Here is a 57,671-nt window from a genome sequence, read left to right as displayed (position 1 = left end):
TCGCGATCCCGGGACTGGACCTGGAGCTGGCTCTGCCCGACGACAGCACCGCGTCACCGGCGTCCACCCAGCGCAAGGCGTACGACCAGCTCGCCGAGGGTTTCGGGGCGGGCATCAACGGCCCCCTGCTCATCGTGGTCGAGGCCGCCGCCGGCACGGTCACCTCCGCGGGGGAGCGCGCGCAGCAGCTCATCTCCGGTCTCGAGGGCGCGGTGCTCGTCACCCCGCCGGAGCCGAACCAGGCCGGCGACACCGCCACCTTTAACGTCATTCCCCGCAGCGGCCCCACCAGCGAAGAGACCAAGGAACTGGTGCACGACCTGCGGGCCCGGCAGGCGGACTTCACCGCGGCCACCGGCGGCGCGACCCTGGCTGTCAGCGGCCGGACCGCGGTCGACATCGACGTGTCGGAGAAGATCAACGACGCGCTGTTGCCCTACCTGTCCGTCGTGGTCGGCCTGGCGTTCGTACTGCTCATGGTGGTGTTCCGCAGCGTTCTGGTGCCGATCAAGGCGACGGTGGGCTTCCTGTTGTCGGTGGCCGCGTCGTTCGGCGCCCTGGTCTTCATCTTCCAGCACGGCAACCTGACCGGCGTTGTCGGCATCGCGTCGACCGGCCCGATCGTCAGCTTCATCCCGATCTTCCTGATCGGCATCCTGTTCGGACTCGCGATGGACTACGAACTGTTCCTGATCATCCGGGCCCGGGAGCAGTTCGTGCACGGCGCGACCCCGGACGAGGCGATCGTGTCCGGCCTGAAGCACGGCGCCCGGGTCGTCACCGCCGCGGCACTGATCATGATCAGCGTCTTCGCGGGCTTCGTCCTCGCCGACGACATCATCATCAAGTCACTCGGGTTCGCGCTCGCGTTCGGCGTCGCGGTCGATGCCCTGCTGGTCCGCCTGACCATCGTCCCGGCTGTGCTGTCGCTGCTCGGCAGGTCCGCGTGGTGGCTGCCGAGGTGGCTGGACAGGATCCTGCCGGACGTCGACGTCGAAGGTGAGCGGCTGGCCGGGCGACTGGCCCGGAGCGAAGCGCGGAGCGAACTCGAGAAAGCGCTTTGAACGGGTGTCGGCTCTGCCGTTCGGGCGCTGATCCGGCCTTGAGATCAGCGTGGACGACCGGGTCAGCAGCGCTGCCGCCTGGTGCTGATCCGGGCCTGGGCAGCCGAGCCGGCAGGCAGCCCAGCACCGCTCGCCCACATGGATGATGCCGATCAGGTGCGGCGGCGGAGCGTTCCCCATACCGCCAGCGCCAAGCAGAAACAAGCGGCAATGACCAGGATGAAGGCCTGAATCCCTTGGAACAGCCAGAAGCGGTTCACCGGCTGCACGTCGAAGACCATCTGATATCCCTTGGCCGCCAAGCAGTCCTGTTCCGCTATCTCCGCCCGGCTGCCGGACGCGTCCGTGCCGCCCGCGGGCGGGCAGAGCGTCTCTGTCGGCACCGTCATGTCACGACCGTCCGGGCCGATCCACTTCTCCTCGACGATCATGTCGCCGTTGTTCATGAGGGTGTCCCGGTCCACGCCGATCACCTCGGCCGGCGCCGCGTAGAAGTCCTGGCTGATGATGATGGCCGGTAACGCCACGGCGATCACTGCGACGGTGACGGCCATCGCCGGGATGGTGCGGCGGATCAGCGCTCCGGCCGCCGCGCCCACCGCGAAGGCGAACAGCCACCAGGCGGCCGGCGCCAGACCGACGACATTGAACTTGCCCGGGTTGGAGAGCGACGTGTCGGGAAAGGCGCCGTGGAAAAGGCCGTTCCACAACGTCACCATGATGGACAGGGCCGCTCCGGCGAGCACCACGGCAGCCGAGAGCATGCCCAGTTTTACGGCGACCCAGCGCTTGGTGGGAACGGATTGCGTCCACGCCAGCCGGAACGTGCCGCGTTCGATCTCCCGGGCCACCAGCGGCGCGCCCCAGAAGGCCCCGATCAGGGCCGGCCCGATCAGCGGCAGGAAGCCGACCACCTGGTAGACGAGGTCGTACCGTTCGTACATGCCACGGTTGAAGCTTCGGCAGATCGGATCGAGGCCGGGACACCCGGCAGGGGCGTTGGCGGCCGCCCACTGCGTCGTCTCGATGGCGGAGGCCAGCAACAGGACGCCCAGCACGCCCAGAAGCCCGATCGTCGCCAGCATTTGGGCGCGGTGCTGCCGCCAGGTGAGCCAAACCATCGTCTTCCCTCTCTCAGTGTGCCCGGATCAAGCTCGGAGCTGGTAGCGCTGACGCGTCCGGGTCACGGAGGTATGTGAGAACCAGGTCCTCGAGGCGCACTGGTCGCTCCGTCCATCGCGGATCCGGCAGGGACGCCGGTCCCCGCAGCAGAAGCGTCGCCTGTCGGCCGGACGTGCTGCGGGCCGCGACGGGAAGGCGCCCCGCCACCGTTTCGGCGCCGTCAGCCGGGCCGACCACCATCCGATGGCTCGCCAGCAGGTCATCGATATCGCCGCTGACCTGCACCCGGCCACCGTTCAGGACGACCAGCCAGTCGCAGGTGTCCACCAGATCGGGTACCACGTGTGACGAGAGCAGCACCGTCATCGCGGTCTCGGCGACCGCTGCCATCAGGCTGGTGGTCACCTCATGCCGGGCGACCGGGTCGAGGTCGGCCAGCGGTTCGTCGAGCACGAGCAGGTGTGGGCGCTTGGCAACCGCGACGGTCAGACCTACCTGGGTCTGCTGGCCCCCGGAGAGCCTGCTGACATTCCGTTTCAGTGGGATGCCCAGCTCGTCCAGACGCCGCCGAGCCATTTCGTCGTCCCAGCGTGGGTTCATGACGCGACCGAATTTGAGCATCTCGGCGACGGTGAAACTGTCGTAGAGCGGCTTGTCCTGAGCCAGGAACGCGACGCGGGACAGCACCTCTGCGTCCTGCCGCACCGTCTCACCGAAGACCCGGACCTCACCGCTGGTCGGCGACAACAGCCCGACCACCATGTTGAGCAGGGTGGTCTTACCCGAGCCGTTGGGTCCGACAAGGGCAGCGACTCGCCCCGCCGGTACCGCGAACGAGGCGTTCCGCAATGCCCAAGCCTTCCGGTACTGCTTGGAAAGGCCGGTCGCCTCCAACGCATTCGGTGCCTGACCGCTCGTTGATTCGCGCCGTGGGGCACTGCTCAGCTGGTGGACATCCTTCATGCTGTTTCCCTTCGGAACGAGGCGTTCAGTGCCGAGGCGAAGAGCGCTTCGATGTCTTCCTGGTCAAGCCGTGCGCGCCGGGCGGCGTTCACCCATGCCGACAGTTCTTCGCTGAGCCGCGCGCGGTCGGAGGCCGAGGCCTCGCCGAGCGAGCGGCGGATGAAGGTGCCCTGGCCTGGGCGCCCCTCAGCGAGGCCGTCGCGCTCAAGTTCTCGGTATGCCTTCAGCACCGTGTTGGGATTGATGGCCAGCTGTGTCACGACCTCCTTGGCCGTCGGGAGTTGATCCCCCGGCCGCAGCAGGCCAAGCCGGAGAGCGTGCTTCACCTGGTGCACCAGCTGGAGGTATGTGGAGACGCCGGACCCTCGGTCCAGATAGAAAACGATCATCGGACTTCGCCCCCCTTCACTAGGGGAATAGTGAAACTCTGCGTGACATGTCAGGTCTTGTCAAGCCCGTCCGATTCGTGCCGCCCCGGGGCGTGACTCGGACGATTTCAGATGAAAGGGTCGTTTCGTGTCCTTGGGATGCATGGCGTTGGACCAAGGTGCTCAGTGCCCGACCATCTTCCATGGCACAGGACTCCGTCATCCTGCTTCGTCAGGTGAAGGCGTGGTCGGACGATGTTCAGGCAGCTCGAAGCGGTGATCGGCAGCGGGTCGCAACGGCTGCCGATCAGCGCACTGGGAGCAGTACTCGCGCGGGATGTCCTGCCCGTCGATGTGGGAGAAGGTTCCGAGGTCCTGCGGGTGGCGCCTCAGCCCCTCCGGTAGCTATTCATTACGGGCCAACCACGCTTAAGGCTCGGCATAACAGTTTCTTGGAGAACACTTTTTCGCGAGTTTTCTCAAATCAATCCAGGACTGCACCGGTAAGGGCCCATTGCGGCGGCCTGCGCGGATCTTTTGTTGCCGGGACATTGACGATCGGCAACAGGGGCGTAACACTCCAAGAGAGCGCTCTCCGCTCGGTACTGCGCTTTCGCTCCCCCCGTCCACCGTGCGTCCGCCCCCATGGACGCGCGGCACTCAGGTCGATAGGCAGGAACATGACACCCCTGACTTCCCCACCCCCGCAGAGACTCCGGCACCGCGGCCGGGTCGTGCTCAGTGCCGTCCTCGCCGCGGCGCTCGGCATCACCGTCGTCTCGGTCGCCACCAACGCGAGCGCCGCGGACCTCCCGCTGTCGCAGGGCAAGCCGGCCACCGCCTCGTCCGTCGAGAACGGGTTCACCGCGGGCGCCGCGGTCGACGGTGACGCCGGCACCCGCTGGTCCAGCGCGTTCGCCGATCCGCAGTGGTTGCAGGTCGACCTGGGCAGCACCCGCTCGATCAGCCAGGTCGTGCTGAACTGGGAGGCGGCGTACGCCTCGGCCTTCACGATTCAGACTTCGGAGAACGGCACCACCTGGACGAACATCACTCCGGTCACCACCGGCAAGGCCGGCGTGCAGACCCTGAATGCCACCGGCAACGGCCGGTTCGTGCGGATGAACGGCACCACGCGGGCCACCCCGTACGGCTATTCGCTCTGGGAGTTCCAGGTCTTCGGTGGCGGCTCCGGCCCGACGACTCCGGGCCCGGCACTCCCCACCTCGGACACCCCCGACCTGGGCCCGAACGTGCGGATCTTCGATCCGTCCACGCCGGCGTCGACCATCCAGTCGGCGGTGGACCAGGCGTTCAACGCGCAGCTGCGCAGCCCGACCGCGCAGTTCGGGGCCCAGCGCCACGTGTTCCTCTTCAAGCCCGGCAGCTACGGCCGGGTGTGGGCGAACGTCGGTTTCTACACCACCCTCGCCGGTCTCGGCCTCAACCCCGACGACGTGACGATCAACGGCGCGGTCAACGTGGACTCCGGCTGGAACTTCGGTGACGAGTCGAACGCGACGCAGAACTTCTGGCGCAGCATGGAGAACCTGTCGATCGTGCCCGAGGGCGGCACCAACCGCTGGGCCGTCTCGCAGGCCGCCCCGATGCGCCGGGTGCACGTCAAGGGCAACCTGACCCTGGCGCCCTCGAACCAGGACAACGGGCAGGGCTACTCCAGCGGCGGCTACCTCGCCGACTCGGTCGTCGACGGCACCGTTTCCTCCGGCTCCCAGCAGCAGTGGTACACCCGGGACAGCCGGATCGGGCGCTGGGACGGCGGCGTCTGGAACATGGTCTACTCGGGCGTGCAGGGCGCACCGCCGAACGCGTTCCCGAACCCGCCGCACACCACCCTGGCGACCACTCCGGTCACCCGGGAGAAGCCTTTCCTGTACGTGGACAACGCCGGCCTGTACCGCGTCTTCGTGCCCGCCCTGCGGCGCAACTCCGCGGGCGCCAGCTGGCCGAACACCGCCGGCACCTCGATCCCGATGCGGGAGTTCTACGTCGCCAAGCCCGGTGACAGCGCCGCCCGGATCAACTCCGCGCTCGCCCAGGGGCTGAACCTGTTCTTCACCCCCGGCACCTACTCGCTCAGCGAGACCATCCGGGTCACCCGCCCCAACACCGTGGTGACCGGCATCGGCTTCCCGACCCTGATCCCGACCAACGGGGTCGAGGCGCTGAACGTCGCCGACGTCGACGGGGTCAAGGTCAGCGGTTTGACCTTCGACGCCGGGACGGCCAACAGCCCGACGCTGATGAGCGTCGGACGGGCCGGCGTCCACACCGACCACGCCGCCAACCCGATCAGCCTGCAGGACGTCTTCTTCCGCATCGGCAGCAGCGTCCAGGGCAGGGCCACCACCACCCTCGCCGTGCACAGCGACGACACGATCATCGACCACATCTGGGCCTGGCGGGCCGACCACGGCGGGGCGCCCACCGGCTGGACGGTCAACACCGGCGACACCGGCCTCATTGTCAACGGCGACGACGTCCTCGCCACCGGCCTGTTCGTCGAGCATTACCAGAAGTACGAGGTGATCTGGAACGGCAACCGCGGCCGGACGATCTTCTTCCAGAACGAGAAGCCGTACGACGTACCGAACCAAGCCGCCTGGATCGGTCCCCGTGGCAACGGCTACGCCGCCTACAAGGTCGCCGACAACGTCACCGACCACGAACTCTGGGGCGGCGGCTCGTACGCCTACTTCAACGTCAACCCGAGTGTGCGGGTGGACCGGGCGTTCGAGGTGCCCGTCCGGCCCGGTGTCCGGCTCCGCAGCATCCTCACCGTCTCGCTCGGCGACGTCGGCACCATCGCCAACGTCGTCAACGACACCGGCGGTGCCGTCCCCAACCCGGCCGGCAACACCACCCCGCGCCAGGTCGTGGCGTACCCCTGACCGTCAGCCCACGGCTTGACCTCGACGTAGTACCGATGTGAAAGCGGCGGCCACCCGTGCGATGAGCACCGGGTGGCCGCCGCCGTCACCTGTCGGATCAGCGGCGGTAGGTGCGCTTGGCGAGAGTCTTGCTGTTCCCCGCCTTGTCGTACGCACGAACCTGCACGGTGAACTTCTTGCCGTACTTCTTCGGGTTCAGCGTGAACTGGTAAGCGGCCTTGGCGTCGGTCGCCACGACCTTGCCGTTGACGAGGAACTGCACCTTCGCGATGCCGTTCCTGTCACTGGCGGCCGCGGTGAGCGTCGTCGACTTCGTCAGTTTCGCGTTGTTCGCCGGTGCCTTGGTGAGCTTGAGCGCCGGAGCGACGGTGTCGTTGACGACGACGCGACGGGCGATCGTGGTGTTGCCCAGCTTGTCCGTCACGACCCATTCGATCGTATGGTTGCCCTGAGCCTTCGGCGTGACCGTCCAGGCCCACGGCGAGCTGGTCGCCTTGGCCCCGGTGACCCGCGCCGACCGGATGCCGCTCGGGTCGGAGGCCTTGGCGGTGGTCCGCACACTGCCGCGGACCAGGGCCCGGTTGCCCGGCGTGATGGCGGTGACGGACGGGCCGGCGTTGTCCACGTAGTACTCGCCCATGGCGAACGAGACGTTGCCGGCCCGGTCGACGGCCCGCATCTCCAGCCACCGGTCACCGTTGGCGCCGCCGCGGGTGTTCCAGTTCATCGTCCACGGCGCCGCGGTGCTGCGGCCGACGACCTTGCCGCCCCACTCGCGAAGCTCGATGCGTACGGTGTCGGACTCGACGCCGGTGGGACGGATCGGCACCGTGCCGGTGACGCGGGTCCCGTACGCCGGGGTGATCGTCGCGGTGGGGCTGAGCACGTCCGCTCGTACCGTGGTGGTCCGGTCCCCGTGGTTTCCTGCCGCGTCGAAGGCACGGACCGTGACCCGCGCCTCCCGGTTGTGCACGTCGGAGGGCGGTTCCACCAGGAACTCGCGGGGCAGCGTGCCCGTCCAGGTCTTGGTGACGGTGCCGTTCACCAGCACCTGCACCTTTGTCACCGCGACATCGTCCGACCAGGCCGGGGTGACGTAGTGGAACCGGCCGATCCACTGACCCTCGGTCAGGCCGGTCGAGGCGACGACCGGCGGATTGGTGTCCTTGTTGCCCGGAGCCGTCGGTGCCGGGTTGACGACCAGTGACGCCGTGTCGTTCGACTTGTCGAGGTCGTCGGCGAACCGCTCGCAGTCGCAGGCCGGGTTGACCTCGACGGTGCCTGTCGCGTCCGGGACGACCCGGTCGATGCGCAGGTTGAACGGCCAGGAGTTGGTGCTGCCGACGGTGAAGAGCTTGGTGGTCTCGCAGGCGTACTTCTGTGCGTCGGACGTCGCCTTGCAGAGCGACGGCGTCGTCACCACCGAGGTGCCGGGCGGGATCGTCACGATCGCTTGACCGGGGGAGACGCCCTTGCTGATCCAGTCGAGGCTGGCCGGGCCGTTGTTACGCACCGCCGGCTTGAGCTGGACCGTCTCGCCGGCGGCGCCGTACACCTTCCCGCCGGAGGCGACCAGGTCCGCGCCCTGGTTGCCGGTGACGTCGAGGTTCACCGTCTGCCAGGACGTGACGTGGCGGGGGCCCGGCGCGGTGTCCTCGGTGAGCCGCAGCTCCTCACCGGTGCCCGGCTTGGCGGGGCCCGTGACCAGGTCGTAGTTCTTGCCGGTCATCCAGTCGAAGCTCACCTTCCGCGAGCCGGGCGCGTACGCGTCCGCCGGGACGCGCAGCGGCAACTCCGCGCGGTACGTCTTGCCCGGTTCCAGAGTGAGCGCCAACCGGCACGACTGAAGGTTGTCGTGGATGTCGTAGGTGCAGTTCGAGTACCGCGTCGCCGACTGGTAGTCGCCGAGCCCGCCGAACCAGAGCCCGGTCCCGTCCACCGCCACCGAGTCGATGTTGGTGACCGACAACTGGGCGGTGAAGACGCCGCCGGGCGCCGCGCTCACCGTGGTGTCGGCGCCGGCGACCAGCGGCCGGACGGCGGCGGCCTGCGCCGGTGCGGCGAGCGCGAGCGGGGTGGTCACTGCGGCCAGGGCGACGAGGGCACGCCGGACCGAAGGGGTGTTCATCGAAGTTCCTCCCGTGTACCCCGATGTGAGAATCGGGGCACGTGCATCCTAGAGATCGACGCCGCTTCGCACTGTCCTGTTCGGTCCCGGAGCCGAACCTGGGGTCAACATCACGGCGGCCGGGCGCCGGTCACTTGGCCTTGCTGCTGGGGTGCGGCTTCTTCGACTTCTTCGGCGTGGCGGTCTGGCTGCTCTTCTTCGTGGCGGCGGGGCCGGCCTTCCGCGTAGGGGCGGGGCTGGTCTTCTCCGTGGCGGTGGGACTGCTCGTGGCGGGCGACGCCGACCCGGTCGCCGAGGCGCAGAACGCTGCGACGGCGTCCGCACCGCCGGCGGCGGCGATCAGGTCGCGGCGGTCACGGCCGTTCATCGGCCTGCCGCCGTCGGCGGCCGTCTGCCACTGCGCGCACCAACCGGCCTGCGACGCCGCTCCGGAAGGGGACGCGGTGACTGAGGACGATGCGGTGGCGGAGGGCGGTGCGGTGGTCGAGGGCGATGCGGTGACGGGAGGTGGTGCGGCCGGCGTGGGTGCCGGGCCGGACGAGCGGGCCGGCCGGGGCGCGGGACTTGGCTTCGAGGTGGCCGGCGCGGGCACGCCGAGCTCCGAGAACAGGCGGTGCGCCTCCTGCTGGACGCCGGCCGGGAGGTTGCCGCCGCGTGCCGCCACAGCGGTGCCGCCGGCGGTCAGGACAGCCACTGCCGCCGCGGTGGCCACGGCGATGGTGCGGGTGCGTACCCGTGCGGGGTGTGCCGGCGCCGACATGGCCCGGCGGCGTTCCGCGGCGAGGGCGGCGACCATCGCCTGCTCGCCGCTCAGCTCGCCGGCGGTGGCCGGGGCGCGGACCGCTTCGAGCAGATGGTCCAGCCCGGTGCTGGTGCTGGTGCTGGTGCCGGTGGCGTCCGCGACCAGCCGGTCGGCCTCGTCCAGGGCGCGCCGGTCGGTCCGCCAGCTCCGGAACGCACGGATCAGGGCACGCATCCTATTGCACCTTCTCGGTGGAGTCGTGGCGCGGACGGTCGGCCTCGGTGGAGTCGTGGCGCGGACGGTCGGCCCGCACCTGGACCTGCGGATCGGCGGCCAGCCGGCGCAGGCCCCGCATGGTGGCGACGCGCACCGCGCCGCGCCGTTTGCCCAGAACCCGGGCGGTGGCGGCGACGTCGAGCCCGGCCACCACCCGCAACATCACGGCTTCCGCCTGGTCCGCGGGCAGCAGCGCGACCCGGCTCAGCGCCCAGGCGGTCCCGCTCTCCTCGATCACCTCCGCGGCGGCGTCGGTGCCCGTCGAACCGGCGTCGACGATCTCCGCCGGGTCCTCGCGGCGCCGGTCGGCGCGGCGATGCTCGTCGATGCCGCGGTGCCGCGCGATGCGGAACAGCCAGCCGCGGAACGCGGCCGGGTCACCGGTGAACCGGTCCAGGTCACGAGCGACCTGCAACCAGGTCTCCGACGCGGCGTCCTCGGCCGCGTCGCCGGCGATCACCCGCAGGTAGCGCAGCACCGCCGGATGCAGTGCCCGCCAGAGCACGGCGAATCCGCGCTCGTCGCCGGCGCGTGCCGCGGTGAGCGCGTCGGCCAGGTCGTCGTCCTTCGGCAAAGCCGGCCCCCTCGAGAACAGCAGCACGCTACCCGGGGTCAGCTGTGGGCTACCATCGCCGCTCCGACAGCCCGGGAGTTGATCGATGACCGACGTTGCCCCTGCGATCGGGCAGGATCCGTGGCGGGGTGGTGCCGCGGTGCGGGCCGACGTGACCGCCGACCTCCCCGCCGATGCCCTGTCCCTGCTCGGCAGCGTCGGGCTCCCGGTGGAGATCGAGGGGATGTTCTACCGCACCGGGCACTCTTTCCTCGGCCGGATCACTGTGGACGGCACCGGCTATCACCATCTCGGGCTCAACGAGCAGGAGTACGCCGGCGCCTACCTGGCCCGCTCCGGCGACGGTCAGGTCCGGCATGTCGGCCCGGACGGCGCTGAGGAAGCTGGACGCCCGGGCTTTTCGTGGCGACGAGGCGTGGTGGGGTTACGTTTTCGAGGAGGTCGCGGAAGGCATCCTCGTGCCCGGCGGCGACTGATGCCTGCTTCTTCCGGCGGGCGGACCGGACAGCGCTGCGGCGGGTGTTTTTGTTACTGCTGAACCCCCGATGACCGGTTGATAATGCTCACTGCGCGATTCTCCGCATTCGCTTTGATCTCTCCGTCCCGGCTTCCTAACCTGAGAGGCCGATCGAGGGGGAGCATTGCCGATGCCGCAAGGCGTGCCACACGGCGAGCCGTGGGTGCCGGGCGCCTCCGTCCGGCTCACCGTGACCGGTGAGATCGACATGGCGACGGTGGAACCGCTCGCGGCGTCCCTGCGGGAGTTGCTGGCACGCCGCGACCTCGCCGAGGTGCTTGTCGACCTCGCCGAGGTGGTCTTCTGCGACGCCTCCGGTGTCCGTGCGCTCTCCGAGGCCTACGCGCGGGCGAACACGGCCGGGATCCGGATGCGGGTTCTCAACGCGCGAGGAATCACCCGCCGGGTCCTGGAGATCACCGGGACACCGATCGACTGACGCTTCACGAGTCGCGTCCCGATGGCGCCACCGGCGCGACGGCGCGGAGCTCGGCGGTCAGTCTCGTCGACAGTTGCAGTGCGGTTTCCCCCGGCGGCGGCGGGGTGGGTTCGAAGAACGTCACCTTCAGCCGGGGGCGACGCGGGAAGCGGGCGATGTCCACGGTTCCGGAGACCGCCGCGCAGACGATGCGGGCCTGCGGCACGGTCTGAGCGAGGCGGCCGGCGCCGCTGCGGGCACGCAGCTGCCGGCCCTTCGAACGGCTGCCCTCCGGGAAGATGCCGAGGCAACCGCCGTCCGAGAGGCACTGCACCGCGGCGTCCAGCGCGTCCGTGTCGGCCTGGCCGCGCCGGATCGGGATCTGTCCCATCCCGTCCAGCACCCAGCGGAGCAGCGGGTTCTTCCACAACGATGCCTTGGCGAGGGCCTGGATCTGCCGGCGGTGGCGGGCGGCGTGGGCGATGACCACCGGGTCCCAGGCGCTGTCGTGGTTGGCCGGGACGATCGTCGCGCCGTGCGTCGGGAGCTTGTCCAAGCCTTCCACCTCGAGACGGCCCCACCAGCGTACGATCGGTCCCGCCGCCGCCATGACCGCGCGATAGACCGGCGGGATCCGGCCGGCGGTGTCGTCCGTCGCGGCGGCAGAACTGTTGCGCTCCATGGCTCACTCTCACTGTTCAGGCCGCGTGAACGGCGACTCACCGGCCTTGTCTAACAGGTGGAGCGGCGCTCAGCAACGCGACGATGTCAGCCTCGACCGGGTGACTTGAGCGAGGCCCGCCGGGGCGGTGGGTAAGGCGGGCCCCATGAGCGTGTTGACGGGCTTCCGGTGGCGCCGCGGTATCGCTGCCTTCGTGCTGATTCCGCCGATGCTCGCGGTGGCCGGCTGTGATGAACGGTCCTCGCTCGCGGCCGAGCCCGCGAGCGCCTCCACGGCCGGGCTGGACCCGAGCGGCCGCGAGGCCTGTGCGGAGTTCCGGTCGGGCTGGCGGCGGGCCGCCGACACGCCGGCCCGGTTGCGGCTGGCCGACTCGGTGGAGCGGCTGGCGTGGCGCAGCGACAGCGCGGCGCTGGTGGAGAGCGCCGCGGCGATGGGACGCAGCGCCGATGCCGGTGACCGGGCGTGGCGCGTCGCGTCGGCCGATCTGCTGGACACCTGTCGCCGGGCGGGGGTGAGCACCGCCGAGCCGGCCGAGCCCGCCGAACCCGCAGAGCCGGCCGAGCCCGACGCGGAGCCCGCGCTGCCGGTCACCGGCTGATGCGTCCGGCAGCGCACTCAGGGGCGGCAGGCGTCGGCAGCGCGCTCAGGGGGCGGCAGGCGCCGGCAGTGCGGATTCAGTGGCCGGCGACGACGCGCACGGTCTTCATGGCCGGGTCGGCGGCGTCCGGGACGAGCATGCCGGCCCGTACCCCGGTGGTCAGGTAGTCGAGCGCGGCCTCGTTGATGCGTTCGCCGGGCACGAGGACCGGTACACCGGGCGGGTACGGGCTGATCATCTCGGCGGCGATCCGGCCGGCGGCGTCGTCGACGGGTACCTGTTCGGTGCGGCCGAAGAACGCCTGCCGCGGAGACATGACGCTCTCCAGTTCCAAGGTCCGGGGTGCGGGCAGGTCCGCCTGCGGCTGGTTCTCGAACCGGCCGGCGTCGCGGACGAGGCTGCGCAGGCCGTCGAGCAGCCGGCGCTCGGTGTCGTCGTCGTCGGCGTAACTGATCTGGACGCCGACGTGGCACTGGTCGGCGGAGCCGACGTCGACCTGGCAGCCGGCACGTAACCAGTCGCCGGCCTGGTAGCCGCTGATGCCCAAGCCGCGTACGTCGATGGTCAGCCGTAGCGGATCGATGTCGGCGGCGCCGCCGGTACCGATGACCTCGCGTCCCATGAGCCGCAGCCCGTCGAGACCGGTGACACCGGCGCGGATCCGCTCGGCGCGTCGCAGCGCTCCACCGAGCAGCTCTTCCCCGTGTTCCACCATGTGCCGGCGCCAGCCGTCGAGGGTGGCGTACACCAGTGACGACGAACTGGTGGTGCCGAGCAGGTCCTCGCGCTGCTTGAGGACGGTCGGGTCGATGCGGCCGCCCCGCAGGTGGAAGACGGACGACTGCTCGATCGCGCCGCCCATCTTGTGCACGCTGGTGACGACGAGGTCCGCACCGGCGTCCATGCCCCAGGCCGGCAGGTCCGGGTGGAACGGCAGGTGGGCGCCCCACGCCTCGTCGACGATCAGTGGGATGTCGTGCTCGTGGCACACCCGGGCCACGCCGGCGATGTCCGCGCACGATCCCCAGTCGGTGGGCGTGATGAGCAGCATGCCCTTGGCGTCGGGGTGGGCGCGCAGCGCGGAACGGACGTCCTCGGGCTCCGGCGGGTGGGCCACCTGCCAGTCGGGGTCGAAGTGCGGGTGCACCCAGACGGGTTCGACGCCGCTGATGATGAGCCCGGCGATGACCGACTTGTGGGCGTTGCGTGAGACGAGCAGCTTCTCGCCGGGGCCGGCGACGGCGAGCATCGCGGTCTTGACCGACAGGGAACTGCCGCAGGTGGAGAAGAACGCGTGCTCGGCCCCGACGGCGTCGGCCATCAGTTCTTGCGCCTGCTCCAGCACGCCCTGGGACTGGCGGCGGTCGTCGAGCCCGTTGAGTGACAGCACGTCGGAGGCGAACACTCCGGCGCCGAGGACGTCGATCACCCGGGGGTCGGCGCCGCGCCCCTGTTTGTGCCCGGGAGGTCCGTAGACGACGTCACCGCGGCGGCGGAACTCCTGCAATGCTTCGAGCACGGGTACGCGGGAATGGTCGACCATGCTGTCTCCCTCTCGATAGCTGCTCACCAGGACATACCCGGATGACAAGGGCATACTCCTTGGCGGTACGGAGGCCGGAGCGCCCCATCTGCCGGGAATGAGACGCCGGCCCGGGGGTATGCGGGCGGCACTGGTGCCGGACGAGACGCCGGGCTGAGCCCCGGGCGGCTTTCGAGGAGGGGCCTGTGCCGATCATCGAGGAACCGGGGCAGGCGCACGGCGGACCTGAGGAGAACTCCCGCCACGGCCGGTTGAGCGTACGTCTCAGCGCTCCCGTCGACCACGCCACCCGCACCGGGCCGGCGGCTGTCGCGGAGCCCGGCGGCGGCCTGCTCGCGCTCACGTATGTGCCGGAGCCGGTCGACGCGGGGCCGTACCGTCTGGTGGTCCTGCTGCACGGTGCCGGCGGCTCGGCCCGGCAGGGCCTGGAACTGATGCTCCCGGTCGCGGACAGCCTCCGGCTGCTGCTCGTGGCCCCGGAGTCGGCCGGGTCGACCTGGGACGTCATCTCCGCGGGGTTCGGCACCGATGTGCGGCGACTCGACCGGGTGCTGTCCGAGGTACTCGGCGGCTATCCGGTCGACCGGATGAGCGTCGGTGGTTTCTCCGACGGCGCCTCGTACGCGTTGTCGCTCGGCCTGACCAACGGCGACCTGTTCGACAGCATCCTGGCGTTCTCGCCGGGCTTCGCCGCGCCGATGGTGACGCACGGCGCGCCCCGGGTGTTCATCTCGCACGGCGACGACGACCGCGTGCTGCCGATCGACAGGTGCAGCCGGCGCCTGGTGCCGCGGTTGCGCACGTCCGGTTACGACGTCACCTACGAGGAGTTCCGCGGTGGCCACGAGGTGCCGGACGACATCGTGCGGCGCGCGTCGGCGTGGTTGCCGGCCCGGGGTGACCGGCCCGGTGGATGACGAGCGGGCCGGGCTGTTCAGCCGGAGTCGGGGCCCAGCGTGAGGCGGCTGGTGATCCGGTAGCGGTCGCCGCGGTAGATCGACCTGGTGAACTCGACGACCCGGCCGGCGTCGTCCCGGGTGGTCCGCTCGAAGAGCAGGGCCGGCGAGTGCAACGGCACGCCCAGCAGTTGCGCCTCCTCGATGTCGGTGACCGTCGGCTCGATGGTCTGCACGGCGTCCGTCGCGGTCACCCGGTAGCGCTCGCGCAGCAGGCGGTAGAGCGAACCGGCCACGAAGTCCTCGGCGGTGATGCCGGTGACCAGGGCGGCGGGCAGCCGGATCGACTCCAGGGCCATCGGGCCGCCGTCGACGATGCGCCGGCGCCGGACGTGGAGCAGGTCGTCGCCGGGGGAGAGTTCGAACCGCCGGCCCAGCCGGGCGCCCGCCGGTTCGGTGCGGAATTCGAGCACCTCGCTGGTCCAGTCGCCGTCGGCCGGTGGGACGGGCCGGTCGGACGCGGACGGCACCTCTTGCGTGATCTTGTGAGGGCTGGTGAACGTGCCCCGTCCGTGCTGTCTGACCAGCAGGCCGTTGCTTGCCAGGTCGTCGATGGCGGCTCGGACCGTGGGGCGGGAGGCGCCGAGGTGTTCGGAGAGGGAGCGCTCCGACGGCATGGGGTCACCGGGGGCGCGTGCGTCGATCAGCTCGCGCAGTCTGTCCCGTACCTCAGCGCGCCGCATAGCGTCCCCATCGCCTCTCGGATGCCGCGCGGCGCAGGCCCGCGCGTCTGCCAGAAGTTGTCCACTGGTCTGCCGTGGACAGTGTTCCGTCCGGTGCCCGTCCTGTCGACCCTGATGAGGCCCGCGAGCAGCGATCCGGACACTGGAAAGAAACTTTCCCGAATGGTATTGACGTCGGCCGCTGCGATGCACGACGGTGACCGGGCGGTCCAATTCCATACCACTGGTCAAGGAGCCCACCCCCATGGGACTTACAAGAACCCGCAAGATCGCCATTGGTACGACCCTCGCCGCGACCGTCGCCACCTTCACCGGCATCGGTGTGGCCGCCGCCCCGCAGAGCAGTGCCGCCGTCGGCTGCGGTGTCCTCTTCGACGACTTCAACTACGCGTCCCGCACCGACGCGGCGCTGGGCCAGCGTGGCTGGAGCATCCGGAGCAACGCCGGCGGCCCGGGCGTGGCAGGTGCGCGCTGGCTCGCCGACAACGTCTCGTTCCCGACCGTCGACGGGCAGAAGGTCGCCCAGCTGAGAGCGGTCACCGACGGCACCGCGGGCGGCACGTCGCACGCCGAGTTCTCGCAGAGCAACCGCCGCTTCTTCGAGGGCACCTACCTCGCCCGGATCAAGTTCGCCGACGCCCCGGTCAGCGGCCCGGACGGCGACCACGTGAACCAGACCTTCTACACGATCTCCCCGCTGGCCGCCCCGCGCGACCCGATGTACTCCGAGATGGACTTCTCCGAGTACCTGCCCAACGGTGGCTGGGGCGACCCGGGCCCGGTCAACTACCAGACCACCTGGTACACCTACGTCGCCGATCCCTGGTACGCCGACAACCAGCACAGTCAGCAGTCCCGCAGCCTGAACGGCTGGCACGACGTCATGGCGACCGTCTCCGGCGGGCACGTGAAGTACTACATCGACGGCACGCTCGTCGGCGACCACTCCGGCAAGGTCTACCCGCGCCAGAACATGTCGATCGACTTCAACCAGTGGTTCATCGACCTGGCCGGGCACACCGGTGGCGGCGCCAGCACCTACCTCCAGTCGGTCGACTACGTCTACCACGCGAAGAAGCAGGTGCTGAGCCCGGCGCAGGCAGCCGCGGCGATCAACGGTTACCGGTCCGGGAACACCACGCACGCCGACAGTGTCGTCACCACCAACGACTGCGACCCCGGCGTGCCGCCCGGCACCAACCCGCCGACGACGCCGCCGACCACGCCGCCCGCCTCCGGCGCGACGATGCTGCAGTCCAACTTCAGCGGCCGCTGCATCGACATCCCGAACGCACAGGCAAACGCGGGCGTACGCCTGCAGACGTGGGACTGCAACGGCACCGACGCGCAGAAATGGACGTTCGCGGCGGACGGCACCGTGCGCGCGATGGGCAAGTGCATGGACCCGGCCGGGGGTGCCCTCACCGGCGGCACGCCGATCCAGCTGGCCGACTGCAACGCCAACCCGGTGCAGCGGTTCACCCTCACCTCCGCCCGGACCCTGGTCAACGTCTCGTCCGGCCGGTGCGTGGACATCAAGGACTGGGTCGGCAGCAACGGCGCCGCGCTGCAGCTGTGGGACTGCGCCGGCACCGCCAACCAGATCTGGGGAAAGATCTGACGGGGAAGTAGTACCGGCACAGCGCGAAGGGCCCGCCTCCGACGTCGGAGACGGGCCCTTCCACTGTCTCAGTCGACTCAGTCGCTGATCCGGACCACCCCGAGCACCGGGTTCGGGGTGCCGTCCCGCTCGTTGTCGTAGATCACCTGACCGGTGCGGGAGGTGACCACCAGACGTACCGAGTCGGTGCGGTCGAGCGGACGGCCCGAGTCGGTGGCGGTGACCTCGAAGGTCACGTCCGACCCGTTCGCCCGGCCGGCGCCGCGCAGGACCGCGGTGCCGTCCGCGGCGGCCAGCACGGTGAACGAGCTGCTGCGCAGGTCGAACCCGGCCGCCGTCCAGCGCAGCTCACCGACGGGTGCGGTGGCCTTCCGCGGGTACGCCGCGTGCAGGGCGAACGTCGCCGCGGAGGCCTGCCCGCAGAACGCGCCGAGCGTGCAGGAACCCTTCGGTGAGGCCGTCACACCGGCGCCCACGATCGCGGATGCCGGGTCGTGGACCAGCACGTACGCCTTCTGCTCGCCGATCTTCCCGGCCGTTCCGCGTCCGCCGTCGTCGTCGGAGACGGTGACCGAGACGGGGTAGCGGCCGGCCTTCGTGAACACGTGCGGCAGGCTCACGACGCCGCTGCCACCACTGCCGGCAAGGCCACTGTCGTACGTCTTCCCGCCGATCTCCCACGTCGCGGTGTGCGTGTCCGCGACGCCGGCGTCCGTGAACGCCGCCTCGAGCCGCACCGTGCCACCGACCGCGACCACCGCACCGGCGGCCGGCGCCGTCAGCGTGACGGCCGGAGCCGCGTTCGCCACCTTCACCTGCCGGGTGCCGGCGGCGTTGCCGCCCTTGTCGTCGGTGACCCGGACCTCGACGGTGCGGGCGCCGTCGTCGGTGAAGACGTGGCTCAGGTCGAACGACTTGCCGTCGAGCCGCACCGGCTGCGGACCGCTGCCGTCACCGAAGTCGGCGGTGACCGACCAGGTGTCGGCGTCCGGGTCGACGACGGTGCCCTTCGCGATCCAGGTGCCGCCCTCGGTGAGCGAGGCCGGACCGCTGAACTCGACCGCGGGGGCCGTGTTCGGGGTCTGCGCCGGCGTCACCGTGACGGTGAACCGGGCCGTCGCGGACAGGCCGCCGTCGTCGGTGACGGTGATCGTCACCGGGTAGGCGCCGGGCTTCGCCCAGGTGTGGTCCAGGGCCAGCTCCTGCGCGTCGAGGTCCAGACTCCGCACGGTTCCGTCGCCGTGGTCGACGGTGGCCTTCCACGACGTGGAGGTCGGGTCGGTGAAGGTGACGGTCCGCTGGAACCGTTCACCGGCGGTCAGTTCGGCGTCCGGTCCGGCCGCGATCTCCGGGGCCGCGTCGGCCCCACCCGGCGCGATCAGGTAACCGATCGACGTGTAGGCGGTGTCGCCCTTCGAGTCCTTGAGCGTGAGGAACACGGAGTACTCGCCCGCCTCCTCGAAGGTCCGGCTGACCCGGATCGTGCCGCCACCGGATTTCTGGATCAGCTCGGTCTGCCCCTTTCCGCCGTCCGCCCAGTCCGCGACGACGGTGTGCGTGTCGCCGGTGTCGCCGTCGGTGAACGGAATCTCCACGACGATCGGCTTGCCGACCACTCCCTGCTGCCATTCCTCCGGGTCCTTCGGCACCGGCGGGTGGTTGGACTCGATGCCCCTACCGGACAGCGACACCGTGAACGTCGGCGGCGCGCCCTCCTCGGTGCTGATTCGCAGTTGACCGGTGGCCGGCCCGATCTCGGTCGGCGCGAAGCTGACCTGGATCGCGCACTTCTCGCCCGGCTGCAGTTCGACCGGGCAAGAGTTCGTCTGCCGGAACGGGCCCGTCGTCCCGATCGCGAGCAGCTTCATCGGCGTGGACAGCCGGTTGGTGAGGGTCACCGGCACCTCGTAACTGGAGGCGTTGACCCGTACCGGGTCGGCGAAGGCGATCTCCTTGCGGTCCAGGACGTTGTGCACGACCGACGTCGTGGACGCCGTGTTGTTCGCGTGCTCCGGGTCCGGCACGGCGAGGCTGAGCACCGTGGCCGAGCTGGTCAGTTGCTCGTTCTCCGCCAGCTTGGCGTCGACCCGGCCGGTGACCGTGATGGTCGCCGTGGCGCCGGCCGGCAGGGTGGAGATGGTTGTCCGAGCCACGTCGCCGGTCTTCTTGCAGGCGCCCCGGGTGGTCTCGCAGTCCTGGATCGGGGCCCGGGAGGGCACGGTGACGTCGGCGCGCACGCCGGTGGCCGCGCCGGGACCGAGGTTGGTCACCGTCGTCGTCCACGTCACCGGCTGGCCTGGTGCCGGCGTCAGGGACGACACCGCCTGGCTGACCCGCAGGTCCGCGCTCTCCGAGGTCGGGCGGAGCAGGAACGAGCGGTGCTCTGAGACGCGCTGACCGTTGATGCGCCCCTCCCTGGTCTCGCCTTGGACCACTATCTCGCCCGAGGAGTTCATGTCGACGATCTGCTCGACCGTGATACACGGGCCGTCCGCCAGTGGGCCGGCGCAAATCGGCCGGCTGAGCAGGTCGGACAGCTGGTACCGAGTGCCGTCGAGCCAGAGCGCCGGCTTGTACTCCTTGCCGACGACACTGAGGCCCGCGACCATGCCGGAGTTGTTGATCAACTTGGCCGCGCCGGCGCCGAGATCCGTGCGCTCGCCGTCCTTCCAGAGGTAGGCGTGGTCCCATATCTCGGCGTCCGACGAGCAGTCGTAGCTGCCGACGATGTCGCCGCGATGGTTGATGTCGTCCGCGGTGCCGTGCTCGAACTCGGATTCGCACTCGGGAACCGGCAGCTTCGTCATCTGGCCGTTCTCATACACGGCGGGCATCCACTCGTACGGTCCGTCGACGATGTTCGAGGCGGTGACATAGCCACCGGGCACGGTTCCCTTGCCGTTGATGCTTCCGTTTCCCCTGGCCATGAACTGCGGCGACTCGGGGGGACGCCGGAAGCCTCCGTTCGACCAGACGACCGTTTCGGAGAACCGGGCGTTGTACCGGGTCGCCGATCCGACGACCTGACCGTTGTCGTTGATGGCGCTGCCGGAACTGTCGCTGCTCTGCATGGCGGCGGTGTGCAGATCCTTGACGGTGCCCTTCGACCAGACGGTCGCGTGGTCTCCGCGAGTGGTCGAGGACGAGCCCACCACGTCACCGGCCTCGTTGATGCCGGACCCGTAGGAGTTGCACCGGCTGACGCCGTCCTCGCAGGGCAGCTCGGTGAATTTGCCGCCCTCCCAGCGAACCGCGCGGGAAAGCTGGTCGTTGGCCGGCCCGGAGGACTCGCCGAGGGTCACGGATGCCGAGATCTGCCCCTTGTCGTTCAGGCCGGTGGCGTACGTGTACTTCGCCTCGCTCCCCGGAGCGGCGCCCAGCTCGGTCACCGAGTACCCGCCGAACTTCGCCACCACCTCGTGGTCGCGGTCCATGGTGAGGGTGAGCTTCCCGGCCGGCTTGGCCACACCGTTCACGGTCCAGCCGATCGGCATGCGTGGGCCCTCGGCCTTCGGTGTGAGGGTGACCTTCGTGCCGACGCGGTAGACGTCCTGTTGCGGGTCGATGCTGACCGTCCCGCCGGGCTGCGGCGTGACCTCCAGCCGGAACTCCCGGGTGTCGGGCCGCTGCACCTGCACGGACGTGTGCGTGACGCGCAGGCCCGCCGTGGTCTCGGCGCGGACGGTGACGGCGTACCCGCCGTCGGCCAGGGCCTCGGTGACGGCCCGGAAGGTGCCGTCGCCCTTCTCGTCCGTCATCTCGACGGCCTTGCCCACACCCTTCTCGTCGGTCACGATCGCGGTCACCGTGCCTCCCGGCCGGGACACCTTCGCGGTGAGCGTGACCCGGCCGGCGTCGTCGGCCTCCGCCTCGGCGGACACCTTCACGTCGTTGCCGGCCACCCACGCGGCCAGGGCGACCCGGGTTTTCTCGGTGCCCGTGTTGGTCACCTCCACGGTCCATCCGCCCGCGACGTGCTTCTCCACGGCGAGCGACTGGATCGGCTGCTTCGCCTGGTCGCTGTTCGGCGCCCAGCTCGCCGCCACGGTGCCGTCCGGCTTGCGCAGGGTGACACCGACGGTCGGCGGCAGCGCGCCTGTCACGCCGAACGCGGTGCCCTCCGGCACGTCGAGGTTCAGCGTCTCGGTCGCGCCGGGGGAGACCTCGGCGGCCGGGGCGGCGAAGCTGTTGACCGACCCGGAGTCGGCGTCGGAAGCCGCCGCGGCGCTCCTCTTCTGCCGGGGCTCGGCGGTGGAGAGCGAGGCCAGGCGCGGCTTGACGTAGTCCTCGAAGTCCTTCGCGGACTCCGTCATCTCGGTGTGCATGGTGTCGGTGTAGGGGATGTCCTGGTAGGTGAACTGCGCGCTCTTCACCGGCACGACGATGTCGCCGTCCGGGAAGGGAAAGCAGGGCACCGTGATCCCGTGGCCGACCATGTTGGAGACGACGACACCCTTGAGGTCGGTGATCTGGGTGTTGAAGACCTCGTTCACGTACCGCGGGGTGAGCTGCAGGGTCGCCGGCAGCAACGGGATGGGGATGGCCGGCAGACCCACGACGGGAAGCATGGGCAGGTCCATCAGGGTGTCCGCGCAGGGCGAGCCCATGTTCGGTGTGCCCAGCTGGATCAACCGGTTGACGACGGGCTTCTCGTCGGTCGAGGCCGGCATCTCCGTCTGGATGTACTGCCGGGAGATCAGTCCGCCCATCGAGTGGGCCACGATGTCGACGTGCTCGGCGCCGGTCTTCCGCCGTACGCCTTCGATGTACTGCGCCTGCTGCTGAGCGTTCTGCCGGATCGTGAAGGTGCCCGCGTACGGAGCGCTCTCGCTGCCGGTGTTCATCGTCCCCGTGGCCTGGCCGTCACCGACCGCGTACCCCTTGAGCAGGGGATGCCCCTTGGTGAGGATCGGCTGGTAAGCGCCCCACGAGCTGGCGGCGTTGCTCTTGTAGCCGTGGGTCAGGATGGCCGGCTTGGGCTGGATCAGGATGGGCGCGCTCTTGCCGTCGCGCACCGTGTCACCGGTCATCAGCTGGGCGACGACGGTACGGTCGGACGCCGGCTTGGCACCTTCGTCCCAGGCGTATCCCGCGGTGTCCCACTCGATCTGCTCGGTCACCGTCTCCTTGGGCCCGAGCACCACGTCCCGCGTACCGCCGGGCAGTTCCTTGCCCGAGACGCTCTCGCTGAGCCGCAGCTTGCTGAAGAGGAAGTAGTCGTTGGGATTCCTCGTCCGCACGGTGATCCGGACCCGGTTGCCGTCGATCGTGCCGCCCGCGTCCACCGGCTTCCACTCGGTCGAGGGGTAGCTGCGGGTTTCCAGCGTCAGCGACTCCACGGTCGGCCCCTGCGGCGTCAGATCGAGCAGGAACGCGTGGTCCACCTCGGCGCCGGCGGGCCGGCCGACGCCGGCGATCTGCCCGCGGTCGTTGATCGCCCGGGCGTCGGTGAGCGTCCAGCCCGAGTCGGCCGGGATCAGGGTGTTGAGGTCGGTGGTGCCACCGTTCTCGAACATCGCGGCATGCTGGCCCCCGGGCACACGGATCATGCCGACCGCGGTGCCGGCGTTGTTGATCCCGGCGGCCGTGCCGCCCAGTGGTGCCGGTGGGGCGACCGGGGTGCCGGCGTCCCAGATGAGCGGGACGTAGCCGCCGTTCAGGTCGGTGCCGTAGCCGGCCACCTGTCCTCGGTCGTTGACGTCGCGGGCCAGGGTCCGGCCCACGTACTTGAGGAGGTCCCTCTTCAGGTCGATCGGCTGTCCGGGCACCGTCCGGAACGCGAAGGGAGCGTCGAGGCCACCCTCCGGCGTGGTGTCGGCCACACCGACGACCACGCCGCCCTTGTTGATCGCCGCGACCTCGGTGTACTGGTTCTTGAAGGCGGAGATGTCGAGGATCTCGCCGTCCGGCTCGAGGACCCAGGCGTCGCCGGCGATCTGGCCCTTCTCGTTCACGGCCCGGGCCATCCTCGGGTCGATCAGCTCGGCCTTGCCGCCCTTCCACCGGAAGGACTGGTTCTCCTTGCCTACGCCACCCACCCGGCCGGTGACCAGGCCGGCGTCGTTGATGCCGACCGCCTCGCTGCTGGTCGCGCCGGCGGGAAGGTCGCCCTGCAGGTCGGTCCGGGCGCCGTACTCCAGGATCGTGGCGTGCGGCCCGGAATCGGTCCAGACCACGCCGGCGACCTGACCCTTGTTGTTGATGTCCGAGACACGGCCGACACCTCTCCCGGGGATGCCGAGCGGGCCGAGGTCGACCAGTTTGGGGCCGCTCGGCGACGGTGGAGTTTCAGCGGCCACGGCGGGTGACGCTGGGAGCGCGACGATCGCCGCGGCGGACAGTGCGATGAGCACCGGCAGCCCGGCGAACCGGTGGAACCGGCGGCGCGCGAGTTTCGCTGACAAGAGATTCTCCGGGATCGACGTGCCGCCGCGCACTACGGCGGATCGTCGGAAGCTTCTCCGCCGGGCCTTGTCACGGCCTTGCCGTCAGCCGGTGCCGGCGGCGACAAGGAAACGACAAGGTGCGCCTGCGATCCTTGGTGTTCTCCCCAAATCCCCACATTTGGAGTCGATGGTGGACAACGTCGCGACGGAGCTGGAGCCGGAGCCGGCGCCCGACGAGCCGGAGGTGACCCTGGAGGACCTGTTCGGGCCCGGGTCAGCGCACCTCGGCCCGGTCGAGGAACAGGCCGGCTGACTGCTCGCGGGCGATCTCGGCGGCACGCTCCCGGTGAGCGAGTACCTGATCCGGCGGGCCGCCGAGTTCGCGCGTCAGAGCGGCGTGCTGCAGGTGCAGCCCGGCCAGGAAGAAGCGTTCGCCGACCCGGTCCGCCTCGGCAATACCCTGCTCGGCGGCCGACCGCGCCTCCTCGGGGCGCCCGGCCACGCGCAGTGCGTCGGCAAGCGCGTACGCCATGATGTGGCCGAACATGTGGCCGGCCGGCTGCGCGGAGAAGGCGGCGATGCCGCGCCGGATGTCGGCGATGCCCTCGTCGGTGCGGCCGTGCCGGGCCCGGCCCCAGCCGCGTGGCAGCAGGCTGAACGCGACGAGCTGGGCGAAACCGTGCTTCTCCGCGACCGCGTACCCCTGCTCGCCGTGCTGCAGAGCGTCCGCCGGGCGATCCAGGAAGATCGCCCGCCAGCCCTCCAGGATGTCGATGTAGGTCGCGGTGTAGGGGTCGTCCACGGCCCGGTTGCGGGCCTCGTTGTCGCGGGTCACCGCGTCCGACGCCGCGATCTCGCCCATCAGCGCGAGCACCTTGGCCAGCCAGCCGCGGACCGCGACCGCCGGGTGCTGCAGGAAGACTTCCAGGCGTACGGCCTGCGCGTGCCGATCTGCCAGGGCCGCCGCCTGTTCCAGATGCCGCCGCGCTTCCGGCAACCGGCCCTGGTGGTAGCGGACCTGGCCGAGGGACTGGTGGAACGCGAGCGTCATCATCGGGTCGCCGGTGCGGGCGGCGGCCGCCTGCATCTCCGTCGTGACCGCTTCGGCGCCGGGGAAGTCGCCGGAGACCAGCGCGATACCCCAGGTGCCCCAGAGCGCCGGGAGCAGGTGCTCGGTGGAACCGGTCTCGACGGCCAGGCGCAACGCGTGCCGGCGCTGCACCACCACCTCGTCGGCGTTGTAGCCGTGGGTGAGGGTGAGCAGCGCGCCGAGTTGCAGCCGGGCGGCGAGTTCCAGCGGGCCGGCGGCGGCGCCGGGCACCGACGGGACGAGGTCCAGGGCCCGGTCCAGGTTGCGCCGGGCTTCCCCGAAGGCCAGCCGGGCCTGGGACGCCTCGGCGGCGAGCAGGCTGAACCGGACCGCTTTCGCGGGGTCGCCGACCAGGCCGGCCGCCGCGTGGTGATGTGCCAGCGCCGCTGCCACGGCGACCAGGTTCCCCTCGTGCCGCCGTTCGAGTACTTCGGCGACCTGCGCGTGCAGGGCCGCCCGCCGCATCGGGCCGGTGACCGCGGCCAGGGTGTCCTGCACCAGGGCGTGCGCGAACGCCCAGGTGCTCGGGCTCTCCTCGTCCGGAGCCAGGATGCCGGCGGCGGCCGCCGGGTCCAGGGCCCCGGCCAGTTGCAGCGGGGTACGCCCGGACACGTCCCCGAGCACCCCGACGTCGAAGCTGCGGCCGATCACGGCGGCCGTGGTGAGCAGTTCCCGGGTCGCCGGGTCGAGGTGCCGCAGCCGCCGCTCGATGACCGCCCGCACGGTGGTCGGCACCGCACCCAGCGCCCGGCCGGAGATCTGCCGTTCCTCGCCGAGCAGCCGGACCAGTTCGGCGATGTAGAACGGGTTCCCGTCGGTGCGCCGTCGCAGCCGCTCGGCCGCCGCGGCGTCCACGTCGGAGCCGAGGCGGCTCGCGGCGAAGCGCCGCACCTCGGTGGCGCCCAGGCCGTGCAGCGCCACCCGTTCGGTGCCGGGCCGGCGTGCGAGGGCGGCGAGCAGGGTCTCGCCCTGGATCCCGCCGTCCTCGGCGGGCGTCCGCACGGTCATCAGCAGCGCCAGCCCGGCCGCCCGTGCCGTGACGGCGACGTACTCGGTAAGTTCGGCCGACTCCGGGTCCGCCCAGTGCAGGTCTTCCAGGACCACGGTGACCGGCCGTTCGGCGGCCATCGTCTCGAGGAACGAGGTGACCGCGTCGTACAGGCGGGCCCGGGCCACCTCGGGTGCGCCGGCGAACGGCGCCGGATGATCCGCCGGGACCACGTCGGTGGGCAGCAGCAGCGCGGCTTCCGCGCCGCGGCCCTGCAGGGCGCGGGCCACGGGTTCGGCGCCCCGGCGTTCGGCCAGGGTTGCCAGCACCTGCGCCCACGGCCCGAAGGCCGGGCTGCCCGGATGGTCGAAGCATCGGCCCCAGGCCACGTCGGAGGTGCCGGCGCGGCTCTGCGTCACCTCCTCCGCGAGGCGGGTCTTGCCGATGCCGGCCTCGCCGTAGATCACGATGCCGGCGGGTGCGCCCTCCCGGGCCCGGCCCAGCGCGTCGAGGCAGCGGCGCAACTCCTGATCGCGGCCGATCATCTCGTCCCGGAGGCGGCGCGGCTGCGCCGATTCGACCGCCGGTTCCACTGTGGCCGGCGGTGCCGGCGGCGTGGGGGCGGGCGCCGGTACCGGGTCCAGGCTGGGATCCTGGCGCAGCACCAGGGTGTGCAGCCGTTGCAGGCCGGGCCCCGGGTCGACGCCGAGCTCGTCGGCGAGCAGGCGTTGCGCCTCCTCATAGAGTCGCAGGGCCTCCGCCTGCCGCCCGAGCCGGTAGAGCGCGGTCATCAGGGTGCCCCGGATCCCCTCCCGCAGCGGGTGCGCGGCCACCACCTCGGGCAGCCAGCCCACCAGTCCGGCTTCCCGGCCGAGCGTGAGGTCGAGTTCGGCGGCCAGTTCGGTGGCGGTGAGGACCTGGTCCTCCAGCCGGCTCACCTCGTGCGCCAGGAAGTCCGCCCGGATGCCGCCGTACGGCGTCCCCCGGTACAGCGACAGCGCCTCGGTGACGTGGTCCCGGGCCGCCTCGGGCCGGCCGGCCGCGATCGACCGGCGGGCTGCCGAGACCAGCTCACCGAACCGGACCGCGTCGATGGCGCCGCCGGCCACGTCCAGGCGGTATCCCGGTGCCTGCGTCACGATGATCGGGCCGAGCCGTTTGCGCAGCCGGGAGACGCAGGAGTAGAGCGATGCCGTCCCGCCCGCACCGGCGTCCTCGCCCCAGATCCGGTCGAGCAGGACGTCGGCCGGGACCACCCGGCCGACGTCGATCAGCAGGGCGGCCAGCACGGCCCGGTGCTGCGGCCTGCCGACGTCCACCGCCCGGTCCCCGTCGAACACCCGGAAGGGGCCGAGCACCTCGAAACGCACGTTCGTCCATCCCCGCACCGAAGCCTGTGATCGCCGCGCGCACCCTACCCGCCGGGAGCGTGACCGGCGATCGATTTGATCACCCGATGGCCGTTGTCGATCGGTTACCGGAGATCGCGAACCAGGTCGGCGGCGGGTGCATCGCACTGAGGGGCCCGCAGCCACGTCCGGGAATACCTCGTTGCGGGGCTGTGAGTTGAACGGCCCGGCTTTACTGGGCCGATGACGATCTACGGCACGCCTGCGCCCGTACCCAAGCGCCGGGGATTGATCGTCGCGGGTGTCGCCGCGGCAGTCGCCGTGCTGATCGCCCTGCTCGCGACGGTGCAGTTGGTCCGGGATCTCCCGGTGGCCACGCTGAGCACCACGATCGCGGCGCGGATCGACGTGCCGGGCAAGAAGGCGAACCTGCCGTGGCCGCCGACCGGCGCCGCCGAGCTCATGGTGGAGGGCCTCGGCCGGCTGGGCGGGTCCGGCGGTGCCGGCGCCGAGCCGATCGGCAGCGTCGCGAAGGTGATGACCGCCTACGTGATCCTGAAGGAGCACCCGCTCACCGGCACGGCCGAGGGTCCGGCGCTGACGGTGACCGCCGCCGACGTCGCCGACTACGAGAGCCGCAAGGCGACGAACCAGTCGCTGGTGCACGTGGTCGAGGGCACCGAGCTCACCGAACGGGACGCCCTCGAGGCGCTGATGCTGCCGTCGGCCAACAACATCGCCCGTCAGCTGGCGATCTGGGACGCCGGCAGCGAAGCCGCGTTCGTCGCCAAGATGAACGCCGCCGCCGACTCGCTCGGCATGGACGACACCGAGTACACCGATCCCAGCGGTTTCCTGCCGACCACCGTGAGCACCGCCGCCGACCAGGTGGAACTCGCCCGGGCCGCGATCCGGATGCCGGTCTTCGCGGAGATCGTGGAGATGCGCGAGGCGACCATCCCGGTGGCCGGCACGATCTACAACTACAACGACATGCTCGGTGTCGAGGGTGTCTTCGGCATCAAGACCGGTTCCACCGACGAGGCCGGCGGCAACCTCGTCTTCGCGTCCCGCCTGAAGGTCGGCAAGCGCACACTCACCGTCGTCGGCGCGGTCTTCAACCAGCCCGGCGCGAACACTCCCGAGCAGCTCGACGAGGTGAACAAGCACGTCAAGAAGCTGCTGGCCGCGGTCCGCCGGACGGTGAAGGAGTACGAGTTGCTGCCGGCCGCGCCCGCCGGCGTGGTGCGGACCGCCTGGGGCGGCTCCACCACGGTGTCGCCCGCGGCACCTCTCACGGTGGTGGGCTGGCCAGGACTTGCGGTCCCGGTCCGGGTCACCACGACGGAGCCGGGCTCCGAGGTCACCGCGGGCGAGGCGGTGGGCCAGGTCGAGGCTTCGGGGGTACGGGTGGAGCTGCGCACCGACGCCGCCGTCGACCCGCCGTCCCCCTGGTGGAAGCTGACCCGGGTGGGTTGATCAGGCCTGGTCGCCGGCGGCGTCGGGCCGGCGTCGGGCGAGGTCGTCGAGGATGTCGGCGGTGGCGGAGGTGCCGAAGCGGGTCACCCCGACAGCGGCCATCGCCAGCACGGTGTCCAGGCTGCGGATCCCGCCGGACGCCTTGACCTGCACGGCTGCCGAGACGGCGGAACGCATCAGCGCCAGGTCGTCGACCGTGGCACCGGTCGGCGCGAAGCCGGTCGAGGTCTTCACGAACGCTGCGCCGGCCCGCTCGGCGGCCCCGCAGGCGGCCAGTTTCTGCTCGTCGGTGAGGTACGCCGTCTCCAGGATCACCTTGACGTGGGCCTCGCCGGCCGCCTTCACCACGGAGCCGATCTCGTTCTCCACCGACGCGATGTCGCCGGACCGCAGCCAGCCGATGTTCAGCACCATGTCGATCTCGGTGGCACCCTGGTCGACGGCGAGCTCGGTCTCGGCCACCTTGATCTGGGTCGCGCTGTCACCGTGCGGGAAGCCGATCACGGTGCCGATCCGCACGGTGGTGCCGTCCAGCAGGGCCACCGCTGCCGGCACGTCGCACGGGCGCACACAGACCGAGGCCACGTCGTACTTGGCCGCGACGGCGCAGCCGGCGCGCACGTCGTCGACGGTGAACTCGGGCCGCAGGATGGAGTGGTCGATCATCTTCGCGATCTGCGCGACGGTGAAGTTCATGCCAGCGACCGTACCTGTCTATACAGCCAATTGTCTAGACAGGTTGGGTCGGGCTGAGCCGGGTCTCGGTAGGGTGTGGCCATGCCCGACTTCGTGCCGCGCTACTTCCGCATCGGGCAGGCGCTTCGCGCACGGATCGCGCAGTCCCGCCCGCACGACCCGCTGCCCTCCGAGCCGGAACTGGCGCGCGAGTTCGGCGTGAGCCGGATGACCGCCCGGGCAGCCGTGACCCAGCTCGTCAACGACGGCCTGGTCTACCGCGCACCGGGCCGCGGCACGTTCGTCGCCGTGCCGGCGGGCCCGCGCCGGGCTGACAACCTGGTCCGGCTCAGTGAGGAGATCCGCAAGCAGGGCCGCAAGCCGTCGGCCCGGGTGCTGCTCGCCGAGCTGCGCACGCCCACCGCGGTCGAGGCCACCCGGCTGCGCCTGCGCGACGGCGACGTGGTCGCCATCCACCGGGTCCGCCTCGCCGACGACGAGCCGATCGCGGTCGAGCGCGCCGTCTACCCGGGCGCGCTGGCCGCCGTGCTCGACGCCGACCTCGCCACCTCGGTGCACGAGGCGATCGTCGCCCTCGGCCGGGTGCCGACCCGGGGCACGGCCACGCTCACCGCGCAGCCCGCCACCGACGAGGACGCCCGGGAACTGGGCGTTCCCGCCGGTTCCGCCCTGCTGGTCGAGGAGCGGCTGATCCTCGACGAGGCCGGCCGGCCGCTGGAGCTCAGCGAGTCCCGGTACGCGGGGGAGCGGTACCGCCTGGACGTCGCTTTCGGCGTGGAACCTGTCTGACATCTGTTTCGGCAGGTATCGCCGGCGTTAGTCTCCGGTGGACAGTTCGCCGGACGATCTCATCGGCTGAATGCCTTTTCGTTACCTGAACGAGCATTCATCGTCATGCGGTCTACCTACGCTCCGGCGGATCTACTTCATTCGGAGGACCTGTCTCGATGCGTCATCACATACGCAGCGTGGGTTCCGCCGGTCGGTCCCGCTCAGCACTGTCGACCCGACCTGGGTTGCGGGCTCTGGGCGCCACCGCCGTGGTTACCGCGCTCGGCCTTTCCCTCGCCGGTCCCGCCGTAGCGGCCACTGACGCGCCGTTCATCAGCGAGATCCACTACGACAACGCCGGCGCCGACAGCGGTGAGGCTGTCGAGATCGAGGCCCCGGCCGGGTTCGACCTGACCGGCTGGCAGATCGTCCTCTACAACGGCAGCGGCGGGGCCGCGTACCACACCGCCACGCTCAGCGGGGCCGTCCCGGCGTCCGGGGTGGTCGTCCGCAACTACCCGGCCGACGGGCTGCAGAACGGCTCGCCGGACGGCATCGCCCTGGTCAAGCCGGACGGTACGGTCGCCGAGTTCCTCACCTACGAGGGCACGTTCATCGCCGTCGGTGGCCCGGCCGCCGGTCAGGCCGGCACCGACATCGGCGTCGCCGAGACGACAAGCACGCCGATCGGCCAGTCGCTGCAGAAGATCGACGGAAAGTGGCAGGCACCGGCCGCCGGCACGTTCGGTTCGCGCAACACCAAGGCGACCGAGCCCGAGGAGCCGGAGGAGCCCGCCGAGGGCTGCACCACGGCCGTCACCCACACGATCGCCCAGGTGCAGGGCACCGGCACCGCCACCGGCCTGGCCGGGCAGACCGTCACGGTCGAGGGCGTCGTGACCGCCGACCACCGCACCGGTGGCTACAACGGCATCGCGATCCAGACCGCCGGTTCCGGCGGGGACCGCCCGGTCGCCGCGGGCACCGCGTCGGACGGCATCTTCGTCTACCTGACCTCCAACACCGCCAACCACCCGGCCGTCGCGATCGGTGACCAGGTCCGGGTCACCGGGTCGGTCAGCGAGTACAACGGTCTCACCCAGCTGAGCATCGCCGCCAAGGCCGGCGTCCAGGTCTGCGCCACCGGCACGGCCCTGCCGGCCCCGGTCGCGCTGACCCTCCCGCTCGACGCTGCGGCCCGCGAGTCGGCCGAGTCGATGCTCGTCGCCCCGGTCGGTGCCTACACCGTCTCGGACATCTACGACACCAACCGGTTCGGCGAGGTCGTGCTGGCCGCCGGTGACGAGCCGGCCCGGATCCCGACCGACGTGGCCCGCCCCGGCTCCGCGGCCGCCGCCAAGGTGAAGGCCGACAACACGGCCGGCCGGATCCTGCTGGACGACGCCCGGACCACGAACCTCACCTCGGCCGGCCTCGCCCCGCCGTACTTCTCCAAGGCCGAGCCGCTGCGCGTCGGCGACCAGGTGGAGAGCTTCGGGCCGGCGGTGCTGAGCTACGGCTTCGACGAGTGGCGCCTGCAGCCGGCCACGCCTGTCGACGCCGCCACCCCGGCCGCCTCGCGGACCACGTTCAAGCACACCAACGCGCGTACCGCCGCTCCGGCGAACGTCGGCGGCGACATCAAGGTCGCCAGCTTCAACGTGCTGAACTACTTCGTCCACTTCGGTGGCGAGGCCCGCGGCGCGACCGACCCGGCAGCCCTCGCGAAGCAGGAGGCGAAGATCGTCTCCGCGATCACCGCGATGGACGCCGACGTGATCGCCCTCATGGAGATCGAGAACTCGGTCCGGTTCGAGGACAACGACCCGCAGCTGGCCCTGAAGACGCTCGTCGGTGCGCTGAACACCGCCGAGGGCGCGGGCACCTGGGACTACGTCCGCACGCCGGCCGAGCTACCCGCTGCCACCCAGCAGGACTTCATCACCAGCGCGATCATCTACAAGCCGGCGTCGGCCACCCCGAAGGGTGCGTCCAAGTCGGTGAACGACGAGACGGTCTGGGGCAACGCCCGCGAGCCGATCGCGCAGACCTTCACGTCCGGCGCGATCGACTTCACCGTGGTGGCGAACCACTTCAAGTCCAAGAGCGCCTCGGTCGAGCCGACCGGCGACAACGTGGACACCGGTGACGGGCAGGGCGCCTACAACGGCGACCGGGTCCGGCAGGCGACCGCGCTCGCCACCTTCGTCGAGGGCCTCGGCACCGACAAGGTGATCCTGCTCGGCGACTTCAACGCGTACGGGCAGGAGGACCCGCTGCAGGTCCTCTACGACAGGGGCTGGTCGGACGCGCACACCACGTTCGCGCCGGACAAGTCGTCGTACGTCTTCGAGGGCGAGTCGGGTTCGCTCGACCACGCGCTCGTCACGTCGGAGTTCTCCAAGCGGATCACCGGCGTCGACATCTGGAACATCAACTCCGTCGAGTCGTTCGCCTTCCAGTACAACGGGTACGCGCCGTTCTACGCGGCGGACGCGTACCGTTCCAGCGACCACGACCCGGTCGTCGTCGGCCTGGAGACCGGTGCCGCCGGCCCGGTCGACCTCCAGCTGCTGAGCATCAACGACTTCCACGGCCGGCTCGAGGCGCCGTCCGCCGGCAACGGTGGCGCGGCCCAGCTCGTCGGGATGGTCGACCAGCTCCGTGCGGCGAACCCGAACACCGCGTGGATCTCGGCCGGTGACAACATCGGCGCGTCGACGTTCATCTCCGCGATCGACAACGACAACCCGACGATCGACGTGCTGAACTCCGGTGGCCTGGCCGTCTCCGCGGTCGGCAACCACGAGTTCGACAAGGGCCTGTCCGACCTGCTCGGCCGGGTCGAGGACCGGGCCGACTTCCCGTACCTCGCCGGCAACGTCTACAAGGGCGGCGAGCGGGTCCTGCCCGGTTACTCGGTGCAGAGCCTGGGCGGCGTGCGGGTCGGCTACATCGGGGTCGTCACCGAGCAGACCGGTTCGCTGGTCAGCCCGGACGGCATCGCCGGCGTCGAGTTCCGTGACCCGGTCGCCGAGGCGAACACCCTCGCGGGTCAGCTCTCCGACGGCAACGAGGCCAACGGCGAGGCGGACGTGCTGGTGCTGCTCGCCCACGAGGGTGCGGCCGAGACGAACATCGACTCCGCCGCTGCGCTGCAGAACGACGAGGTCTTCGGCGACTTCACCCGGGTGAGCGCCGAGATCGACGCCATCTTCAGCGGGCACACCCACCAGCCGTACGCGTTCCAGGTGCCCGTCCCCGGCACCGACCGGACCCGTCCGGTCATCCAGGCCGAGGACTACGGCCTGAAGTTGGGCAAGGCGGTGCTGACCTACGACCCGGCCACCAAGTCGGTCACCGGGTCCACTGCCGAGCTGCTGAACGTCACCGGCGGGCCGTCGAACCAGGCGGTCGCCGACATCGTGACGAAGGCCAAGGCCACCGCGACCGAGCTGGGCAAGGCCGAACTCGGCAAGATCACCGGGGATATCAAGCGGGCGTACAACGCCGCCGGCGCCGAGGACCGTGGCGCCGAGTCGGTGCTCGGCAACTTCATCGCGGACGTCCAGCTGAGCCAGACCAGCGAACCCGGCCGCGGTGGGGCGCAGATCGCCTTCATGAACCCGGGCGGGCTGCGGGCCGACCTGCTGTACGCGCCGGACGGCGTGATCACCTACTCCGAGGCGTTCGCCGTCCAGCCGTTCTCGAACGACGTGGTGACCCAGACGCTCACCGGCGCCGACATCAAGCAGGTGCTGGAGGAGCAGTGGCAGCCGGCGGGCGCGTCCCGGCCGGTGCTGCACCTGGGCTCGTCGAAGGGGCTCACCTACTCCTACGACGACAGCAAGCCGCGCGGTTCCAAGATCATCGCGTCGACGCTGAAGCTGAACGGCGTCGTGCTCGACCCGAACGGCACGTACCGCGTCACCTCGAACTCGTTCCTCGCCTCCGGCGGCGACAACTTCGCCACCCTCGGCACGGGCAAGAACAAGGTGACCACCGGCGACAACGACCTGACGATGCTGGTCAACTACTTCGCCGCGAACACGCCGATCACCGCCGACACCACCCCGCGCAGCACCGCCGGTGTGGCCGACACGACCGCTCCGGCGGGCACCTTCGGCCTCAACGCCGCGGCGCTCTGGCCGGGACAGTCGGTGACACTCACCCAGCTCTCGCTCACCGACGACGTCAGCGAAGCCGGGAAGATCAGCCGGGTGGTCGACTGGGGTGACGGCAGCGCGCCGCAGACCCTGACGGCCGGCGCGACAAGCGCCACCCACCGGTACGCGACGGCGGGCAACTGGACGGTGTCGGTCACACTCACCGACGAGGCGGGCAACACCGGTGCCGCCAGCTTCACCGGGCCGGCCACCGTCGCGGTCGCGGCGCAGGCCGGGAAGTACCAGCTGAACCCGAAACTGATCTGGGAGACCGAGTCGACCGATCTCGCCTTCTCCGGCGTGACAGGTGCGACCGAGCTGACGGTCGACTGGGGCGACGGCACGAGGACGAAGACCTCCGCGACCGCCGCGGGAGTCGCGCACGCGTACACCAAGCCCGGTTTCTTCCAGGTGAAGGTGACGCCGTCCAACGCCGCCGGGGCGGGCAAAACCGTCACGGCCGGTGTGGTGACCGTCCTGGCCGACTTCTTCCGGCCGGACGTCCGGCTCACCGAGCCGCGCAACGACGACCGGGCCTCGTCCTGGACGTCGGTGACCGGTACCGCCTACGACCTGGGCGCCGGTGTGGCAGACGTCGACGTCAAGCTGATCCAGGAGCGGTCCGGCAAGTGGCACTACTTCGCCGGCGGCACGTGGACGAAGGCGTCCTCGGAGCGCGACGCTGCCGCGAAAGCCCAGGTGCTCAGCACCATCCCGGACGCCAAGGGCGCCTGGAACGTGCCGGTCACCGGCGTCGCGAAGGGCACCCTGAAGATCACGTACTCGGCCTCGGACAAGGCGGGCAACACCTCGTCGTCCAAGACCTACAGCACGCGGATCGTCAAGTAACACCCTGAGGCAGAGGCCCCCACCGAGTTCGTCCCGGTGGGGGCCTCTGCTGTCTGGCTTGGCTTCGCAAGCCGGCTCTCTTTCGCGCTTCGCGACGATTCCCCGCGCTGGGCGATGACTCCTCCGCGCTTCGCACCGGTTTCTCCGCGTGGGCGCGGCCTTTGCGTTCCGCGAGCGATGCCGTCGCGCGACGTGGCTTTCGCTCTATCGGGTGCGGGCCCGCCGGATCCGGAAGGCCGCCGCGATCGCAGTCACGACCGCCCAGCCGGCCACCGCCGAAGCGGCGATCCACCAGCCGGCCAGGCCCAGCACCAGCGAGACCGCGGCCATCACGGCGGCGACGACGAAGAGCGGCAGAGCCGGGCGACCGGCCGAGGAGACGCTGAAGTTGCCGCCGCCCATCCGGGCACAGAAGTCCGGGTCCTCCCGCTGGAGTTGACGTTCCAGCTGCGCCAGCCGCCGGTTGTCCTCTTTGCTGAGCATGTCGCCACCTTCCGGTCAGCCCGCGCCGGGTAAAGCTTCGATCGAGATATAGCGATCCCGATCACAGCCATTGTTACCTCTTAGTTGCGTTTGTGATACGGCTCGGTGTGCCGATTTTTTCCGCCGGGCCGCCCCCGCGCACCGCTCCGGATCCGGTTTCACCGGAAAGATCAGAAAGGTACGGAACGGCGGAACCGGACCGGAGCCCGATGCCGCCGCAGCTGGCCGATAACGATCAGGCCAGGGTGGAGCGTCCCCGCAGCGTTGCCAGCGTGACCCGGCCTATGCCGTGCCCCGGCCGATGCCGCGCGACCCTTTGTCGTGCGTTCGCCCGCGACCTTTCTCGGCCGGCCGGACCGACATCACCGCCGGGAACCGTGCGGCAAGCCGCCGCGCGACGTCGGCCTCAGCTTCCACGCCGGCGTTGTCCCCGACGGCCGGTCTGGCGCGGCTGTCGTTCACGGTCGTTGAGGTGCTTGTTTCGCAGCCGCTGGTGACAGCTGGTTGGGTGTGGCTGTCATTGGTGGTTGTTGGGGTGCTTGTTTTGCAGCCGCTGGTGACAGCTGGTTGGGTGTGGCTGCCGTTGGTGGTTGTTGGGGTGCTTGTTTTGCAGCCGCTGGTGACAGCTGGTTCGGCCGGCTGTCGTTGGTGGTTGTTTGTGTGTTTGTTTGGCAGCCGCTGGTGACAGCTGGCTGTCGTCGGCGGTCGTTGAGAGCTTTCTCCGCAGCCACTCAGAGCGATCGTGATCCGGAGCTCGCCCGACGGCTCATCACGCCACCGTCCGCTGCGGCGTGGCCCCGCCGGTGGGGGTGGTCAGGTCGTAGACGGTGGTGGAACCGACCGTTTTGGCCGTGAAGGTGGCGGCGACCCACTCGCTGATCCGGGAGCTGTGGTTGCTGCCGCCGTTGCCACCGCCCCGGCTGAAACCGCCGCCGCTGACGAAGTAGTGGATACGGCCGTCGCTGACGTACTGCTGGAACTGCTCGAGAGTGGGCGACGGGTCGGTGCCGTTGAACCCGCCGATCGCCATCACCGGCTTCTCGGTCGCCAGCTGGTACCCGGAGGCGTTCTGCGAACCGATCGCGGCGGCCACCCAGGTGTACCGGTCGGCGTTCTCGGTCAGCAACGCCTTCATCTCGTCGCTGACCTGGGCCGCGTCGAGGAGACCGCCCATGCCGCGACCGCCCCGGGCCCCGCCGCCGTCCCGCCCGCCGCCACCGCGGCCGCCGCCGTTCGGGATGCCGCCGTTCTGGCCGTTCGCCGCGCCGCCCGTTCCGTCGCCACCAGCTCTGTCGCCGCCGGTTCCGTCGCCGCCAGGGACAGTGCCGCCCGGGAGAGTGCCGCCGGGCAGAGTGCCGCCTGGGAGAGTGCCGTCGGGCAGGGCGCCACCCGGGGAAGTGCCACCGGGCAGGGCGCCGCCCGGGAACCCGCCACCAGGGAATCCGCCCCGGCCGCCGCCCCGGCCGCGGCCCGGCCCGCCTCCGGACCCGCCGGAGACCGCCGGGCCGGCGGACGGGATCGAGCCGGTGTGCGGGTCGGCGGCGGTCTGCACCGCGTACGCCGCCGGCCCCGCCAGCGCTGAGACGGCCGCGACCGTGGCGGCGACCGCGGCGGCGACAAGGGCCGGCCGCCGGGTGAACCGGGCGGAGGCCACCACCGCGACCGCCGCCAGCAGGCCGCCGACCAGGACCGGCAGGCGCAGCCAGGGCAGGAAGCCGGAGCTGCGGGTCAGCAGGGTGTACGACCACCACGCCGTCACCGCGATAGCCGCACCGAGGGTGAGCGCCGCGAACAGGTTGCGCCGCCGCGCCCACAGCAGGGTCGTGCCCATCGCGACGACCGCGCCGATCGCCGGTGCCAGCGCGACGGTGTAGTACGCGTGGAAGATTCCCTGCATGAGGCTGAAGACGAGTCCGGTGACGAGCAGCCAGCCGCCCCAGACGAGCAGGCCGGCGCGGTGCAGGTCGGTCCGGGCCCGGCGGGCAGTGATCACCAGCCCGGCGATCAGGACGACGAGGGCGGCCGGCAGCAGCCAGGAGATCTGACCGCCCTGCGCGTCGGCGAACAGCCGCAGCAGGCCGCTCTCGCCCCACATGCCACCGCCTGCGCCGCCGCCACCTCCGACGCTGCCGGTCTCGGTGCCGTTGAGCCGGCCCAGGCCGTTGTAGCCGAGGGTGAGTTCGAGCAGGCTGTTGTTCTGCGAGCCGCCGATGTAGGGCCGCATCGACGCCGGCACGAGTTCGACGATCGCGATGTACCAGCCGGCCGAGACGACGAGCGCGACGAGCGCGAGCAGGAGCTGAACGAGGCGTTTGCCGAGCTTGGGCGGGCCGGCGATGAGGTAGGCGAGGCCGAACGCGGGCACCACGAGGAGCGCCTGGAGCATCTTGGCGAGGAAACCGAACCCGACGAACACGCCGGTCAACATGATCCACTTGGTGGAGCCGGTCTCGACGGCACGCAGGGTGGCGTACGCGCCGGCGACCATGAGCAGCACCAGCAGCGCGTCCGGGTTGTTGAAGCGGAACATCAGCACGGCGACCGGGGTGAGCGCGGAGATCGTCCCGGCGAGCAGGCCGGCGCCGGGGCCGTACGCGCGTCGCACGGTGGCGTAGAGCAGTCCCGTGGTGGCGACGCCGAGCAGCGCCTGCGGGACGAGGATGCTCCACGAGCTGAGGCCGAAAATCCGTACCGACAGCGCCATGATCCAGAGGGCGGCCGGCGTCTTGTCGACGGTTATCGCGTTCGCGGCGTCGGACGAGCCGTAGAAGAAAGCCTTCCAGCTCTCCGAGCCGGCCTGCACCGCGGCCGAGTAGAACGCGTTGGCCCAGCCCGATTCACCGAGCCCCCAGATGTAGAGGACCCCGGTCGCGACCAGGAGCGTGAGCAGGCAGGGCCGGATCCAGGCGGCATCGGTACGGCCGAGCAGCAGGCGTGCGGCACCGGTGCGGGCGGCCGGCGGGGCCGGCGTCCCGGTCTCCGGGGACGCCGGCTCGTCGACAACGGGCGGCAACGTCGAGGTCATCCAGGTATCTCCCCAGAACTGGACTGGCGGATTCGTACCCGGTGAACCTTCGGCGTCGGCGCTGTCGCGCCCTTGTGGCGAAGCTATGGGCCAGCTGTGAGTCCGAAGCGGACGCTCAGGCTGTGCGGCGCTTCGCGGACGCGGCGGCGAGTCGTTCCAGCACCGCCACTGTCGCGTCCCAGCCCATGCAGGCGTCGGTGACCGACTGCCCGTAGGTCATCTCCCCGCCGAGCTCCTGGCGCCCCGGCTCGATGAAGCTCTCCAGCATCACACCGCTGATCCCGTGCTGGCCGGCTTCGAGCTGCCCGGCCACGTCCTCGGCCACGAGCGGCTGGCGCAGGTGGTCCTTGTTGCTGTTGCCGTGCGAGCAGTCGATCACCAGGCGCTCGGGCAGGTCCGACTTGCGCAGCAGCTCCAGCGCGGACGCGACGTCGGCGGCGCTGTAGTTCGGCCGGCCGCCGCCACCGCGCAGCACCAGGTGACAGTCCGGGTTGCCGGTGGTGTGCAGGATCGCCGGGGTGCCGGAGTAGTCGATGCCGGGGAAGACGTGCGGCACCGCCGCGGCCTGAATCGCGTCGACGGCGGTGGAGACGCTGCCGTCGGGGCGGTTCTTCATGCCGATCGGCATCGACAGGCCCGAGGAGAGCTGCCGGTGCACCTGCGACTCGACGGTCCGCGCACCGATCGCGCCCCAGGCCACGGTGTCCGCGATGTACTGCGGCGTGATCGGGTCGAGGAACTCCACGGCGACCGGCAGGCCTCGCCCGACCACTTCGAGCAGCAGTTTGCGGGCCACCCGCAGGCCGGTGCCGACGTCGCCGGTGCCGTCCAGTGCCGGGTCCATGATCAGACCCTTCCAGCCGACCGTGGAACGCGGCTTCTCGAAGTAGACCCGCATCACGATCAGCAGGTCGTCGCTGAGCCGCTCGGCCTGCTTCTCCAGGAGCGAGGCGTATTCGCCGGCTGCCTCCGGGTCGTGCACCGAGCACGGCCCGACGACGACCAGCAGCCGCTGATCTCGGCCGTTCAGCACGTCTTCGACCTGCTTGCGGCCGGCCAGCACGGTGTCGTGCAACTCGGTGGTCAGCGGCAACTCGTGGTGCAGCAGCGCCGGGCTCATCAGCGGGACGACCTTCTCGATGCGCTGGTCGCGGACGCGCTGCACCTCAGGGGCGGTCATGGCGATTCTTCTCCTTCGCCGGCGCCACCGTCAGGCGTGAGCCGGCTTGCTCGTCGCAAACAAAAAGGCAGCGACGTCGTGTCGCTGCCTCGGCCGGCTCTGGCGGGTGTCTCAGGTCATGCGGTCATGGCCGAGGCACCGGCGCGAGCCGGCCTCGTAAACCAATAGAAAGACCACGTCTGAGACACGCCGCCAGCATAGCGGCCTCATCCCGCCGCGTGCAGTGCCTGCGGCTGTTGTTCAGCTGTTGGGACGACGGCGGAGGGGCCGAGCGGCAGCATCACGGTGAAGATCGTCTGCCCGGGACGGCTCTGCACGCCAACCTTGCCCCCGTGCGAGGTGACCACCGCGTGCACGATCGACAGGCCCAGGCCGGTGCTGCCGGCGGCCCGGGACCGCGAGCTGTCACCCCGGGCGAACCGCTCGAAGATCCGCGGCAGCAGGTCCGGCTGGATACCCGGCCCGTCGTCGCTCACCCGCAGCACGGCGGCGTCCGGCACCGCGCCGACCTGGACCGTCACGGTGGAGCCTTCCGGGGTGTGGGTGCGCGCGTTGGCCAGCAGGTTCGCGAGGACCTGGTGCAGCCGGGCGCCGTCACCGACCACCGTCACCGGTTCGTCCGGCAGGTCCAGCTGCCAGTAATGGCCGGGCCCGGCGGCGTGCGCGTCGCTCGTCGCGTCGACGGCCAGCATGGTCAGGTCCACCTCGTCCTGGGCGAGCGGCCGGCCGGCGTCCAGGCGGGCCAGCAGCAGCAGGTCCTCGACGAGCGTGGTCATCCGTTTCGCCTCCGACTCGACCCGGGTGAGCACGTGCGCGATCTCCTCCGGGACGGCCTGGCGGCTGCGGCGGCTCAGCTCGGCGTACCCGCGGATCGCGGCGAGCGGGGTACGCAGTTCGTGGCTGGCGTCGGCGACGAACTGGCGTACCTGCATCTCGCTGGCATGCCGGGCCTCCAGGGCGTTGCCGACGTGGTCGAGCAGCCGGTTGAGCGCGGCGCCCACCTGCCCCACCTCGGTGCGGGGGTCGGTGTCCGGCTCGGGCACCCGCTGCGCGAGCCGCACCTCGCCGCGGTCCAGGCGCAGTTCGGAGACGCGGGTCGCGGTGGCTGCCACGCGATCGAGAGGCTTGAGGGTACGGCGGACGATGAGCGCACCACCCCAGCCGGCGATCAGCAGCGACCCCAGGACGACGCCTCCGGTGAACATGGCGACGGTGACCAGGGTGTGGTTGACGTCCGCCAGGGGCAGCGCGGTGACCTGCACGACCGAGTCGTCCACCCGGCTGGTGGTCACCATCACGCGGTACTCGGCGGACTCGCCACCCACGTCGATGCCGACGTCGGTCTTCGCGCCGCCCACCGGCACCGCGCTGAGGGCGGACAGCGACGTGGCGGAGAGCTTGGCGTAGTAGTTGCTGCCGCGGAAGGTGTTCGACCTCTCGTCGGCCTCGAGGTACTGCACCAGGCCGCCGGCGCGGTAGGACGTGGAGCCGTCCGCGGCGACGTTGAGGAAGACCACGATCCAGCCGGGCTGTGCGGAGGCCGGGGGCTCGGCGAGGATCTCGTCGACGATCTCCGGCGGGATGGTGGCGGGGTCCTGGCCGCGGAATTGGAACGGGCCACCGCCGGCCATCTTCCTGGCCTCGTCGAGTTTCTGGTCCAGCTGGGTGTAGAGCGACTTGTGCAGGTAGATCTCGGCGGTGGTGCCGACGACCAGGCCCAGCACCGCCAGCAGGGCGATCATGATGGCGACCAGCCGGGTGCGCAGCGGCCACCCCGCCGGGCTGCGCCAGCGCGCGGGACGGGCCGGTGAGTCGGCGGCCATCTCAGTCGGCCGGCTTGAGCACGTAGCCGGCGCCGCGCATGGTGTGGATCATCGGGGCGCGGCCGGCGTCGATCTTCTTGCGCAGGTACGAGATGTAGAGCTCGACGACGTTGGCCTGGCCGCCGAAGTCGTAGTTCCACACCCGGTCCAGGATCTGTGGCTTGCTCAGCACCCGGCGCGGGTTGCGCATCAGGTAGCGCAGCAGCTCGAACTCGGTCGCGGTCAGGGTGATCAGGTCACCGGCGCGGCGTACCTCGTGCGAGTCCTCGTCCAGGGTGAGGTCACCGACGACCAGTTGCGAGTCGGTACGCATCGGCGCGTGCCCCATCCGCCGCATCAGCCCGCGCAGCCGGGCCACCACCTCCTCCAGGCTGAACGGCTTGGTGACGTAGTCGTCGCCGCCCGCGGTCAGCCCGGTGATCCGGTCCTCCACCGAGTCCTTCGCGGTGAGGAACAGCACCGGGACCTCGGGGGTCTCGCCGCGCAGCCGGCGCAGCACCTCCAGCCCGTCGATGTCGGGCAGCATCATGTCGAGGATGACGGCGTCGGGCCGGAACTCCCGGGCGGTCCGCACGGCGGTCATGCCGTCGCCGGCGCTGCGCACCTCCCAGCCCTCGTAGCGCAGGGCCATCGAAAGCAGCTCCGCCAGCGTGGGTTCGTCGTCCACCACCAGGACCCGGACCGGGGTCCCGTCGGCCCGCCGGAGGTCGGTGCCGGAGTCTGCGTTCGCCATCGTCATGCCCCCACTGTGCGCGGCGACGCTCGGCGCCGGCTTTCCGTTCGCTGTGTGCCAGCTGTGCGTGCGGGCACCTGTCGGTCACGGCGCCGCCGCCATGGTTTTCGGCATGACGGACCGGTCCCGTGAGGCGTTCGGGGGAGGACGGCGCGGCTGGGCCCGGGAAGCGCGCAAAAGTAACATACTGGGCGGGTGAGGCCTGAATCCAAGCTGCTCGCGATGTTGCTGCTCGCCGGAGGACTGGTCCTGCTGCTCCTGAGGCGGTGAGCCGGCCGGGAAGCGAGACGGTGAGCCGGCCGGGAAGCGAGGCGGTGAGAGCCGGCCGGGACGCGAGGCGGTGAAAGCCGGGCCGGGAACACTCGCCGTCGTCCCGATGTTGTGCGAGCGTTGGTCTCTGTCGGCGGCGCCGAGCGTGGGGAGCGTGACGTGGATCTTCTCGAGGAGTACCGCAGGGCAACCTTCTTCTTCGAGTCCGGTGACCCGCTCGGAGCCTCGAAGCTGCTGGAGCAGATCGTCGAGGCCGAGCCGCACAACACCGCGGTGCGTCAGCTGCTGGCCCGGGCCTACTTCAACTCGGCGCAGCTGAACGGCGCGGAGACGCAGCTCCGGGCGCTCATCGAGCACGACCCGTCGGACCACTACGCGCACCACGTGCTCGGCCGGACCCTGGAACGGGCCGGCCGGTTCCGGGAGGCGTTGCCGCACCTGCGCCTGGCCGCGGCGATGAAGACGCAGCCCGATTACCAGGAAGCACTGCGCCGGGTCGAGACCTGGCTCGGTAAGAACGACGCCGCGTAGGGTCTCGATCGTGAAGCTGAAACTGGACCTGCACGACATCTTCAACAAGGGCCACGAGATCGACCGTGCCCTGCGAGGTGTCATCGACGAGGCCATCCAGAAGAAGGCCTCGTCCGTCGAGATCATCCCTGGGAAGGGAAGCGGAGCCCTGAAGAAGAAGGTGCTCCGCTTCCTCGACCAGAAAGAGATCAAGCAGCTCTACCACCGGGTGGAGAAGGACGGCGACAACTGGGGCCGGCTCTTCGTGCACTTCCGGCACGACGCACCGACCGGCCGCCGGGGCCGGGGCCGCTGACGCCTCAGAGGGTGTAGGTCTTGGCGACCGCCACCATCTCGCTGCTGTGCGAGCCCTGCACGCCGACCCCTGGCGGCCGTGGCCGGAACCCCGGCACCGCCGCCACGTCGTCGGTCGCGTCCATCACCCGGAACGTGACGGGTGCGGTTCCGCGTACCGTCAGGGTGATCTCGACCCCCTCGACCGGCGGCGCGTGGAAGACCAGGCCGAAGCCCCAGCCGTCGCCGGCGGCGCCGGTGGGGGCGATCGCCTGACCGCCGGCGGTGGCCGCCGTGACCGATGTCTGCGCCGCGACGTGCAGCGTGACGAACCGGGCCGCGCGCTGCGGCCTGAGCAGCAGCCGTAGCGTCCGGTCCGGCCCGGCGGCGGTCTGCCCGGCGAGGGTGAGTTGCGGCGCGGGCAGGTCCGGCCAGGCCGGCGCCGGGCCGGTGCGCAACTTCTCGGCGCCGAAGGCCGGCAGCGACGCGGTGACCGGGGCGGCGTCCCCGGTCACGTACTGCGCCGTCCAGTCCTGCGGCTCGGCCTCCTCGCTCAGCCAGCGCGCCGTCGCCGTGTCGGCGTCGAGGGCGTACATCAGATGGGTGAGCGACGGGTGCTCGGCGTCGAAGCGGTCGACGGCCAGGCCGGTCGCGGTGCAGGCCAGCGCGGCGACCAGGGCGAGCGCGGTGGGCGCCGCACCGAGCCGGCGGGCCCGCAGCGCCGCCAGGCCGCGGGCGCCACCGGCCGCCGGGTGGATCAGGTCGGCGACGGGCAGCAGCGCCAGCGCGAGCAGCACCGTCAGGAACGCACCGACCCCGGCCATCGGCATACCCAGCGCCGGGGCGAGCATCAGCACCGTGGGCAGCAGGATCACCACCGCGACCACGCCACCGGCGGTGATCGCGGCGACCGCGGCGGGCGGCCGGACGTGGATCGCCAGCAGCGCGGCGAGGGCGCCGGCCAGCGCCGGCAGGGTGACCAGATAGGCGCCGCCGGGCGTGACCGCCGCCAGCACCAGGCCCAGCACGGCCAGCCAGCCGAAACCGGCCACCGCGAGCGCGGCCGGGCCGATCCGGCGGCGCAGCAGCGCGTACCAGGCCAGGACGGTGCAGGTGGCGAGAGCGATCACCGCGAGGCGGTACCACAGTGGACGGTACGGGTCGATCGGCAGCCCGCCGTACTCCGGGCGGATCACCGTGAGCAGCGCCCACAACCCCTGCGCGAGGGCCGGTGCCACCACGATCGGGATCAGCGTGAGCCCGGCCGCCGCGGCCATCCGCCGGCCGGTGGCGCGGCCCTGCCGGCGCAGCGCGAAGGCCAGCGCCGCGACGGCGATTAGGGCCAGTGCGGCGAGCGGCGCGACCAGCGCACCCGGGTACCGCACCAGCAGGCCGGGCACCGGGAAGTAGGTGGCGTCACCGCCCTCGCCGATCCCGGTCAGGTCCCGGCCGCCCAGTTCCCGGACGGCCGCGAGCAGGTTGTCGCCGTGGTGCTGGAGGCTGTCCCGGTTCATCGACTCGGGCGTGTCGGTCGGCGCGTGGTAGACGGCGGCACCGTCGATGTACGCCGAGTTCATCCCGAGGAACCCGTCGGCCAGGAACGGCGTGAAGTCGGTGTCGTTCGGCAGCAGCCGGTAGATCTCCACCGCGAACGACGTGCCGACCGGGTACGGCACCTGCCCGTACGCCTCGATCAGCCGCCCGTTGCCCGCCGAGGTCTCGAACATGATCGCCGGGCCGTCGCTGCCGCGCGCCTCCAGGTTCAGCACCACACCGCCGTCGCGCGCCAGCGGGTCCTGGTCGACGAACGCCTTCGCCCCGCAGAGGCAGGCCTCCTCGGCGTCGGTCAGCACCAGCACCACGTCGTTGCGCAGCTTCACGCCGGTGCTGGTCAGGGCGCGGGCCGTCTCCAGGATCGCGGCGGTGCCGGCGGCGTCGTCGTTGCCGCCCGGACTGACCTGTGCCGAGTCGTAGTGCGCGACCAGGAAGATCCGCCCGGTGGACCCGGTGCCGGGGATCAGTGTGACCACGTTGCGGACCCGGGCCAGCCCGGTGCCGCCGGCGCTCGACGACAGCGTGCCGCCCTGGACCGACACGGTGTCCTGCGTCCGGGGGGTCAGTCCCAGGCCGCGCAAGGTCTCGATCAGGTGGTCGTGCACCCGCTGGTTGGCCGCGCTGCCAGCCGGGTGCGGCGTCGCGGCGATCGTGCGGACCTGCTGGAAGGCGCGCTCGGCGCTGAAGTCGCCGGCCGGGGCCGAGGCCTGTCGCGCGGCGGGCGGCCGGATCGCTCCGACCGCGAAGAACCCGGCCAGGGCCAGGACGGCCAGGGCCGCCGCGGCGGCGATCCCGCGGCGTGCCGGACGGGTGAGAGCGAAGTCACGAGCGGGCCGGCCGGGCTCCGTGGGATGCATGGATGACATCTAAGCCCGCGGAGGTGCCGGCTGGGTACCCCGAAGATCCATTCCCGCGTGCAATAGCGTGGACCGGTGACTACTCCGCTCGACCCGGCCGCCGTGATCGCGGAATTCATCGACGCGGTGTCCCCGTACAACCCGCATCCGGACGCCGCTCCCGTCGCCGTCCTCGGCGTGCGTACCGCGCTCGGCGAGGACGTATTCACTCTGAGTGATCACGTGGTGCGCGCGCTGTGCAAAGCCTTGGTGTCCTACCGGGATCCGGAGGATCGCGGTAACTGCGTCGGCTGCGGTGGCCGGCACCTCGACGAGAACCTGCACTGCCGCGACTGCGGCAGGTTGCACGGCATCCTCGGCCAGGTGATCGCCGAGCACGCCCGCCGGGTGGCGGCCGACAACGGGGGCACCCCGCCGGCGGAGCAGCCGTGAGCGCAGGTCACGAGGTGATGACGCGAGTTGTGGTCGCGCGCCGGGTGGTACACGATTTGCGGGTCACCTATGCGTCGAGTGGGGAATCGGAATGACGGAGCGGTCGCTCGCGCCCTCGAGGTACGCGGCGGACCAGCTGGAGCGGTTGCGGATCCTGCTCGTCGAGGACGACGAGGGCGACGCCTTCCTCGTGCGTGAGCTGCTCGAGGAGGCCGAGGCACCCTTCCAGCTGACGGTCGCCAGCACCCTGCGCGAGGCGCGGGAGTCACTGACCGGTGTCGAGTGCGTGCTGCTCGACCTGGGCCTGCCGGACGCCGAAGGCATCGACGGGCTGCGCAAGCTGCTCGCGGTCGCCGGCAGCGCGGCGGTCTGCGTGCTCACCGGGCGTTCGGACGAGCACCTCGGTGTGCAGGCGGTCGCCGAGGGCGCCCAGGACTACCTGGTCAAGGGCCAGGTCGACGGGGTTCTGCTGATCCGGTCCCTGCGGTACGCGGTCGAGCGCAAACGCGCCGACGAGAACGCCCGCCGGCTGCGCGAGGTGGAGCTGCTCCAGGCCGAGTCGGCCCGTCTCGAGCGGGGCCTGCTGCCGCAGCCGCTGATGCAGACCTCCGAGGTCGCGGTGGAGACGTTCTACCGTTCCGGGCGGGCGCTGGGCCTGCTCGGCGGCGACTTCTTCGACGCGGTGCAGATCGGCGCCAACCGGCTGCACGTGATCGTCGGTGACGTCTGCGGGCACGGCGTCGACGAGGCCGCCCTCGGTGTCGAGCTCCGGGTGGCGTGGCGGGCGCTGGTGCTCGCCGGTGTCCCGGAGGAGCACGTGCTCGCCTCCCTGGAGCAGGTGCTGATGTCGGAGCGCCGGGCCCGCGAGGTGTTCGCCACGGTGGCGGCGGTCAGCATCGACCTGCCGGCGAACCGGGCGACCGTGCGGCTGGCCGGCCACCCGCCTCCCGTTCTGCTCTCCGGTGGGCGGGCCCAGCCGGTGGCCGCGCGTACCGGCATCGTGCTCGGGGTACGTCCGACCCCGACACCCGCGACGGAGTTGGAGTTCCCCAGCGATGACTGGTCACTGCTGATGTATACGGACGGCCTCATCGAGGGACGGGTCGGCGCCGGCAACGAGCGCCTCGACGTCGACGGCCTGTGCAAGCTGCTGGACGAGCCGGCCGCCCGGGCGGTGCCGCTGCCCGGCCTGCCGCCGTGGCTGGTGAGCCGCGCCGACGAGGACAACGGCGGGCCGCTCACCGACGACGTCGCGATGCTGCTGATCTCCCGGGGTGGTGGACGGTGAGCCTGTTCGACGCGCGCAGCTGGACGTTGCGCGGCCGCATCGTCGCGCTGTGCGCCGCGGTCGGCGTGCTGCTCGGCGCGCTCGGCGTCTTCGCGGCGCTCACCGCGGCGGCCAACAACCGGCAGGTCGACGACGTGCTGAACCGGGCGAGCCCGATGCGGGCCGCGGGCGAGACGCTCAACACCGCCCTGGTCGACCAGGAGACCGGCATCCGCGGGTTCGCCATCACCGGCGAGGACCGCAACCTCCGGCCCTACGAGACCGGCCTCGCCGACCAGCAACGGGAGATCGCCCGCATCCAGGGCCTGCTGAAACCCGGCGACGACGAGATCCGCAACGCCCTGGCGACGGTGCAGGCACGGGCCGAGACGTGGCGGGCCGACGTGGCCGAGCCGATCATCCGGACCGTGCGCGAGCAGGGTCCGTCCGCCGGGCGCGGGCTGGTCGAGGCCTCGGACACCACGGAGTTCGACGCGGTGCGCCAGTCGGTCGCCGAAATGCAGTCGCACATCCAGGTGCTGCGGGCGGCCTCGGCGGTAGCGGCCCGGGACTCCAGCCGGACCCTGGTCTACATCGAGATCGCCGCCGCCGTGATCATCGTGCTGACCGGCGCGTTCCTGCTGTTCCTGCTCGACCGGCTGGTCAGCCGGCCGATCACCGACCTGGCGGACCAGGTGCGCCGGGTGGCGGCCGGCGACTACGACCGGCACATCGTCAGTGAGGGCGGCTCGTCCGACCTGGTGGCGCTGGCCAACGACGTCGACCGGATGCGCCAGCAGATCGCCAGCGAACTGACCGAGGTACGCGACGCCCGCAGCCACATCGAGTGGGTGAACGCGCAGCTCAAGAACCAGGCCGAGGAGCTCACCCGATCCAACCGGGACCTCGAGCAGTTCGCCTACGTCGCCTCGCACGACCTGCAGGAGCCGCTGCGCAAGGTGGCCAGCTTCTGCCAGCTGCTCCAGCGCCGTTACGCCGGCCAGATGGACGAGCGGGCCGACCAGTACATCGGGTTCGCCGTGGACGGCGCCCAGCGCATGCAACGGCTGATCAACGACCTGCTGGCGTTCTCCCGGATCGGCCGGCTCACCAGCGGGTTCACCGAGGTCGACCTGAACAAGATCCTGGCCGACGCGAAGTCGCAGCTGGAGGCCCGGGCCGGCGAGGACGCCGAGATCACCTGGCCGGAGATGCCCACAGTGGAGGGCGAGGAGCCGCTGCTCACCACGCTCTTCATCAACCTGATCGGCAACTCGCTGAAGTTCCGCCGGCCGGACGTGCCGCCCGTGGTGCGGATAACCGTGGAGCGTGACGGCGGCGAATGGCAGATCAACGTCCGGGACAACGGGATCGGCATCGAGGCCGAGTTCGCCGACAAGGTGTTCGTGATCTTCCAGCGGCTGCACGCGCGTGACGCGTACGAGGGGACCGGCATCGGACTGGCGATCGTGAAAAAGATCGTCGAATACCATGGCGGGCGGGTCTGGCTGGATGTCGACGTGCCGGAGGGCGCGTCGATCTACTTCACGCTGCCGGTGCTGCCCGGTACGGACGACCCCGAGCAGCAGCATGACGGCGCGCGAGAGGTGGTGGATGCATGAGCATCACGAGGGAGAACGGCACACCGATCGAGGTCCTCCTCGTCGAGGACGACCCCGGTGACGTCCTGATGACGCAGGAGGCGTTCGAGGAGCACAAGGTCCGCAACCGGCTCACCGTGGTCCAGGACGGGTCGGAGGCGCTGGCCTACCTGCGCCGCGAGGGGCAGTACGCGGACGCGGTCCGCCCGGACCTGATCCTGCTCGACCTGAACCTGCCGAAGCGGGACGGCCGCGAGGTGCTCGAGGAGATCAAGAAGGACGACGAGCTGGGCCGGATCCCGGTCGTCGTGCTGACCACCTCCTCGGCCGACGAGGACATTTTGCGCAGCTACCAGCTGCACGCGAACGCGTACGTCACCAAGCCGGTGGACTTCGAGCGCTTCATCGCGGTGATCCGCCAGATCGACGAGTTCTTCGTCAGCGTCGTGAAGTTGCCGCCGCGTGCTTGATCAGGTCGCCGAACTCATCCGCGAGGTCGCGCACACCGTCGTCCTGCCGCGCTTCAAGCACCTGGCCGAGGGCGAGGTGCTCGAGAAGGCACCCGGCGACCTGGTCACCATCGCCGACCAGGAGTCGGAGCGGGCGCTGACCCGCGGCCTGACCGCGCTGCTGCCCGGTTCCCTGGTGGTCGGCGAGGAGGCGGTCGCGGCCGACCCGGCAGTCCGTGACCGGCTCGGTTCCGAAGGCGCCGTCTGGATCGTGGATCCGGTCGACGGCACCAACAACTTCGCCGCCGGGCGGACACCGTTCTGCGTGATGGTCGCGCTGGTCCGCGACGGTGAGCCGCAGGCCGCGTGGATCCTCGACGTGGTCGGTGACCACCTGACGGTGGCCGAGGCCGGTTCGGGCGCCTACCGCGACGGGGTCCGGGTGAAGACCCGGGCCGACGATCCGGGCGCGGCCGGCCTGCACGGCGTGATCTCGCACAAGTACTACCCCGACGACCTGCGGGACCCGATCCTGGCGAACGCGACCGGTCTGGGCGGGCACACCCAGGGGCGGCACTGCGCGGGGTACGAGTACCCGGCCGTCGCGACCGATGAGCAGCAGTTCGCCATGTTCTGGCGCATCCTGCCCTGGGACCACGTGCCCGGCTCGCTGATCGTCCGGGAGGCCGGCGGCACCGTGCGGCACTGGGACGGCTCGGCCTACCTGCCGACGAACCGCAGACGTGGCCTGCTGGTCGCCGCGAACGACGAGATCTGGGAGACGGTGCGCGACACCCTCTTCCCGGACGGCGCGCCAGAAACCCCCGAGGGTTAGGGTCGGCGCGTGTCCTCGTACCTCGATCAGCTCTTCGGTCTCGGCGGGCGCCTCGCGGTGGTGACCGGCGGCAGTTCCGGGATCGGCCGGGAGATCGCGCTCGCTCTGGGTCGCGCCGGTGCGCGCGTGGTGCTGGTGGCCCGGCGCGAGGCCCCGATGGCCGAGGTCGTCGCGGAGCTGCGCACGCACGGCGTGCAGGCCGGGGCGGTCACCGCCGATCTCGCGGTGCGCGCGGCGGTCAAGGTCGCCGCAGCCAAGATCATCGAGGAGTACGGGGAACCCGACGTCCTGGTCAACTCGGCAGCCGTCAACATCCGCCCGCACCTGGCGCAGCTGACCGAGGACGACTGGGACCTCACGATCGAGGCCAACCTGACCGCGCCGTTCCTGCTCGGGCAGGCGTTCGCCCCGGCGATGGCCCGGCGCGGCTGGGGCCGGATCATCAACGTCGTCTCGCAGCAGGCGTTCCGGGCCTACGGCAACAGTGGCGCCTACGGCGCGGCCAAGGCCGGCCTGGTCGGGCTGACCCGCTCGCAGGCCGAGGCGTGGTCCCGGCAGGGCGTCTGCTGCAACGCGATAGCACCCGGTGTGGTGCACACACCACTCACCGAAGAGGTGTTCTCGGATCCCACGAAAGTGGCCGCACACGCCGCTCGCACCATGATCGGGCGCAACGGCCTGCCGGTGGATTTCGCCGGATGCGCGGTTTTCCTGGCAAGCGACGCAGCTCAGGCGGTCACCGGTCAGACACTCTTCGTCGACGGTGGATACTCGGCCACCTGATCGACAGCACTCTCTCCAGGTCCGGCGGGGTAAAGTACCGGCGCTCACGACTTGGAGGTATCCGTGTCGGCCAGATTTCCGCGCCGGTGCACCGCTCTGCTCGCCCTGTTGACCGCCGCCGCCGCGGTGATCCTCGCCGTGCCGTCCCCGGCCGCTGCCGACCCCGACGACGAGGGCGGCAGCAAGAAGCTGCGCAACGCCCTCGCGACCGCGGCGAAGGGGTACGACCAGGCCAAGACCAAGCTGGCGGCCTCGAAGAAGCGGCAGGCGCAGCTCGCCGTCCGGCTCAAGGAGTCGGAGACGAAGGCCGCCGCGATGACGAAGCAGGTCAACGAGCTGGCGAACCGCTCCTACCAGGTGGGCCGGATCAGCACCGTGACGATGCTGCTCAACAGCAGCTCGCCGGACGGCTTCATGGAACGGGTGCAGAGCCTCGACATGCTCGCCCAGGTGGACAGTGGCCTGCTCGCCGACTACCGCGACGAGGTGGCGACGGCGAAACGGGCCAAGGTCGCGCTGGACACCGAGGTCAAGGAGCAGAAGAAGCAGGTCAGCCTGATGGCCCGGAAGAAGAAGGAGGCCGAGCTGGCCCTGGCCGAGGTGGGCGGTGGCGCGGCCGGCGGCTTCGTCGACGCGAACTCCCCGGCCGCGCGACCGGCGCCGCGCAACTCCGACGGCTCCTGGCCCAAGGAGTCCTGCACGGTCAAGGACCCCACCTCCGGCGGCTGCATCACGCCGCGGACCCTGCACGCCTACCAGGAGTCGCGGTCCGACGGGTTCAAGCGCTACACGGTCTGCTACAGCGCGCGGGCGTCCGGCGAACACCCCAAGGGCCGGGCCTGCGACTTCTCCGCGGCCTCCGGCGGCTTCGAGAACAAGGCGGCCACCGGCGGGGACAAGGCGTACGGTGACCGGCTGGCCGCGTACTACGTGAAGAACGCGAGCAAACTCGGCGTGATGTATGTGATCTGGTACCGGGAGATCTGGATGCCCAGCACCGGCTGGCGGGCCTACAGTGCGGGCGGGGGACCGGCCGCGGTGCACACCAACCACGTGCACCTGTCCATGCTCTGAGTTGCTTTTGCGTACCCTTTCGGTGGGAACCGAAAGTGCGGCTACAGCGTTCCGATGAGGTACGGGCCAGCACCGTGACCGCAGATCGGAGCCGTATGGACCACCACCGGTGGATGAGCCGCGCCGTCGACCTGGCGCACCGTTGTCCCCGCTCCGAGACCGCCTTCGCGGTCGGAGCGGTGATCGTCGACGCGTCCGGCCGGGAGATCGCCGCCGGGTTCTCCCGCGACGACGACCCCCGCGTGCACGCCGAGGAGTCGGCGCTGCTCAAGGTGGCTGGTGACCCCCGGCTCCGCGGCGCCACGATCTACAGCACCCTGGAGCCGTGCTCGGAACGGGCCAGCCGCCCGCACGCCACCTGCACCAGCCTGATCGTTGCCGCCGGCATCCCGCGCGTCGTGATCGCCTGGCGCGAGCCGGACATCTTCGTGCACTGCGAGGGCGTGTCCATGCTGCGGGCGGCCGGGGTCGAGGTCCTCGAGCTGCCGGAGTTCGCGCTCGGCGCCCAGGAGCCGAACCTGCACCTCGGCGTCCTGGCCGCCGCCCGGCGCAGGTAAATCGCCCGGTAGCATCCGCTCGGTGGAAACCCCGCCGCGCGCCCTGCCCTCGGCCCTCGCCTCCGCCCTGGCCTTCGGGTCCAGCGGAGCCGTCCTCGTCCTGGAGATCGTCGCGCTGCGCCTCGTCGGGCCGTACGTGGGCGTCACCCTCCAGGTGAGCAGCTCGGTGATCGGGGTCGCGCTGGCCGCGATCGCCTACGGCGCATGGCTCGGCGGGCGTCTCGCCGACCGCTACGATCCGCGCGCCCTGCTCGCCCCCGCGCTCATTCTCGGGGCCATCGGCACCGCCGTCACCCTGCCGCTGGTCAGGTGGGGTGGCGAACTGCTGCGTGGCGGCGCCGCGCCGGCCGTGCTGATGCTCGCCGCGCTGGCGATCTTCCTGCCCGCGTTCGTGCTCTCCACGATCGCCCCGATGGTGGTCAAACTTCAGCTCGGCGACCTGCGGCGGGCCGGCAGCGTGGTCGGCCGGCTCTCCAGCATCGGCACCCTCGGCGCGATCACCGCGACCCTGGTGACCGGGTTCGTCTTCGTCGCCGCGATGCCGAGCAGCGTGATCGTGCTCAGCCTCGCCGTGCTGCTCGCGGTCAGCGGCCTCGTTCTCGGCTGGTGGCTGCGCCGCGACATGCCGGGCTCGCCCAAGGTCCGGGCGGCCCTCGCGGCGGTCGGCCTGGTCGGTGCCGGGCTCGGCGCGACGTCCCCGACGCCGTGCGACGTGGAGACGGCCTACCACTGCGCCCAGGTGGAGGCCGACCCGGCACGACCCGGCGGGCAGACCCTGGTCCTCAACTCGGCCCGCCACTCGTACGTCGACCTCAACGACCCGCGTTACCTGGAATTCGAGTACGTCCAGTGGATCGGTGCCGTCTCCGACGTGGCCCGGCCCGCCGGCACCGCGGTGGACGCCCTGCACATCGGCGGCGGTGGCTTCACCCTGCCCGGCTATCTGCGGGACACCCGGCCGGGCAGCGACCAGGTCGTGCTGGAACTCGACGGCGGCCTGGTCGACCTGGACCGGGAGAAACTGGGCCTGGTCACCGGGCCGGACCTGCGGGTCCGGGTGGGTGATGCCCGGGTCGGCCTGGCCGAGCAGTCCGACGCGGCGTACGACCTGGTCGTGGGGGACGCGTTCGGTCATCTGGTGGTGCCGTGGCACCTGGCGACCCGGGAGATGGCGGCCGATGTGGCGCGGGTGCTGCGGACCGACGGCATCTACGCGCAGAACGTCATCGACTACCCGCCGAACCGTTTCATCCGCGCCGAGGTGGCGACGGTGGCGGCCGCGCTCCCGCACGTCGCGCTTATCGCCCCGCCGGAGGCGCTCGCGGGGGAGCAGGGCGCGAACCTGGTGATCCTGGCGTCCAAGAGCCCCCTACCGCTGGAGGCGATCCGCACCCGGCTGGCCACGGTCCGCGAGCCGGTGACGCTGCTGTCCGGCGCCGAGCTGACGGCCTTCGTCGGCGACGCCCGGGTACTGACCGACGACTACGCCCCGGTCGACCAGCTCCTGGCCGGCTGACGCGCCCGCCGTACCCCGCCGCCTGGATCTTCGAGGATCGGCGGCGACTGGGGCCGATTCGCGGGTTTAAGAACGGGTTTTTGTGTGCGGCACCGGACGGCTCATCAGTCGGGCGAGAATCGGCCCATGGGGCGAACGGAGCGAACCGGTCAGGACGAATCGCTCCGGATCGCCGGCCGGTACCGCCTGATCGAAAAACTCGGCGCCGGGGGCATGTCGGTCGTCTGGCGCGGCTACGACGAGACGCTGGGCCGCGACGTGGCGGTGAAAGTCCTGTCGCCGCGGCTCGCCGAGGACCGTACCTTCCGTGACCGGTTGCGGCAGGAAGCCCTCGCCGCCGCCCGGCTGTGCCACCCGCACATCACCGGGATCCACGACTTCGGCGAGGCCCGGATCTCGGAGCGGCTCACCGTGCCGTTCGTGGTGATGGAGCTCAACGACGGCGAGTCGCTCGGCGCGCGGATCGGGCGGCAGGGTTCGCTGGAGTGGCAGGAAGCCGTGATGATCGCCGCCGAGGTCGCGTCGGCGCTGGCCACCGCACACTCCCGCGGCGTGGTGCACCGCGACGTCACCCCGGCGAACGTGATGCTGACCGGTGCCGGTGCGAAAGTCGTCGACTTCGGCATCTCCGCGGTGGTGGGGCAGCGGGACGCCGCACCGGACGGCAGCCTGCTCGGCACACCCGCGTACCTCGCCCCGGAGCGCCTCGGCGGCGCCTCCGTCTCACCGGCCACCGACGTGTACGCCCTCGGCCTGCTCCTCTACCGCGCACTCACCGGCCGGATGCCGTGGCCGGCCGAGAACACCGCCGAAGCGCTGCGGGCCCACCTCTACTCCGACCCGGAACCCGTACCCGAACTGCCCGGCATGCCCGCCGCCGTGGCCGACATGTGCCTGCGCTGCCTCGCCAAGAACCCGGCCGACCGCCCCGGCGCCGCCGAGATCGCCCGTTCGCTCTCCGCCACCCTCGGACTGCGGCCGATCATCCCGCCGCTGCGGTCCGGCGAGGGCCCCATCGTCCCCGGAGCCCGAGCCGTCGTCCCGGTCCCGCCGATCCGGCCGGCCGGCCGGGCCAGGCACCTGCGTCTGCGGGCCGGGCTGCGGATCGGCACGGCGCTCCGGATGGGCGGGGTACGCCCGCTCGGCGGTGGCCTCTTCCTCGGCGGCCTCGTCCCGCGGCCGTCGCCCGGGTTCCTCTCCGTCCGCCGGTCCCGGGGCTTCTCGCTGGCCGCCCTCGCCACCGCCGTGCTGCTCGGCTCGACCATGCTGAGCTGGACCAACCGCGAACAGACCGGCGAGGCGGAGACGACACACGCCACGGCAGCCGGTGCGGCGGGCGCGGCGGTCGGCGGCTCCGCCCGGAGCACGCCGCGCGGCAGGTGCTCGGTGCGGTACGAGGTCCGGCGCGACTCCGGCGCCGACTTCGAGGCCCGGCTCACCGTGGTGACCACCGCCGCCGACAACGCCCGCTGGCGGGCCGAGTTCCGATACCCCGGCAGTCAGCGGCTGGCCCCGGCGTCGCAGGCGATCAGCCAGCAAGGCCGCCGCGTCGTGGTCAACGGCAAGGGCCGGTCCAAGTCGGTGCTGCTGCAGGGCGGCTACCGGGAACGGAACCCGCTGCCGCTGTCGTTCGCCGTGGACGGCCTGCCCTGCCGTGCCGAGGTGCTGGGCACCGTCAACCCGGCCCCCGTCAAGAACAACTCGGTGCGCGCCAGCACCACCGCCGAACCACCGGCCCGAACCGGGAAACGCAAACGGGTGCCACAGCGCCGCGCCGGCGTACGCAAACCTGCCCCGCCCCAGGCCACGCCCGAGGCGACCCTGCCGCCCGCGGCCAAGCGTGGCGCCGGCTTCTCGCTGGCCCTGCCCCGGTAGCGCCCCACCGCAGGCCATAGGGTCGAGGCATGACTCGACTCGCAGTGGTCACCGGCGGCGGGACCGGCATCGGCAAGGCGACGGCGGGGATGCTCGCCGGCGAAGGCTACGACGTGATCATCGTGGGGCGGCGGGCCGGCGTACTCGCCGACGCGGTCACCTGGATCGGCCCGCAGGCCGTCGCCGTCACCGCCGACGTCTCCGACCCGGCGCAGGTGCCCGCGGTCGTCGAGGCGGTCGGTGACCGGCCCGTCGACGTGCTCGTCAACAACGCCGGAGCGTTCCTCGCCCACGACGAGACCACCCTGGCCGGCGTCGCCGAGCGCTGGCGGGCCAACCTCGACTCGAACGTGCTCACCGCCGTACTGATGACCACCGCCCTGCTGCCCCGCCTGCGCCGCCCCGGCGGCAAAATCATCCTGACCAGCTCGATCGCGGCTCAGCGAGGCGGCGGCGGGCCCTACTCGGCGGCCAAGGCGGCACTGCACGGGTACGCTCTCGACCTCGCCACCAGCCTCGGCGCGGACGGGATCACGGCCAATGTGATAGCCCCCGGCTACGTCACGGACAGCGAGTTCTTCGCCGGCCGGATGACCCCCGAAGGTCATCAGAAGCGCGTCGACGCGACCCTCGTCAAACGCGCCGGCGTGCCGTCCGACATCGCCGAGGCGGTCCGCTGGCTGGTCGGCCCGGGCGGCGGTTTCGTGACCGGCCAAGTGATCAACGTGAACGGCGGTTCGGTCCTGGGTCGCTGAGCCCCGCCGTCCTCGGGCGCTGTGTGGCGCCCGCGTCATCCCTCGTCGTCGGCCGGGCTCCAGCCGGTCTGGCCGGCGCTCAGTCCCCCGCCGGTCTGGCCGACGCTCAGTCTCCCGCCGGTCTGGTCGGCGCTCAGTCTCCCGCCGGTCTGGTCGGCGCTCAGCCCTCGTCGGTCTGGTCGGCGCTCAGGTCCTTGGCTGCCTGGTTGGTGCTGAACCGCAGCGCCGACCACCGCTCGTCGATCGCCACCTGCTCGCCCGGCCGCATGTCGAAATCGGCCATGATTGAGCCCAGCGAATCCTGGTCGCTGTCCGCCTGGTTGCCCTTCGGGTAGGCGATCCAGAACGCGCCCGGCTTGTCGAGGTCCGCCCGATGCTCCGCCAGCTGTTCCCGCACGGCGGTGGCGTTCTCGGCGAACAGCACCGCGGTACCGGCAGTAGCCAGCACAGCCGTCTCCCGAACCCCGTCCGGCATCGGTGTGAGCAGCGGCAGCCTCGCCGGTTCGTTGAGCCACACGGTCGAGTTCGCTTTGATCATCAGCCTCTCGGCGACGTTATCGGTCATGCCGTCGACATTCCCATCCCGGCAGCGGCCCGTTGACCCTTTCCCCGAAGCCCACCCGCGGCGCGCGTGACGGAACTCGAAGTGCCCCGGCCGCCGCACCTTCGACACTGACCGGCCGACAACGCGCGCATCAGCCCGTCCCGTTGGCTCCGGTGGCGCGCCGCTCTGTCGAGATGTTGATCTGCTAGCGACTCTGTTGCCCATTTGGTGTGGTGGGCGTGTCGGCTGGCGTGTGGTGGTTGGTGGTGGCTGGATGGTCGTGGTGTGGTGGGCTTCCTGTGTCCTGCCGGGG

General features: G+C 71.1%; 44 protein-coding genes (1 of these 44 running past the window's edge). 25 read left to right on the top strand and 19 right to left on the bottom strand.

The features are described 5' to 3' along the window. Positions 1-1,064, top strand: partial view of an MMPL family transporter gene (locus LPA41_RS36830; RefSeq protein ID WP_229075914.1) — the end only. The gene continues 1,126 nt to the left of window position 1, outside the view; 1,064 of the gene's 2,190 nt are visible here — the last part of the coding sequence; its start codon lies off the left edge, out of view; it ends in the stop codon at positions 1,062-1,064. 152 nt (positions 1,065-1,216) lie between these two features. On the opposite strand, the gene LPA41_RS36825 is transcribed toward LPA41_RS36830, so the two are convergent. From LPA41_RS36825 to LPA41_RS36815, 3 genes are read right to left on the bottom strand one after another with little or no spacing between them, the layout of a single operon-like run. Further along, entirely contained in the window at positions 1,217-2,149 is a 933-nt protein-coding gene (locus tag LPA41_RS36825) for a hypothetical protein (RefSeq protein WP_229075913.1), read from the bottom strand. Positions 2,150-2,198: 49 nt separating this feature from the next. Continuing rightward, positions 2,199-3,149, bottom strand: coding sequence for an ABC transporter ATP-binding protein (locus tag LPA41_RS36820; RefSeq protein ID WP_229075912.1), 951 nt, complete (start codon positions 3,147-3,149; stop codon positions 2,199-2,201). Then, a complete protein-coding gene (locus LPA41_RS36815; protein WP_229075911.1) occupies positions 3,146-3,538 on the bottom strand; it encodes a GntR family transcriptional regulator in 393 nt (130 codons plus the stop codon). Before LPA41_RS36815 ends, LPA41_RS36820 begins: the two co-directional genes overlap by 4 nt. Positions 3,539-4,197: 659 nt before the next feature. Between LPA41_RS36815 and LPA41_RS36810 the strand changes: the two genes are divergently transcribed. Further along, the gene (locus tag LPA41_RS36810; RefSeq protein WP_229075910.1) at positions 4,198-6,429 is read left to right on the top strand and encodes a discoidin domain-containing protein; all 2,232 of its coding nucleotides are present in this window, start codon (positions 4,198-4,200) and stop codon (positions 6,427-6,429) included. A gap of 97 nt (positions 6,430-6,526) precedes the next feature. Here LPA41_RS36810 and LPA41_RS36805 read toward each other — a convergent pair whose 3' ends face one another. The 3 genes from LPA41_RS36805 to LPA41_RS36795 form a co-directional block, all read right to left on the bottom strand. Continuing rightward, complete coding sequence (locus tag LPA41_RS36805) at positions 6,527-8,557, bottom strand: Ig-like domain-containing protein (RefSeq protein ID WP_229075909.1); 2,031 nt, start codon at positions 8,555-8,557, stop codon at positions 6,527-6,529. A 130-nt stretch (positions 8,558-8,687) separates the two neighbouring features. After that, positions 8,688-9,533 (bottom strand): hypothetical protein, encoded by an 846-nt coding sequence (locus LPA41_RS36800; protein ID WP_229075908.1) that lies wholly within the window; start codon positions 9,531-9,533, stop codon positions 8,688-8,690. A gap of 1 nt (position 9,534) precedes the next feature. Next, positions 9,535-10,149, bottom strand: coding sequence for an RNA polymerase sigma factor (locus tag LPA41_RS36795; RefSeq protein WP_229075907.1), 615 nt, complete (start codon positions 10,147-10,149; stop codon positions 9,535-9,537). An 85-nt stretch (positions 10,150-10,234) separates the two neighbouring features. Between LPA41_RS36795 and LPA41_RS36790 the strand changes: the two genes are divergently transcribed. Both LPA41_RS36790 and LPA41_RS36785 read left to right on the top strand, forming a co-directional pair. After that, positions 10,235-10,687 carry a hypothetical protein gene (locus tag LPA41_RS36790; RefSeq protein ID WP_229075906.1) on the top strand — a complete coding sequence of 151 codons (453 nt, stop codon included), beginning with the start codon at positions 10,235-10,237 and terminating at the stop codon, positions 10,685-10,687. 109 nt (positions 10,688-10,796) lie between these two features. After that, entirely contained in the window at positions 10,797-11,105 is a 309-nt protein-coding gene (locus LPA41_RS36785) for an STAS domain-containing protein (RefSeq protein WP_229075905.1), read from the top strand. Positions 11,106-11,109: 4 nt separating this feature from the next. Here the strand turns inward: LPA41_RS36785 and LPA41_RS36780 are convergent, their stop codons facing one another. Then, the gene (locus tag LPA41_RS36780; RefSeq protein ID WP_229075904.1) at positions 11,110-11,766 is read right to left on the bottom strand and encodes a 1-acyl-sn-glycerol-3-phosphate acyltransferase; all 657 of its coding nucleotides are present in this window, start codon (positions 11,764-11,766) and stop codon (positions 11,110-11,112) included. 145 nt (positions 11,767-11,911) lie between these two features. On the opposite strand from LPA41_RS36780, the gene LPA41_RS36775 reads away from it, so the two are divergent. Next, positions 11,912-12,364, top strand: coding sequence for a hypothetical protein (locus LPA41_RS36775; protein WP_229075903.1), 453 nt, complete (start codon positions 11,912-11,914; stop codon positions 12,362-12,364). Between the two features lie 76 nt (positions 12,365-12,440). Here LPA41_RS36775 and LPA41_RS42575 read toward each other — a convergent pair whose 3' ends face one another. After that, positions 12,441-13,907 carry an aminotransferase class I/II-fold pyridoxal phosphate-dependent enzyme gene (locus tag LPA41_RS42575; protein ID WP_304523819.1) on the bottom strand — a complete coding sequence of 489 codons (1,467 nt, stop codon included), beginning with the start codon at positions 13,905-13,907 and terminating at the stop codon, positions 12,441-12,443. A gap of 185 nt (positions 13,908-14,092) precedes the next feature. Between LPA41_RS42575 and LPA41_RS36760 the strand changes: the two genes are divergently transcribed. Further along, positions 14,093-14,824, top strand: coding sequence for an alpha/beta hydrolase (locus LPA41_RS36760; RefSeq protein ID WP_229075902.1), 732 nt, complete (start codon positions 14,093-14,095; stop codon positions 14,822-14,824). A gap of 17 nt (positions 14,825-14,841) precedes the next feature. Here LPA41_RS36760 and LPA41_RS36755 read toward each other — a convergent pair whose 3' ends face one another. Then, a complete protein-coding gene (locus tag LPA41_RS36755) occupies positions 14,842-15,546 on the bottom strand; it encodes a GntR family transcriptional regulator (RefSeq protein ID WP_229075901.1) in 705 nt (234 codons plus the stop codon). 244 nt (positions 15,547-15,790) lie between these two features. On the opposite strand from LPA41_RS36755, the gene LPA41_RS36750 reads away from it, so the two are divergent. Beyond that, positions 15,791-17,167, top strand: a complete 1,377-nt coding sequence (locus tag LPA41_RS36750; protein ID WP_229075900.1) for a ricin-type beta-trefoil lectin domain protein — start codon at positions 15,791-15,793, stop codon at positions 17,165-17,167. A gap of 77 nt (positions 17,168-17,244) precedes the next feature. Here LPA41_RS36750 and LPA41_RS36745 read toward each other — a convergent pair whose 3' ends face one another. Beyond that, complete coding sequence (locus tag LPA41_RS36745; RefSeq protein ID WP_229075899.1) at positions 17,245-23,571, bottom strand: PKD domain-containing protein; 6,327 nt, start codon at positions 23,569-23,571, stop codon at positions 17,245-17,247. 169 nt (positions 23,572-23,740) lie between these two features. Between LPA41_RS36745 and LPA41_RS42275 the strand changes: the two genes are divergently transcribed. Continuing rightward, on the top strand, positions 23,741-23,866 hold the full coding sequence (locus LPA41_RS42275; protein ID WP_255691332.1) for a hypothetical protein: 126 nt from the start codon (positions 23,741-23,743) through the stop codon (positions 23,864-23,866). On the opposite strand, the gene LPA41_RS36740 is transcribed toward LPA41_RS42275, so the two are convergent. Next, a complete protein-coding gene (locus LPA41_RS36740; protein WP_229075898.1) occupies positions 23,828-27,001 on the bottom strand; it encodes a BTAD domain-containing putative transcriptional regulator in 3,174 nt (1,057 codons plus the stop codon). The two genes, LPA41_RS42275 and LPA41_RS36740, sit on opposite strands and share 39 nt — an antisense overlap. 222 nt (positions 27,002-27,223) lie before the next feature. On the opposite strand from LPA41_RS36740, the gene LPA41_RS36735 reads away from it, so the two are divergent. Then, entirely contained in the window at positions 27,224-28,459 is a 1,236-nt protein-coding gene (locus tag LPA41_RS36735; protein ID WP_229075897.1) for a D-alanyl-D-alanine carboxypeptidase family protein, read from the top strand. Here the strand turns inward: LPA41_RS36735 and deoC are convergent, their stop codons facing one another. Beyond that, complete coding sequence (gene deoC / locus LPA41_RS36730) at positions 28,460-29,155, bottom strand: deoxyribose-phosphate aldolase (protein ID WP_229075896.1); 696 nt, start codon at positions 29,153-29,155, stop codon at positions 28,460-28,462. Positions 29,156-29,236: 81 nt separating this feature from the next. Here deoC and LPA41_RS36725 point away from each other — a divergent pair, with 81 nt between their 5' ends. After that, the gene (locus tag LPA41_RS36725; RefSeq protein WP_229075895.1) at positions 29,237-29,944 is read left to right on the top strand and encodes a GntR family transcriptional regulator; all 708 of its coding nucleotides are present in this window, start codon (positions 29,237-29,239) and stop codon (positions 29,942-29,944) included. Positions 29,945-30,171: 227 nt separating this feature from the next. Next, positions 30,172-34,941 (top strand): ExeM/NucH family extracellular endonuclease, encoded by a 4,770-nt coding sequence (locus LPA41_RS36720; protein ID WP_229075894.1) that lies wholly within the window; start codon positions 30,172-30,174, stop codon positions 34,939-34,941. A gap of 204 nt (positions 34,942-35,145) precedes the next feature. Here the strand turns inward: LPA41_RS36720 and LPA41_RS36715 are convergent, their stop codons facing one another. Beyond that, on the bottom strand, positions 35,146-35,424 hold the full coding sequence (locus tag LPA41_RS36715) for a DUF3040 domain-containing protein (RefSeq protein ID WP_229075893.1): 279 nt from the start codon (positions 35,422-35,424) through the stop codon (positions 35,146-35,148). A 472-nt stretch (positions 35,425-35,896) separates the two neighbouring features. On the opposite strand from LPA41_RS36715, the gene LPA41_RS36710 reads away from it, so the two are divergent. Beyond that, positions 35,897-36,109, top strand: a complete 213-nt coding sequence (locus LPA41_RS36710) for a hypothetical protein (RefSeq protein WP_229075892.1) — start codon at positions 35,897-35,899, stop codon at positions 36,107-36,109. An 84-nt stretch (positions 36,110-36,193) separates the two neighbouring features. Here the strand turns inward: LPA41_RS36710 and LPA41_RS36705 are convergent, their stop codons facing one another. The 4 genes from LPA41_RS36705 to LPA41_RS36690 all read right to left on the bottom strand — a co-directional run bounded on the left by LPA41_RS36705 (position 36,194) and on the right by LPA41_RS36690 (position 42,191). Continuing rightward, positions 36,194-38,449 (bottom strand): glycosyltransferase family 39 protein, encoded by a 2,256-nt coding sequence (locus tag LPA41_RS36705; RefSeq protein ID WP_229075891.1) that lies wholly within the window; start codon positions 38,447-38,449, stop codon positions 36,194-36,196. A 115-nt stretch (positions 38,450-38,564) separates the two neighbouring features. Then, complete coding sequence (locus LPA41_RS36700) at positions 38,565-39,629, bottom strand: 3-deoxy-7-phosphoheptulonate synthase (RefSeq protein ID WP_229075890.1); 1,065 nt, start codon at positions 39,627-39,629, stop codon at positions 38,565-38,567. 206 nt (positions 39,630-39,835) lie between these two features. Next, a complete protein-coding gene (locus LPA41_RS36695; protein WP_374238260.1) occupies positions 39,836-41,371 on the bottom strand; it encodes an ATP-binding protein in 1,536 nt (511 codons plus the stop codon). 82 nt (positions 41,372-41,453) lie between these two features. Continuing rightward, entirely contained in the window at positions 41,454-42,191 is a 738-nt protein-coding gene (locus LPA41_RS36690; protein WP_229075888.1) for a response regulator transcription factor, read from the bottom strand. Between the two features lie 423 nt (positions 42,192-42,614). Between LPA41_RS36690 and LPA41_RS36685 the strand changes: the two genes are divergently transcribed. Together LPA41_RS36685 and LPA41_RS36680 are read left to right on the top strand one after the other, a co-directional pair. Further along, positions 42,615-42,986, top strand: a complete 372-nt coding sequence (locus LPA41_RS36685; protein WP_229075887.1) for a M48 family metallopeptidase — start codon at positions 42,615-42,617, stop codon at positions 42,984-42,986. Positions 42,987-42,996: 10 nt separating this feature from the next. Further along, positions 42,997-43,281, top strand: a complete 285-nt coding sequence (locus LPA41_RS36680) for a Smr/MutS family protein (protein ID WP_229075886.1) — start codon at positions 42,997-42,999, stop codon at positions 43,279-43,281. Positions 43,282-43,285: 4 nt separating this feature from the next. Here the strand turns inward: LPA41_RS36680 and LPA41_RS36675 are convergent, their stop codons facing one another. After that, on the bottom strand, positions 43,286-45,670 hold the full coding sequence (locus LPA41_RS36675; protein ID WP_229075885.1) for a M28 family peptidase: 2,385 nt from the start codon (positions 45,668-45,670) through the stop codon (positions 43,286-43,288). 75 nt (positions 45,671-45,745) lie between these two features. Here LPA41_RS36675 and LPA41_RS36670 point away from each other — a divergent pair, with 75 nt between their 5' ends. From LPA41_RS36670 to LPA41_RS36620, 11 genes are all read left to right on the top strand, one after another. Continuing rightward, positions 45,746-46,102 (top strand): hypothetical protein, encoded by a 357-nt coding sequence (locus tag LPA41_RS36670; protein ID WP_229075884.1) that lies wholly within the window; start codon positions 45,746-45,748, stop codon positions 46,100-46,102. Positions 46,103-46,193: 91 nt separating this feature from the next. Then, the gene (locus LPA41_RS36665; RefSeq protein WP_229075883.1) at positions 46,194-47,390 is read left to right on the top strand and encodes a PP2C family protein-serine/threonine phosphatase; all 1,197 of its coding nucleotides are present in this window, start codon (positions 46,194-46,196) and stop codon (positions 47,388-47,390) included. Continuing rightward, the gene (locus LPA41_RS36660) at positions 47,387-48,991 is read left to right on the top strand and encodes an ATP-binding protein (protein ID WP_229075882.1); all 1,605 of its coding nucleotides are present in this window, start codon (positions 47,387-47,389) and stop codon (positions 48,989-48,991) included. The genes LPA41_RS36665 and LPA41_RS36660 overlap by 4 nt, the downstream gene beginning before the upstream one ends. Then, complete coding sequence (locus tag LPA41_RS36655) at positions 48,988-49,440, top strand: response regulator (protein WP_229075881.1); 453 nt, start codon at positions 48,988-48,990, stop codon at positions 49,438-49,440. Before LPA41_RS36660 ends, LPA41_RS36655 begins: the two co-directional genes overlap by 4 nt. Next, on the top strand, positions 49,433-50,254 hold the full coding sequence (locus LPA41_RS36650; protein ID WP_229075880.1) for an inositol monophosphatase family protein: 822 nt from the start codon (positions 49,433-49,435) through the stop codon (positions 50,252-50,254). Before LPA41_RS36655 ends, LPA41_RS36650 begins: the two co-directional genes overlap by 8 nt. A 9-nt stretch (positions 50,255-50,263) precedes the next feature. Beyond that, entirely contained in the window at positions 50,264-51,037 is a 774-nt protein-coding gene (locus LPA41_RS36645) for an SDR family NAD(P)-dependent oxidoreductase (protein ID WP_229075879.1), read from the top strand. Between the two features lie 63 nt (positions 51,038-51,100). Then, entirely contained in the window at positions 51,101-52,111 is a 1,011-nt protein-coding gene (locus LPA41_RS36640) for a hypothetical protein (protein ID WP_229075878.1), read from the top strand. Between the two features lie 95 nt (positions 52,112-52,206). Then, the gene (locus tag LPA41_RS36635) at positions 52,207-52,668 is read left to right on the top strand and encodes a deaminase (protein ID WP_255691331.1); all 462 of its coding nucleotides are present in this window, start codon (positions 52,207-52,209) and stop codon (positions 52,666-52,668) included. 22 nt (positions 52,669-52,690) lie between these two features. Further along, on the top strand, positions 52,691-54,184 hold the full coding sequence (locus LPA41_RS36630; RefSeq protein WP_229075876.1) for a fused MFS/spermidine synthase: 1,494 nt from the start codon (positions 52,691-52,693) through the stop codon (positions 54,182-54,184). 126 nt (positions 54,185-54,310) lie between these two features. Next, on the top strand, positions 54,311-56,059 hold the full coding sequence (locus LPA41_RS36625; RefSeq protein ID WP_229075875.1) for a serine/threonine-protein kinase: 1,749 nt from the start codon (positions 54,311-54,313) through the stop codon (positions 56,057-56,059). Between the two features lie 29 nt (positions 56,060-56,088). Continuing rightward, complete coding sequence (locus LPA41_RS36620) at positions 56,089-56,814, top strand: SDR family NAD(P)-dependent oxidoreductase (protein ID WP_229075874.1); 726 nt, start codon at positions 56,089-56,091, stop codon at positions 56,812-56,814. 160 nt (positions 56,815-56,974) lie between these two features. Here the strand turns inward: LPA41_RS36620 and LPA41_RS36615 are convergent, their stop codons facing one another. Continuing rightward, the gene (locus LPA41_RS36615; RefSeq protein ID WP_229075873.1) at positions 56,975-57,379 is read right to left on the bottom strand and encodes a hypothetical protein; all 405 of its coding nucleotides are present in this window, start codon (positions 57,377-57,379) and stop codon (positions 56,975-56,977) included. Between the last annotated feature and the right edge of the window lie 292 nt (positions 57,380-57,671).

Origin of the sequence: Actinoplanes sp. DH11, assembly GCF_020873875.1 — a bacterium.
Taxonomy (GTDB): domain Bacteria; phylum Actinomycetota; class Actinomycetes; order Mycobacteriales; family Micromonosporaceae; genus Actinoplanes.
The sequence above is the reverse complement of the archived record's forward strand: the minus strand, read 5'-3'. Positions and strand labels throughout refer to the sequence as shown.

Bases quoted from the DNA above. Each gene is read 5' to 3' on its own strand.
- LPA41_RS36625 (WP_229075875.1), top strand. From the start codon at position 54,311: ATGGGGCGAACGGAGCGAACCGGTCAGGACGAATCGCTCCGGATCGCC.
- LPA41_RS42575 (WP_304523819.1), bottom strand. From the start codon at position 13,907: ATGGTCGACCATTCCCGCGTACCCGTGCTCGAAGCATTGCAGGAGTTC.
- LPA41_RS36700 (WP_229075890.1), bottom strand. From the start codon at position 39,629: ATGACCGCCCCTGAGGTGCAGCGCGTCCGCGACCAGCGCATCGAGAAG.
- LPA41_RS36635 (WP_255691331.1), top strand. From the start codon at position 52,207: ATGGACCACCACCGGTGGATGAGCCGCGCCGTCGACCTGGCGCACCGT.
- LPA41_RS36785 (WP_229075905.1), top strand. From the start codon at position 10,797: ATGCCGCAAGGCGTGCCACACGGCGAGCCGTGGGTGCCGGGCGCCTCC.
- LPA41_RS36620 (WP_229075874.1), top strand. From the start codon at position 56,089: ATGACTCGACTCGCAGTGGTCACCGGCGGCGGGACCGGCATCGGCAAG.
- LPA41_RS36750 (WP_229075900.1), top strand. From the start codon at position 15,791: ATGGGACTTACAAGAACCCGCAAGATCGCCATTGGTACGACCCTCGCC.
- LPA41_RS36780 (WP_229075904.1), bottom strand. From the start codon at position 11,766: ATGGAGCGCAACAGTTCTGCCGCCGCGACGGACGACACCGCCGGCCGG.
- LPA41_RS36755 (WP_229075901.1), bottom strand. From the start codon at position 15,546: ATGCGGCGCGCTGAGGTACGGGACAGACTGCGCGAGCTGATCGACGCA.
- LPA41_RS36665 (WP_229075883.1), top strand. From the start codon at position 46,194: ATGACGGAGCGGTCGCTCGCGCCCTCGAGGTACGCGGCGGACCAGCTG.
- LPA41_RS36810 (WP_229075910.1), top strand. From the start codon at position 4,198: ATGACACCCCTGACTTCCCCACCCCCGCAGAGACTCCGGCACCGCGGC.
- LPA41_RS36725 (WP_229075895.1), top strand. From the start codon at position 29,237: ATGCCCGACTTCGTGCCGCGCTACTTCCGCATCGGGCAGGCGCTTCGC.
- LPA41_RS36615 (WP_229075873.1), bottom strand. From the start codon at position 57,379: ATGACCGATAACGTCGCCGAGAGGCTGATGATCAAAGCGAACTCGACC.
- LPA41_RS36805 (WP_229075909.1), bottom strand. From the start codon at position 8,557: ATGAACACCCCTTCGGTCCGGCGTGCCCTCGTCGCCCTGGCCGCAGTG.
- LPA41_RS36705 (WP_229075891.1), bottom strand. From the start codon at position 38,449: ATGACCTCGACGTTGCCGCCCGTTGTCGACGAGCCGGCGTCCCCGGAG.
- LPA41_RS36820 (WP_229075912.1), bottom strand. From the start codon at position 3,149: ATGAAGGATGTCCACCAGCTGAGCAGTGCCCCACGGCGCGAATCAACG.
- LPA41_RS36690 (WP_229075888.1), bottom strand. From the start codon at position 42,191: ATGACGATGGCGAACGCAGACTCCGGCACCGACCTCCGGCGGGCCGAC.
- LPA41_RS36800 (WP_229075908.1), bottom strand. From the start codon at position 9,533: ATGCGTGCCCTGATCCGTGCGTTCCGGAGCTGGCGGACCGACCGGCGC.
- LPA41_RS36715 (WP_229075893.1), bottom strand. From the start codon at position 35,424: ATGCTCAGCAAAGAGGACAACCGGCGGCTGGCGCAGCTGGAACGTCAA.
- LPA41_RS36790 (WP_229075906.1), top strand. From the start codon at position 10,235: ATGACCGACGTTGCCCCTGCGATCGGGCAGGATCCGTGGCGGGGTGGT.
- LPA41_RS36695 (WP_374238260.1), bottom strand. From the start codon at position 41,371: ATGATCGCCCTGCTGGCGGTGCTGGGCCTGGTCGTCGGCACCACCGCC.
- LPA41_RS36775 (WP_229075903.1), top strand. From the start codon at position 11,912: ATGAGCGTGTTGACGGGCTTCCGGTGGCGCCGCGGTATCGCTGCCTTC.
- LPA41_RS36815 (WP_229075911.1), bottom strand. From the start codon at position 3,538: ATGATCGTTTTCTATCTGGACCGAGGGTCCGGCGTCTCCACATACCTC.
- deoC (WP_229075896.1), bottom strand. From the start codon at position 29,155: ATGAACTTCACCGTCGCGCAGATCGCGAAGATGATCGACCACTCCATC.
- LPA41_RS36735 (WP_229075897.1), top strand. From the start codon at position 27,224: ATGACGATCTACGGCACGCCTGCGCCCGTACCCAAGCGCCGGGGATTG.
- LPA41_RS42275 (WP_255691332.1), top strand. From the start codon at position 23,741: ATGGTGGACAACGTCGCGACGGAGCTGGAGCCGGAGCCGGCGCCCGAC.
- LPA41_RS36655 (WP_229075881.1), top strand. From the start codon at position 48,988: ATGAGCATCACGAGGGAGAACGGCACACCGATCGAGGTCCTCCTCGTC.
- LPA41_RS36675 (WP_229075885.1), bottom strand. From the start codon at position 45,670: ATGCATCCCACGGAGCCCGGCCGGCCCGCTCGTGACTTCGCTCTCACC.
- LPA41_RS36825 (WP_229075913.1), bottom strand. From the start codon at position 2,149: ATGCTGGCGACGATCGGGCTTCTGGGCGTGCTGGGCGTCCTGTTGCTG.